Here is a 57,671-nt window from a genome sequence, read left to right as displayed (position 1 = left end):
ACGCTTCATGCACATATCCTTTGGACTAAAACAGACTTTATATATTAGCAAATTCTAATGCTTTTAGTTGCCATTTTTCTTGGAAAGTTCCCCTACAAGGATAGTAGGCATCATAGAAAAAAGAGCCACATCTGTCGCCTCGATACACCACTGATGCCAGCATCGCCGAGACAAGCACAAGTTCACGCCAATTCGTGGGTGAAAATCCCCGCTGGCATGTACAACGTCGCCGCCAAATCCAGCACCCGCCGATGGTGCGTAAACAGCAATACTTGAGTCTGTTGCGCCACGTCCGCCAACACCTCAAGCCCCACGCGGGTACGTTTGTCGTCAAATCCGATGAGAATATCATCCACAACCAACGGCATTGGCTCGCTATGCGGCGAATGCTGCTGCTCCAAGGTCGCCAAACGCAGTGACAAGTAAAGCTGGGCGCGAGTGCCTTCACTCATGCGTTCCACCCACACCTCGGCATTATTGGGGCGCACACCCAGCAGAATAGGCTTACCATCCACCACTTCATCCCGCAAACTCGCATAAGCTCCCAAGGTCAGCTTGGCGAATAGTTCACCTGCCCGCAATAACACCGGGGTTTGATGTTTCTTGCGGTAATCCTCTATACGCTGTTTGAGGATCAACGCCGCACACGCAAACCGCAAATACTGCTCTGCCCCCGTCGCCACGCTGGTTAAGTGTTGTTCTGCTTCCTCCGCCGCATTCGCAGCAGCAGCATTACCGTCTTTCGCCTGAATCGCATCATGCACGGTTTGGCGTTGCGCCAGCAGCGTATCGCGTTGCTTGCCCAACTCGCTCAGTTGCATGGTAACAGCGTGTAACGCTGCATCAATCGCATCAATATCCGACGCTGCTGCTTCCTGTTCCAGCGTCGTAATGCTTAAACCATCGCCGTTACGCCCTAACTCGTCCTCCAGCTTTTCCACCTGTTGTTGCAAAGCGCGTTTATGGCGAGACGCTTCACCCGCTGCTGCTAAATCCGCATGGCTGGCAACGCTTGCGATAGTCCGTAAATCCTCCAAAGCCTGATTCGCCGCATTAATTGTCAAGGTAGCGTCTTGCAAGGCTTCGGCAAGGTCTTTTTCGGTATCCTTAAGTTTTGCGAGACTGGCGCGGGCTTCACGGGCGTTGTTTAAGTCTTGATGGAATTTCTCTGCCAAGGTCGCCGCTTCGTGTCCATCCCGCTGCACCCCAATCCTATCCGCAAACGCAAATACTTTTTCTGCAAAATCCTTCAGCACTTTATCCATGCCGTAAATGCGCCGACTCGTTTCTTCCGACTTGTCGAATTTGCTGAAAAAAGCTTCCCATTGCTCAAAAATAGCGGTAACACGTTCTGGGTGTGCATCAACCGTCAAATGCAGATCGGCCAATGCTTGTCCCCATTCCTCCCGCCAAACTGCCTGCTCTGCCTCAAGAGTTTTCAAGGCTTCAGCAGCTTGGTGCATCAGATTTTCCGCTTCCCCAGCGTCACGCTGCCATTGCCGTTGCGATTCCAATACCGCTTCTTGCTGCTGCAAGTGCTGTGTGCATACTTCCAACAGTGCTTCAAGCGTCAACCCTTGAACATTTAAAGTGGGCGCAAATGCGGCGATTTGTGTCGCCAACACGACCTGCAAACGGCTACATTCTTGCGCAAGACTTACCGCGTCCGCCTGTTGTGCAAGGGCAGATTGTAATTTGGACAGCAGCACATCCGCTTTTTGCCCCCATTCCTTCATTTCCGCAGGCGTACCCACTTGAATGCCTAACGGTATCCAAAGTGCTGTCCATTCCTGTTGCAAGGCTTGCCGTGTGTCTTGCAGGGTGGTGCTGGCAGCGATTAACGCTTCACGCCGGGTGTGCAGGCTGTGCCGCCGTGCCTCAAGGTCAGCGCGTTTCACCACTTGATCTGCGGCTAAACGCAATTTGTCCGCCAGATGATCAGCCGCCTCCACCTGTTGCTCGTAATGAGCAGGCAGTGCCACATCCGCAGCCGTGGACAATGGGTCAAGGTAATGCTGTTTAATCAGCAACCAGTCTTGTTGCCGTGCCACCCTTGCCGTATCGAGTTCGGTTAAGGTCGGCACTTCACTCAACGCTAACGCCAGCAGTTCCTGCTCGGCGAAGCGTTGCTCTGCTTCAAGGTCTTTTTGTTGACGGGCATAGTCACGCAAGTCATCGGCAATGGCATGAAACTGTTTTTCAAACGCATCTAACGTAGCCGAAGCGGGCAATGCCAAAGTCAGCAACGCCTCCAAACCGCCTGAAAACTTACCCAAGCGAGCCAAAGCTTGCTCACAAGCGAGATACTCCTGCTTGGCGCGTTGCTGCGCGGTGGCGTAACGCTGCTCAAGGTTGCCCGCTTTACTGACAATGGCAATGCTGGCTTTCAACTCACTCAAATCCAGCGTTAACGCAGGCTGTTGCGCCAGTGCTTGCTGAGCTTGCTGATACTTATCGCTGGCAGCGCGGCGTTTGGCTTCTGCCACTTCACGCTTTTGCCCTAGCATACTATGGCGTTTGACCAATTCCGCCAGCCACTTTTTGTTATTCAACAGAGGGCGCAGTGCCGCCGCTTGCTCCAATTTGAGGTCGGGGCGAATTTCTTTCAGCAAGTTATCGGCTTCGTTACGCAACAGACGGCGTTGTCCATCTTGACGCGGTTTGTCGATAATGGTTTTATCCACCGCCCCTAACTCTTTGTAGAGTGCAATAATCTCGGCTTCATTCTCCAGCAATTCATCACGCACTCTGAGCAAAGCCACTTCCTGTTGCAAACGGGTCAACTTAGCAGCAGCTTTAGCCTGTGCTTCACTCGCCTGTTGCAATTTGTCACGCGCGGCATGGTATTGCCCCTCAAAATCTTCGGGAAGCAGCAGCACTTCCTGCAAGTCTTGCAACCGTTGCAAGACATCTCGGCGTTGCCCCAGCGCACCTTTTACTCGATTGAGTCGGTCTAAGCGGCTTTTTTCCTTACTGGCTTGCTGAATAGCGGCATCGACGGCTTGAATGCTGGCTTCGATGCTATCGCGCTGCTTATTGAGGTCTTTCCATGCGTCTACCGACAAGCTCAATTCTTTAACGCGCGTTTTGGCTTTTTTGAAATCAGCAATGGCTTGGTTGACTTTGGGCTTCGTCCCTATGGGTTTGAACAATTCTGCTGCATTGTTTTCCAAATTCTCCAAAATCAGGCGCGAACTGGCAATGCCCGTAGCAGCACTGAATAACACTTGCCCCAAATCACCCGCTTGACTGAGCAAGGCTTTACCACCTGCTTCGAGGCGTTCGTGGTCGAGACCGTGGAACTTCTTGAATAGCTCCTCATTCATACTGGCGGGCAAAAACGGCAATAACAGTGCATCATCCAATGCGGTGAGGGTATCAGGGTGTAACAGGGTATCTTTGTTACCTTTGCGGCGCACAAAGTCGAGGCTGCGCCCATCGGCAAGCCGCAGTTTACCACCTACCCGCATCTGCGCATGAGGGTGTAAATAGTCATCAGGGCTACGGGCGGGAATCCCAAACAGCCACGCAATAATGGCACGTAACGAAGTGCTTTTACCCGCCTCATTGTCGCCGTAAATTAGGTGTAAGCCTGCTGCACCAGCGGATAAATCCAAGGTTTTATCGGTGAATGCACCGTAAGCACGCAAGTCGAGACGGTCGATTCTCATGGCTCAACTCCTACACTCAACAGTTTGCCGACCAGCATTTGCTTGGCTTCTTGCACAATACGTTGCAACGTTTCAGGCGCGTCAAGATCAAGCGTCGTGCCACTGCCCACCGCTTCATGCGGTATTTTTTGGCGCAATTCGGCAATGATGTCAGGAAAATCAGCAATGTCAGCCGGATGATGCGAGGTGGCAACAATCGCATTGAGGAGGTTCGCCAAAGGGTTGTCGTCAGCCAACACCGCATCCAAATCGCGCTTGCCAGTCACGGCATTTTCGACGCGCTCAATCCATAAGTCGTCACCCGCCAGTTCCGCGCCGATGGCTTTGCATTGTTGCGCAAGGTGTTCGGGGTCGGCAGCAAGTGCCGTGGCAACGTGGCTTGCACCTTCGATGCGAATACGCATAGCAATAATACGCCCATCAGCAGCTGCGAGTTCGCGAGCGATTGCTTGGCGAATGCATTCCCACACCTCGCGCAAGGTGGCAGTATCGGTAACATCTACGCGGCACAGTACCCAGCGCAACACATCCAACGCCACGGGTTCGACACTACGAACCTCACCCTCACTGACGCTCACTAATACGCAACCTTTTGCCCCGGTTTCGCGGACGTGGCGGCCTTGGATACAGCCGGGAAACACAATCCACGGTGCTTGTGCCACCAGTTCGTATTGGTGAACATGACCCAACGCCCAATAGTGATAACCTTTTGAGCGCATCTCATCCACGCTGCACGGGGCGTAAGGCGCGTGACCATCGCGCCCCTCAAGACTGGTGTGCAATAAGCCAATGTTGAAGAGATCTTTGCTGGCGGGTGAAAAATCCGTCACGAGGTTATCGTAGACGTGTTGAGTACCGAAACTACGCCCATGAATCACCACGCCAAGGTCGGCAAGGTGGATTTTTTCGACCTTACGATGCGCAAAGATCGTCATATTGCTGGGACTATCCAACGCCTTGGTCATTTTATTGGCGGCATCATGATTACCCAATACCGCATAGACGTGAATATTGTGGGCTTTGAGTTTGCCGATTTGCTGACTAAGGAAAATGCCGGTGCTGTAGTCTTTCCAATCGCTATCGTAGATGTCACCCGCCAGTAGGATGAACGCAACGTTTTCATCAATGGCGCGCTGGATCAGATTCTCGAAAGCGCGGCGGGATGCACCACGGATAGCGTCCATTGGAGCAGCGTCATAGCGGGAAAGGCCGCGCAACGGGCTATCCAGATGAATATCGGCGGCATGAATAAATTTAAACATGATTATCCCAGCACTCGGATGACAAGCATAAAAAAAGGGAGACTACGCTCCCTTTTTCGATTGCGCATTAATTAAATGTCGCGCAACAGCTCATTAATGCCCACTTTGCTGCGGGTTTTCGCGTCAACTTTCTTCACGATCACTGCGCAATACAGGCTGTATTTACCATCGCTGGAAGGCAAGTTACCGGAAACCACGACTGAACCCGCCGGAACACGCCCGTACATGACTTCGCCGGTTTCACGATCATAAATGCGTGTACTTTGACCGATGTAAACGCCCATTGAAATCACCGCGCCCTCTTCCACAATTACGCCTTCGACGACTTCAGAACGTGCGCCGATGAAGCAGTTGTCTTCAATGATTGTAGGGCCTGCTTGCACTGGCTCTAACACGCCGCCGATGCCCACACCGCCGGACAAATGCACGTTCTTACCGATTTGTGCGCAAGAACCAACCGTTGCCCAGGTATCAACCATCGTGCCGCTATCCACATACGCGCCGATATTGACGTAAGATGGCATCAGCACGCAGCCCGGAGCGATGTAAGAGCCACGACGCGCAATCGCATTCGGCACGACACGCACACCACCTGCGGCAAACTCATCCGCGCTCATGCCCGCAAATTTGGACGGCACTTTGTCGTAATACTGCGTGCAACCGCCATCCATCACTTCGTTATCGTTCAAACGGAAAGACAACAACACGGCTTTTTTCAGCCACTGGTTTACTTCCCAGTTGCCCACGCCGTGTTGGGTGGCAATGCGCAATTTACCGGCATTCAGCAATTCCAGCGCGGCATTCACCGCTTCACGGGTTTTCGCTTCTGCATTGCGTGGGTTGATGTCGGCACGACGCTCGAACGCTTCTTCGATAATACTTTGTAATTCAGTAACTTCTGACATTTTAATCTCCATAGTTAAAGGGTTTCGACCACGTACCGGATACGTCCAGCCGCTTCGATACAAGCTTCCAGCGAAGCCACCAGCGCAAGGCGCACTCGCCCTGCCCCCGGATTCAGCCCATCGGCTTCGCGTGATAAATAACTACCCGGAACCACATTCACATGTGCTCGTGCGAATAATTCACGGGTAAAGGTTGCGTCATCCACCGGCGTTTTCGGCCATAAATAGAAACCCGCTGCGGGCATTTCTACCGCCATGACCGGTGCGAGTATTTCCATGACTGCCGTGAATTTTTGCCGGTACAATTCCCGATTGAGCAATACGTGCGCTTCATCATTCCAGGCGGCGGTACTTGCCGCTTGAAATGGCGGCGGCATCGCACAACCGTGATAGGTGCGAAACAGCAAGAACTGTTGCAACACATCCGCATCACCCGCCACAAACCCGGAGCGCATTCCCGGTGCATTAGAACGTTTCGACAAGCTATGAAATACCACACAACGCTTCCAAGCGGTATTCCCCATTTGTGCAGCGGCCTGCAACAAACCGGCTGGCGGTTGAGTTTCATCGACATACAACTCGGAATAGCACTCATCCGAAGCCACAATGAAATCGTACTGTTCCGCCAAACGTAACACCTGTTGCAAGGTTTCCAACGGCATGACCGCGCCGGTCGGATTACCTGGGCTGCAAATGTACAAAAGCTGGCAACGTTGCCACACTTCAGGTGCTACCGCCGCAAAATCTGGGATAAAACCATTCTCTTGGGTGCAATTCAGGAACACCGGTTGCGCCCCTGCTAACAATGCCGCACCTTCGTAAATCTGATAAAACGGGTTCGGCATTACCACACTGGCATCCGCAGAACGTTTCACAACCGTTTGGGCAAATGCAAACAAAGCTTCGCGCGTCCCGTTCACTGGCAAGATATGCCGTTCGGCATCCACACTACCCACTGGCAACTGAAAACGGCGCGTCAACCACCCCGCAATTGCCTCACGCAAACCCAGATTACCTTTGGTCAACGGGTAATTCGCGAGTCCTTCCAGATTGGCTTTAATCGCTTCATGGATAAAATCCGGGGTTGGGTGTTTCGGTTCACCCATTGCCAGCGACACCATAGGCAATGCTGGCGGCGTAATGCCGTCAAGTAACGCACGAATACGCTCAAACGGGTAAGGTTGCAAACGGGCAAGATCAGGATTCATACGTGATGGCGTTCCTAAGTGGTTCACAGCAAAATCGTGAGTATACGTGAAAACGAAAAAGCCCCAAACAGGGGCTTTTTCTAAAGCGAGCGATAGCTCACCGATTACTTGGCTTTAGATACCATGAAATCAACGGCAGCCATTACTTCTGCATCAGACAGCGCAGGGTTGCCGCCTTTTGCTGGCATTGCGTTTTTACCCTTCAGGGAACTGGTATGCAATGCATCATTACCTGTCGCAATGCGTGGAGCCCAAGCTGCTTTGTCGCCGAGTTTCGGCGCACCCGCTACACCAGAATCATGGCAGCTAAAGCACAGTCCTTTGTAAACTTTCTCGCCATCAACTGCGCCAGCGGCTTTAGTTGCGTCAGTAGCAGTCTGGGTAGCTGCATCAGCCGTTTTTGCAGCAGCATCGCTGGTTGCAGTTGCTGCTGAATCAGCAGCTTTAGTGGTTGCATCACCTGCTGCTTTTGCTGCATCAGCCGCTGCTTGAGTCGCAGAATCAGCCGCTTGTGTTGCCGCAGTGCCTGCTGCTTTCGCTGCATCGCCCATTGCGGTTGCCGCGCTGTTAGCCGCGTCAGTCATCGCAGTCATTGGGTTGCTGCTAGGTGCAGGTGCTGCAACAGGAGCCATTGCTGGTGCAACTTGCTCAACAGCTACCGGTGCTGCCGCTGGCTTAGCAGCTTCTGCTTTTGGAGCTTCAGCTTTAGGGGCTTCTTTCTCGCCGCAACCAGTCAATACGCCTAAGGCTAAAAAGAGTGCTGAAGCACTAACAACGATTTTTTTCATAATGTGACTCTCCTGATTTTGAGATAGATAGAAATTTTGGTTACTTTATGGGTGAATCATCGTAAAGGAGCAATATAGGCATGTCAATTCAAACTTTTACGTGAAACTTGAGTCTCGCACATTGAGCAATTATGCTCTCACTTTAACCAAAATACGCTCAAACACCATGACAGAATCACACCCCTATCTACAGACTTTTCGCGGCTCTTTTATGGGCGTATTACGTTGGCATCAATTAGATCAATTGTGGGAACAGGTGCTGGCAGATTCACACAGTTGGCATGTCTACGCCGTTGGCGAAGAACCACCTACGCAAGCATTAAGCGGTGATGCTTTACGCAACGTTGTGCAGGAACTGGATACGTTATTACGCCACGAACACGCGGAAGATTACTGCGGAATCGTCTACACTGATAGCATGAATCATCCAACCTACATCAAGGTCTTTGACCCCAACAACCTTGGCTCGACTTGTGGCTCCAGCGGCAACCCACCGCTGCCCGGTTGGATACTTTCACACATGCAACCGATTAACCTGCCCGCAGCCCTACCGCAACCCGGTAATCGGCGGCGTTGGTGGCAAAAACTATTCAACCATGCTCACTAAAATAAATCATTACCTCATCCGCATCTGCGGCATTTGCCTGCTATGCGGCACAGCGCAACTCAGTTACGCGCAAGAAATAAGCAACGACCGTCTTCAAGCCGATTTGCAGCAGATTCTGCAAGAATTGCAACGGATTGAGCAGGAAAATGCGCGGCTAGAACAAGCCATTCAGGAAGCTCTCGAAGCTAATCAGGCGTTGGATGCGGAAATCGAAAAAATCCGCCCCGAAGTCGCAAGCTTACCGCTACCACCGCAGTAAAGTGTCACTGCCCGCGCTTAAGCTGACGAATCAGGAAACGTGCCGGATGCAATTGCTGATAAAGCGTTGCCTGCACCGGTAACGGTTCCCCCGTCAGCACTGCCGCGAGTAACGCCGCGCTCAAGCCACTGGTAGTTAAACCCCGCGAACCAAACCCCGCCGCGATGAACACATTCGGCTGGTACTGTGCCTGCGGGTAATGCTGACGCGGATTGCCGTAACGTAACGGCGCATACGCTTGCTGAAAAAACTCCAGATCCGGCAATGCCCCGACCACAGGATAACGGTCGGGTGTCGTCATGCGCACCGCCGCGTGACTGCTGGTTATCGCGCCTAAACTATCGGCAAAATCCGGCAAGTAATCCCGTAACTGCTGCGTATTGACGGCATCTGCCGCTGCATTTAACACCGGCTCACGCTGATTACGCACAAACGTTGCCCCGAAAATATGCTGCCCCGCCACTGACGGGGTTAAATAACCTTCATGCCCCAAGGTGGTCTTTAAGCGTGCACTTGTTGGCGACGCAGCCGCTGCACTGGTTTGCCCCATTACTGGCTGAAAAGGCAAAAATGCGGTTTGCGCCCAACGATCGGCTTCACGACCGCTGGCAATGATCGTAATGCCCTCACCCGCCAGCGTGGTGCTATCCGATAAGGTGCGTACTTCAATGCGGTCATGCGCCACCAATGCCGCACACAGACTCGCGGGATTTACCCAACCGGCTTGCGGAAAATAACTCGCCCCCGTCGTCAGTGGAATCCCTGCTAACGCCGAAGCAGTCGACGCATCCACAATCTGCACAAAATCAGCCGGAAACGCACGCTTTGCAATGGCTTGTTGACGAGCGGCTTCACGCGGCTCATGTGCTAATTGCAACGCCCCGCACTGCGCCCATTCCACTACGTGCCCTGCCTGTTCGAGTTGCCGCAATTGTTTTAGCGCGTACACGAATGCCTGACAGTAAAAGGCTTCGCCCCAACTAGATTCGGCGGTCATTTTAGGGAGTAATACCCCCGCACGATTGCCTGATGCTTCCGTCGCAAGGCGCGAATGACGTTCCAATAACGTGACATACCAACCGCGATCCGCCAAGGCGCGGGCGATTTGACAACCAGCGACACCCCCTCCGACAACTGTCGCCAGTTTCGAGTTAGTCACCGTTGGTAACGCAAACCAAGGCGCAATCGCATCTGATGTTTGTTGCGCAATACTCAACCAACGTTGCATCAGAGACTGTAAACTGAACTGTGTAACTGCTATATAACGTGAATCCCAAGAAGGAGCAGTAACATGGAACGCCTCGACCCGAAACTCATGGATGACTTACTCAGCGATTGCAAAACGCCTGCTGATGTCAAAAACCTTTACAGCCAGCTCTTGCAGCGGATGATCAACCGCAGCTTGGAAGCCGAATTGGATGTGCACCTAAACTACGACAAGGGTGAGCGTAGCGAAGCCGGGCAACGGCGCAGCAATACCCGTAACGGCAAAGGCAACAAGACCATCAAAGGCGAATTTGGTGAGTTGCAGGTAGAGACACCGCGTGACCGTGATGGCAGCTTTGAGCCGAAGTTGATACAAAAACGCCAAATACGGTTAGCAGGGATGGAAGAACACATCCTGACGCTGTACGCCAAAGGCATGACCACCCGCGACATCGAAGACACGATCAAACGCCTGTACGGGGTGGACATCTCGCATACGCTGATCGCGGAAGTAACCGAAGCCGTTCAGGGCGAAGCTAAAGCGTGGCAGACGCGAGCACTGGATAATATCTACCCGATTGTCTGGCTCGATGGGATTGTCGTTAAAGTTCAACAAGATAAGCAGGTCATCAATAAATCAGCCCATGTGGTATTGGCGGTCAACTTACGCGGTGAAAAGGACGTGTTGGGCATCTGGTTGGCAGAAAATGAAGGTGCCAAGTTCTGGTTATCGGTCTTGACGGAACTACGCCACCGGGGCGTACAAGACATCTACGTGGCGTGCATGGATGGCTTAAACGGCTTGCCTGAAGCCGTCAACGCGGTCTTCCCCAAAACGCTGACCCAGTTGTGCATGGTACACATGGTTCGCGCCAGCTTGCGCTACGTCACCGCCAAGGATACCAAAGGTGTGGTCGCTGCCCTCAAGCGCATTTACCAGTCCAGCACTGCTGAAGAAGCCGAACACGAACTGGAAGCCCTCGACACCGAATGGGGTAACAAATACAAAGCAGTCGTGCGTCTATGGCGCGGTAACTGGGCGAATGTCATCCCGTTTTTCCAGTTCCAGCCGGAGATCCGCAAAGTGATTTACACCACCAATGCGATTGAATCCCTGAACATGAGTTTGCGCAAGTTTACCCGCAACCGGCGCATCTTTCCCAATGACAGTTCAGCCCTCAAAAGCCTGTATTTGGCGGTACGCGAAGCCTCGCAAAAGTGGTCGGTCATTCACCACTGGAAACCCGCTTTGCAGACTTTTTTACTTATGTTCGGTGAAGAGCGGGTTCCGCTCTCCGCCCTATGAAAAACGTGTTACACAGTTTATTTGACAGACTCTTGCATCAACTTATTATCCTGTCATCACAATATTGCACGTTTGTTTATTTTTCATTCAATTCCTAAAAATCGAAAAAATGGTTTGGAGTTTTTTCTACAGCCTCAACGTCCAGCATGACAGGCGCGGCGAGGAGTTTATGATCGGAGTCGTGGGCTGTCATCGCGTTCGTCGTCGACATACTTGTTAACTTATTTAGTTTCGTTTTTATATCTTAAATTTTCTTAGGGATTCAAGAATAAACATTGATAATACTGACATTTCAACTTGACCACTCAAAAAATAGACAATAATTGATACAAATATTTCTATAGCCATCCACAAAGAATTTATAAAAATTCTATATGGAGAAAGTAAATGTAAATTATCTTTTTTTGCTCTAAACATTCCTTCCCCAGACTCTTGAAGGAAACCATATGTTTTGAAATGTTTATCTATAATTGTATTTTGAATAGTTTTTTTAAAAAAATTTGTTATGATGGTTTCAGGAATAAAGTTAGATACATTGCCTATCATTCCAGTGCTAGATAAAAGATTTTCGTCTGTGGTTCTATTGCCCTGAGTTAGCCTATAAGATTGTTTATTTTCTATTGAGCTAGTATCTGATATTAAGTCGACAATTTGAACCCCGAAAAACAACTCAACAATAATATGCTTTAACCCTTTGAAGAAATTATAATTATTTTTGCTGCAAAAAATAAATTTAATAAAATTCATAATCGTTATCCAATGTTAATTGTTGAATTATTTACCTGTCTTTTTTTCAACTCCATTGTCGCTTCTCCATACCCTTCGAGTCTGTCAAATAAACTGTGTAACACGTTTTTCATAGGGCGGAGAGCGGAACCCGCTCTTCACCGAACATAAGTAAAAAAGTCTGCAAAGCGGGTTTCCAGTGGTGAATGACCGACCACTTTTGCGAGGCTTCGCGTACCGCCAAATACAGGCTTTTGAGGGCTGAACTGTCATTGGGAAAGATGCGCCGGTTGCGGGTAAACTTGCGCAAACTCATGTTCAGGGATTCAATCGCATTGGTGGTGTAAATCACTTTGCGGATCTCCGGCTGGAACTGGAAAAACGGGATGACATTCGCCCAGTTACCGCGCCATAGACGCACGACTGCTTTGTATTTGTTACCCCATTCGGTGTCGAGGGCTTCCAGTTCGTGTTCGGCTTCTTCAGCAGTGCTGGACTGGTAAATGCGCTTGAGGGCAGCGACCACACCTTTGGTATCCTTGGCGGTGACGTAGCGCAAGCTGGCGCGAACCATGTGTACCATGCACAACTGGGTCAGCGTTTTGGGGAAGACCGCGTTGACGGCTTCAGGCAAGCCGTTTAAGCCATCCATGCACGCCACGTAGATGTCTTGTACGCCCCGGTGGCGTAGTTCCGTCAAGACCGATAACCAGAACTTGGCACCTTCATTTTCTGCCAACCAGATGCCCAACACGTCCTTTTCACCGCGTAAGTTGACCGCCAATACCACATGGGCTGATTTATTGATGACCTGCTTATCTTGTTGAACTTTAACGACAATCCCATCGAGCCAGACAATCGGGTAGATATTATCCAGTGCTCGCGTCTGCCACGCTTTAGCTTCGCCCTGAACGGCTTCGGTTACTTCCGCGATCAGCGTATGCGAGATGTCCACCCCGTACAGGCGTTTGATCGTGTCTTCGATGTCGCGGGTGGTCATGCCTTTGGCGTACAGCGTCAGGATGTGTTCTTCCATCCCTGCTAACCGTATTTGGCGTTTTTGTATCAACTTCGGCTCAAAGCTGCCATCACGGTCACGCGGTGTCTCTACCTGCAACTCACCAAATTCGCCTTTGATGGTCTTGTTGCCTTTGCCGTTACGGGTATTGCTGCGCCGTTGCCCGGCTTCGCTACGCTCACCCTTGTCGTAGTTTAGGTGCACATCCAATTCGGCTTCCAAGCTGCGGTTGATCATCCGCTGCAAGAGCTGGCTGTAAAGGTTTTTGACATCAGCAGGCGTTTTGCAATCGCTGAGTAAGTCATCCATGAGTTTCGGGTCGAGGCGTTCCATGTTACTGCTCCTTCTTGGGATTCACGTTATATAGCAGTTACACAGTTCAGTTTACAGTCTCTACCCTTCTGCTTTTGCTGTAAATTTTCTATCATAGCCATTTGTGATATTCAAAATAAGAGCTAATCCAAGAAAAGCAACGGCTGTTATTGCTACAATACTCATTCCAGTTGTCGCGGCAATACCGGCTATACCGACAATCCCACTAACTCCGCCAGTAAAAGGAGTAGCAGCTAGTGTTGCTCCAAGAATTATTAAGGCAGGTTTAGAGATATTTTTAATTGCATCAGCTTTATGTATTTTTTCTGCAAGCTCACCTTTAACAATTATTTTTTTGAACTCACTTTTCATTGCTGCTTCAAGCTCAGTCTTTGTTCTAACTTCTTGGCATTCTCTATTCATTGATAAATCCATTGATATTGTGCATATATACGCCAACATCCGAATTGACGGACGCAGCGAGAAGTAAGTCGGTCGGAGTCGCGGGCTGTCACCACGTCCGTCGTCGAATAACTTGTTGGCTCTTGAATCATTTTAACTATTGAATATCATTCTCACGACAACTTAAATAAACAAAATCACCTTGAGGTAAATTATAATTAATGTCTAGGCTTTTTAATTTCTCACTTAAAGTTAAAGCTTCTTCAAAAGAGCAACCATTATTTTCAGCAAAGCTCACTAAATTACTAATATTTCCATTTATTTTTACTGAGAAACCAAAGCCCGGATTAACGCAGCAACCAATATTCTCATCCATATACTCTTCTTCTATAAGAAGAATATCATGCCCCATGAGTTTTGCTGGAGACCCTATTATATAGTAGTCTGTATAATCTACTCTGCCATTTGGAGATTGAGAAATAACATTAGAGTCTTTAAATATTTTAATTATATCACTTGATGTTTTTTCTCTTTCTTTTGTATTGGATTTAAAGCTTATGCTATCAGCAAGCTGGTTTTCAATGCTTATGTTGTCTGTGATCTTTTTTTCGCTTGATATATTATTTTCTTTTTGACTTTTTTCAGTAGGTGATAGTTCTAATAGTTTTTCTTTGAGCTTGTTAATTGAATATGTCTTTGCAATATATCCTTCTTTGGGCATTGAAAATAAACCATGAGAACTCATATGTAATCGTATGCTTTCTTTTCCTATGGATTCCATTTCAGATATTATTTCTTTTAAGAGCTCTACATTCTTTTTATTTAGAAATGCCCTGGCATTTTCCGCTTCAGCTTTAACCTCTTCAACTGTGTATCCATTTAAATTATGATCACCACCAAGAGCATCTGCTGCAAGTTGAATATCATCAAGGAAAACTCTCTGTTCTTCTAACGACATCCCTGACATCATATTTTCTAAGGATTGATGGTTTCTAAAATCGAATGTTTTATCAAAGCATCCCGTTAAAACACAAATTAAAAAGACAAATAATGATAATTTCTTCATTTTCAACTCCGTTTAATAGTCGAGGCACTTGCAAAAATACGTCAATGACGTAGCTATAGCACTATATGTTGTGGTTTCCTAAAAAATGACCTACATCATGTGCAATTTTGCAAGTGGCTCTAGTCGTCATCATGGCGTATTTCCCCGTGCGCTAATCAATTGTTCAGGATTGTACAACCGATGAGCGGTAGATGCATTATTTTTGCTGAATTCGTGACGCTTATCCGCGTCGCTCCGCTCTTTTGCAAAGGAGGGGGGAATATTTCGTATCTTATTAATTTCGTGAAAAATTATCCAGCCTCCCCCTTTGAAAAAGGGGGATTGAGGAGGATTTTCTTCTTACTTAGCGACTAGGTGGAACTTGGGTTTGCGCCACGTAATTATCGCGTGCTTGTTTAGCCCGCTCCATCCGCGCTAATAAAGCGGGTGCATCTTGCTCAGCAATAAACGCCGCAAACTCACTCAAGTTGCGCTGATACGCATTAATCATGGTGAGAATTGCATCTTTATTGGTCAAACAAATATCGCGCCACATGATCGGATCACTGGAAGCAATCCGGGTAAAATCACGAAATCCACCGGCTGCGTAGCGCAAAATGTCCTCACGTTGCGGCATATTCAGCAACGTATCCACCAATGAAAACGCCAATACGTGCGGTAAATGACTGGTCGCCGCTAACACCTGATCGTGCAAAGCAACGGGCATTTGTTCCAGCAACGCCCCAGTAACGCGCCACATCGCTTCTACTTTAGCCACAGCATCCGCATCGGTGTGCGCCAACGGCGTTAAAATAACCCGCCGGTTCTGATAAAGATCAGGAATTGCCGCTTCAACGCCGCTTTTTTCACGCCCTGCAATCGGATGACCGGGCACAAAACGCGCGTAATCTGCGCCAAACACCTGCGACACTTCCGCAACAACACTGCCTTTGGTGCTGCCCGCATCAGTTAAAATCGCATCCGCCGGTAACACCGGTTTAATTTGCTGCAACAGCGCACCCATTGCTCCCATCGGTACTGCCAGCAATACCATATCCGCGTCGCGCACTGCCTCTTGCGGGTTAAGCGTAAAGCTGTCGATGACCCCAAGGTCTACAGCTTGTTGCAAGTGCGCGGCGTTACGGCTGCACCCCACAATCGTTTCGCAGTAACCCGCCTGCCGCAAAGCCAGTGCTAATGACCCGCCAATCAGACCCACGCCAAAAATAACCAGTTTTTTAATCACGCTGCCAAAACCTTTTTCAACGCCTCAATACAACGGGTATTTTGTGCGGTTGTACCAATGGTAATGCGCAAATGTTGCGGCAAACCGTAACCCCCAATCGGACGCACAATCACGCCTTCACGCAACAACGCATCGTAAAGCGGCGCGGCGGGACGTTGCATATCCACGGTAATAAAGTTACCCACCGTCGGGATGTATTCCCAGCCATTTTCCGCACACGCCGCCCGCCATTGCACCAAGCCAGCCGCATTAGTATCAACACTGCGCTCAAGAAACGCATCATCCGCTAACGCCGCCTGTGCTGCTGCCAACGCCAACGAATTAACATTAAACGGCTGACGCACCCGGTTTAGTAAATCGGCAATCACCGGATTCGACACCGCGTAACCCACCCGCAACCCCGCCAAGCCGTAGATTTTCGAGAAGGTGCGGGTCACGATTAAATTCGGGAACTCCTCCAGCCAAGTCAGGGCATTGGGAAATTCCACTTCTTGCACGTATTCGGTATAGGCTTCATCCAACACCACAATTACATCGCTCGGCGCGCGCTGTAAAAAGCTATGCAAAGCCGTGGTCGACAGCCAAGTTCCGGTGGGATTATTGGGGTTTGCGATAAACACAACGCGGGTTTTATCGGTAATCTTTGCTGCCAGATTGGCCAGATTATGCCCGTAAGGCATGGTCTGATGATCCGCAGGATTCGCTTTAGCGATTTGCAATTCTGCGCCCACCGCTTGAGTAACAATCTGATACACCGCGAAAGCATGTTCGGATATGACCGCTGCCCGCTGATTATCTAAAAAAGCGCGGGCAATCAATTCCAATACGTCATTAGAACCGTTGCCTAAGGTGATTTGATTGCTGTGCAAACCAAACTTTTCAGCAATCGCTTGCTTCAATTGGTAGCCGCTGCCGTCAGGGTAAAGCTCTAAGGTTTTCAACGCTGCTGTCAACGCCGCTTGCGCTTGGGGACTTGCACCGAGGGGATTTTCATTGGAGGCCAATTTGAGAATATTGCTAATCCCTAATTCGCGCTCCAATTCCTCAATGGGCTTGCCCGGTTGGTAAGGGTGCAATGCCTGTACGCCAGTAACGGCAAGCTGCTTGAAATCGGTCGTTGATTGCATGAGTGAGCCACACCTATCTAAAGCTAAACACATCAATATACATAAAAAAAAGGGACAACCAGTGCCCCTTTTTTCAAAACCGCCACTAAGGGGGTTTTAGTTACCTGCCGCTACCGCAGCCGCTTGTGCAGCTACTTCGTCAGCAAAGTTTTCTTGCTTCTTCTCGATACCTTCGCCGACTTCCAGACGGACGAACTGGCTAACGCTTGCACCTTTAGATGCCAGCAAATCGCCAACGGTTTGATCAGGGTTCATAACGAACGGCTGACCTACCAAGGTAACTTCGCCTAAGAATTTCTTCATGCGACCGACAACCATTTTTTCCGCGATTTCGCGTGGTTTGCCGCTTTGCATAGCGATGTCGATTTGGATTTCGCGCTCACGCTCAACCACTTCCGCAGGCACGCCGGATTCGTCTACACAAACCGGACGGCTGGCAGCAATGTGCATCGCGATGTGCTTGCCCATTTCGCCATCATCACTCGTAATGCAAACAACCACGCCGATTTTCGCGCCGTGTTGATAGACAGACAGTTGACCGTCACCTGCATCAACCCAAACCAAACGACGCACTTGCACGTTTTCACCAATTTTGGCGATCAGCGCAGTACGGCTAGCTTCAGTCAGTGCTGACAGTGTTTCAACATCAGCAACATTGTTTGCCAATGCGACTGCTCCAACTTCGTCAGCAAACGCTACGAAGAAGCTGTCTTTTGCTGCAAAGTCAGTTTCGCTGTTGACTTCAACGACTACCGCACGTTTTGCGTCAGCAGTCAGTGCGATCACTACGCGCCCTTCAGCGGCAACACGGCTTGCCTTTTTATCGGCTTTCGCTGCACCGGACTTACGCATTAAGTCGATTGCAGCTTCCATGTCCCCGTTAGTTTCGGTCAGGGCTTTTTTGCATTCCATCATGCCTGCGCCGGTACGCTCGCGCAGTTCTTTAACCATTCCAGCAGTAATTGCCATTAGGGTAAACTCCTTAGTCTTGCGCGAAGCAGGCTTATTCGCCAGCTTCGGTGGTTTGCTCTGCATCAGCAGCAGGGGCTTCGGTGGTTTCTGCCATCATTTCCTGTGGTGCAACCGCAGCACTGGAGTGACCGTCGTTAATCGCATCGGATGTCGCCGCAACGTACAACTGAATTGCACGAATCGCGTCATCGTTACCCGGAATAACGTAATCAACACCTTGCAGTGAGTTGTTAGTATCAACAACACCAATAACAGGAATGCCCAGCTTGTTTGCTTCTTGAACTGCGATTTTTTCGTAGCCTACGTCGATAACGAAAATGGCATCAGGCAAGCCGCGCATATCTTTGATACCGCCAAGGCTGCGCTCTAACTTTTCCGCTTCGCGAGTCAGTGTCAGGATTTCTTTTTTGCCTAACTTTTGGAAAGTGCCGTCTTCAGCCATTTTCTCAAGGTCTTTCAGACGCTTGATGGAGCCTTTTACGGTTTTGAAGTTAGTCAGCATCCCACCCAACCAGCGATGGTTGACGTAAGGCATTTTGCAGGAAATCGCTGCTTCACGTACCGCATCACGTGCAGAACGCTTAGTGCCAACGAACATAACCTTGCCGCCCTTGGAAGCCAGTTTGCCGACGAAGTTCATAGCTTCGTTGAACATTGGCAGGGATTGCTCAAGGTTGATAATGTGAATTTTGTTGCGTTCACCAAAAATGAATTGACCCATTTTTGGGTTCCAGTAACGGGTTTGGTGGCCGAAATGGACACCTGCTTCCAGCATCTGGCGCATAGTAACTTTAGGCATTGTCAGTCTCCTGTGGGTTATGCCTCCATACATCCCATCAACGCAACCGGATAAAACTACCCAGCACCCTGCGCGACGTGTCGATATATGTGTGAATTAAAAAACAGTCTTTCAAAACAATTTGCGCTTAGCGCGGCGGCTTTATACCATGAAACGCTTTTAAGTGCTACCGGGAAGAGAGAGCCAAATGGCTAAGAAGGAAAGAGATCAGGAAATCACGCTCAAAACGCCAGACGAAATTGCCAAAATGCGGGTGGCGGGCAAATTAGCGGCTGACGTATTGGACATGATTGGCGAGTACGTTAAACCCGGTGTCACCACCGACGAGCTGGATCGCATTTGCCACGATTACATTGTGAATGTGCAACAGGCCATCCCCGCGCCGCTGAATTACGGTGAACCGCCGTTCCCGAAGTCCATTTGCACCTCGGTTAACCACGTTATTTGTCACGGCATTCCCAGCGATAAAAAGCTCAAGGAAGGCGATGCGATTAATATCGACATTACCGTGATTAAAGATGGCTACCACGGTGATACCAGCAAAATGTTTCACGTGGGTAAACCCAGTATTGCGGCGAAACGCTTGAGCGATATAACCCAGCAGTGCATGTACCTTGGCATTCTGGAAGTGCGCCCCGGTGCGACTTTTGGCGCGATTGGTAAAGTCATCCAAAAGCACGCGCACAATAATCGCTTTAGTGTAGTGGAAGAATTTTGCGGTCATGGCATTGGCAGTCGTTTCCACGAAGCACCGCAAATCCTGCATTATTACAGCAAAGACAGCGATAAATTGATCATGCAGGTGGGGATGATTTTTACGATTGAACCGATGATCAATCAAGGCAAACGCGACTTAAAAATCATGCCGGATAAATGGACAGCCGTTACCAAAGATCACAAATTATCCGCACAATGGGAACACACTGTGTTGGTAACACAAGACGGTTTTGAGATTTTAACCTTACGTGCTGAAGAAGCTGAATGGCGTTCGACATTATGATACAAATCAATCCCCTGCTGAGTATTGTTAATCAATTACTGCAACGTGAAACACTGAAAATTGCGGATTATGCACAAGCGATTCGCGACGCACGCCAGATGCTCAATGAGGCGTTTCAAGCAGGGGAAAATGTTCTGCTGTTATTGCAACAACACGCGGATTTTATTGACGCGGTGTTGCAGCATTTGTGGAATGCCAGCCGTATTTCTTCGCAACGCGCCACGCTGGTTGCCGTCGGCGGATACGGGCGACGTGAATTACACCCGGCTTCCGACGTTGATTTAATGGTGCTATTGACCGAAAACCCACAGGCAGAATGCAATGAACGCCTGTCTGCATTCATTACTTTATTGTGGGATATTGGGCTGGATGTCGGGCATAGCGTGCGCACTTTAGACGAGTGTTTGGAAGCCGCCAGCAATGATTTAACCATTATTACCAATCTGATTGAATCGCGTTATTTAACTGGCAATGAAAACCTGTATCGTGCGTTACAAGATGCGATTTCCCCCGAACAAATGTGGGACAGCCGCGCGTTTTTCATGGCAAAACTCGAAGAACAACAAAAACGCCATCTGCGTTTTGGCGATAGCTCGCACCGGGTAGAGCCAAACCTCAAGGAAGGGCGCGGTGGTTTGCGTGATATTCAGACGATTAGCTGGGTAACATTGCGCGAATACGGCACGTTTTCTTTGCAGGAACTTTACGCAAAACGTTTGCTGGAATACGACGAATTCGAGACTTTGCGTGCCGGTCGTGAATTCTTGTGGAGCATTCGTTTCGTGTTGCACGGGTTAGCCAAACGTAAAGAAGACCGTTTGTTATTTGATTATCAGCGCACGTTGGCACACCGCTTTGGTTACACCGACGACACTAATAATGCGGCGGTTGAAGCATTTATGCAGCGGTATTACCGCACTATTACCGATCTGGAACGTTTAAGTGAAATGCTCATGGGGATTTTCCGCGAGAAAATTCTGACACTAACACCGCCCGCGCCGGAGATGTTAGGTGAGTGGTATCAAAAACGTGGCACGCTGATTTCGGTCAATTCACCGGATGTGTTCGTCATTTACCCGACAGCTTTGCTGGAAATTTTCCTGTTATTACAAATGACTCCGGGGGTCACAGGCTTAATACCGGATACGATTCGGTTAATCCGGCATAATTTACACCGTATTGATGCGGGGTTTCGCCAGCAAATCCGCCATCGGCAATTGTTCATTCAGATGTTACGCCAACCTAAAGGCATTACCTTTGTAATGCGCTTAATGAATCGCTACGGGTTACTCGCCGCTTATATTCCGGCGTTTTCCAATATTGTGGGGCGGATGCAATACGATTTGTTCCATATGTATACCGTGGATGAGCACACCTTATTTGTGTTGCGCAATTTACGGCGTTATAGCACCCCGCAGGGAGCGCAGGAATTACCGCTGTGCTCTGAAGTTTTCCGCACCTTACGTAACCCTGAGTTATTGTATTTAGCCGGTTTATTCCATGACATTGCCAAAGGGCGCAACGGCGATCACTCGGAACTCGGCGCGGTGGATGCATTTAACTTCTGTCGTGAACACGGGCTGGATTTACACGACGCTTCCTTGGTTAGTTGGCTGGTTCGTAACCATTTACTGATGAGTATGACCGCGCAACGCAAAGATATTAGCGACCCGGCGGTAGTGCATGAATTCGCGGAACACGTGACTTCACAAAGCCGTTTGGATGGTTTGTTTTTATTAACCGTAGCGGATATTCGTGGGACTAATCATCAGTTATGGAATGGCTGGAAACAATCGCTGTTACACGAGTTGTACCATTCCACCCGCAATTTATTGCGCAACCGCAGCTCGATTTCGCGCGAAAGTGCCTTACTGATTGAAGAAAAACGTCAGGCCGCACTGGAACAATTGGTAGCCGAAGGTTTTCAAGATAAATCCTGTTATCAATTATGGGCGCAATTCGGCGGCGATTACCATTTACAGCATTCCGTGGAATCAGTGATTTGGCACACCCGCCATATCCTGCGGCAGAGTAAGGAAAACCCCACACTGATTCAAATACGCCGCACGATTTCCGGCAGCAGTAACGTTATTTTTATTTACACTCACGATCAGGATGATCTGTTTACGCGCGTGGTGTCGTCAATGGAACAACTTAATCTGACGATTGTGCAGGCGCGCTTGGTTTCCACCACGGATGGACACGATTTATACACCTTGCACATTTTGGGTTCTGATAATCAACTGATTGATGCGAGTGAACAGCAATACATTCTTGATACGTTGCACAATAACTTAGAACACACCAAAGCGTTACGCCATACCCACCGTAAACCACGCATTTTGCGTAACTTTACCGTACCGACGCGGATTGTGTTTAGCCAGCAAAAAGATAAATGCTTAACCTTGTTGGAAATTAATGCGCGGGATATGCCGGGGTTGTTATCGCGCCTAGGCGAAGCAATGGATGGCTTGGGCATTCGGGTGCATAACGCACGGATCAATACCTTGGGCGAACAAGCGCAGGATATTTTTTATGTCACGACCCGTAATAACGAGATGATTACGGATGAATCGCAGCAAGCGAAGATTCGCGAGGTGCTGGAGAAAGCGTTGCAGGTAGATTGAAGGGATTTCCCCCATCCCCACCCCTTCCACCCGCAAGGGGTGAAGGGAGCAGGAAGGGGAAAATATCGCGAGCTGATTACTCGCCGCTTGCGTCTTTCATGCTTAAACGCATCCGACCTTGGCGGTCGATTTCAATGACTTTAACTTGCACGGTATCGCCAACGTTTACGAAGTCAGTGACATTTTCCACGCGCTCATTGCTGATCTGGGAAATGTGTAACAAACCGTCTTTACCCGGCAAAATAGTAACGAACGCGCCGAAGTCCATAATGCGTGCAACTTTACCGTTGTAAACCTTATTGAGTTCCACTTCAGCAGTAATCGCTTCGATCATGCTACGTGCTTCATACGCCGCTTTCGCGTCAACTGCCGCAATTTTGATGAAACCTTCATCGTCGATATTGACTTGTGCGCCGGTTTTTTCAGTAATACCACGGATCGTTTCGCCGCCTTTACCAATCACTTCACGGATTTTGTCCGGGTTGATTTTCATGGTGACGTAACGCGGTGCGTATTCGGAAATGTCGTCGCGTGGTGCTTCCAGACCTTTCGCCATTTCACCCAAAATGTACAAACGCCCGGCTTGTGCCTGAGTCAACGCTTGCTGCATGATTTCTTTGGTGATGCCGGTGATCTTGATGTCCATTTGCAGCGCGGTAATGCCTTCAGCAGAACCAGCCACTTTGAAATCCATATCGCCGAGGTGGTCTTCATCACCCAAAATGTCGGTCAATACCGCGAAACGCTCGCCTTCTTTAATCAAGCCCATTGCGATACCCGCAACTGGTGCTTTAATCGGCACGCCCGCATCCATCAAAGACAGGGAACTACCACATACGCTCGCCATTGAGCTGGAACCGTTAGATTCAGTGATTTCTGAAACGCAACGAATGGTGTAAGGGAAGTCATCCGTGTGTGGAATCATCGCTTTCACGCCGCGTTTAGCCAAACGCCCATGACCGATTTCACGACGCTTTGGTGAACCGAAACGCCCTACTTCGCCCACGCAATACGGCGGGAAGTTATAGTTAAACAGGAAGTTATCTTTGTATTCGCCGGTAATTGCGTCAATCACCTGTGCGTCACGCTCAGTACCCAAAGTGGTAACGACTAACGCCTGTGTTTCACCACGGGTAAACAAAGCAGAACCGTGAGCGCGTGGCAATACGCCTAAACGCACGCTGATCGGACGCACGGTTTGCAGGTCACGTCCGTCAATACGCGGTTTGCCATCTAAAATGCTGCCACGTACTACGGTTTTTTCCGCATTCTTGAATTCAGATTTGATGTCATCAGCACTGAAACCTTCCGCACCGTCTTTTGCAGCCAGCTTCTCAACCATACCAGTCAAGATTTCATCAATACGCGCGTAACGCATTTGCTTGTCAGCCACTTGGAACGCTTCAACCAAATCAGCTTGGCAAGCACCTGCAACTGCATCAGCCAAAGCTGTGTTTGCGGTTGGTGGAGTCCAATCCCATGCTGGATTGCCGACTTCAGCCGCTAATTCTTTAATCGCCTGAATCGCTACTTGCATCTGTTCGTGACCGAACATTACCGCGCCCAGCATCACTTCTTCGCTAAGTTCATCCGCTTCGGATTCAACCATCAATACCGCGCTGTCAGTACCCGCGATAACCAGATCCAATGCCGATGTTTTCAGATCTTCTTTGGAAGGGTTCAGCAAATATTCGCCATTGCGATAGCCCACACGTGCCGCGCCGATAGGCCCTTGGAAAGGCATACCAGACAATGCCATGACCGCAGAAGCACCCAGCATTGCTGGAATATCTGCCGTCACTAACGGGTTCATGGAAACCACGGTAGCAATCAATTGCACTTCATTGGTAAAACCTGCCGGGAACAGCGGGCGCAACGGGCGGTCAATCAGACGTGCAACCAAGGTTTCTTCTTCGGTAGCACGCGCTTCACGTTTAAAGAAACCACCGGGAATACGACCCGCTGCATAGAATTTTTCTTGGTAATCAACTGTCATTGGGAAAAAATCACGCCCAGCAACCGCTGCTTTTTGACCAACTACAGTCACCAACACGCTGGTGTCGTCCATAGTGATCATTACCGCTGCGGTAGCTTGTTTAGCGATTTCGCCAGTTTCGATAGTGACGGTGTTATTACCGTATTGGAATGTCTTGGTAAATTTAGCCATGACCTTATTATTCCTTTGATTAGTTTTTACAGTGAGCGTATCACGGGCAGGCTGTTGAAAAAGATTTTGGCGGGACTTCCTCAAACGCCTTTTCAACAACCTTCCTGCGTGATGTGTGATAGTAGAGAGAAAAATTGCACATAACAAAACACCGCACTAAGGCGGTGTTTTGTGTTGCTTGCGTCAGATTAACGACGCAGGCCAAGGCTGCTGATCAAAGCTTGATAACGCCCCAGATCTTTGCGCTTGAGGTAATCCAACAGCTTGCGGCGTTGGTTTACCATAGCCAACATACCGCGACGGGAATGGTGGTCATGCTTGTGGGTTGCAAAATGGTCCGTCAGATGCTTGATTCGCGCTGTCAGCAGCGCAACTTGCACTTCCGGGGACCCGGTATCTGTGTCTGATTGGCGGTATTGTTCAACAACACTCGCCTTTACTTCTGCACTCAGAGACATATTCGCCTAGGCTCCAGATTAAAGGTTGCTAAAAAGGCGCAGATTATAGCGTGTTGCGGCAACCTCGTACAGCATTAAAAATTACAGATCACGCCTCACGATTCCTCAGTGTCTATTTTCTGCAAAGCCAGTGCATTAATGCAGTAACGCAAACCACTCGGCTGTGGCCCATCGGGAAATACATGCCCCAAATGCGCATCACAACCGTTACATAAGGTTTCAACCCGCACCATGCCGTGTGAATGATCAGCATGGTATGCCACTGCATTTTCCTGCACCGGTTGGGTGAAAGAAGGCCAGCCAGTGCCCGAATCAAACTTTTCACGCGCATCAAACAATAATGTGCCGCAACACACGCAAGCGTATAAACCCGGCTCAATGCGGCTGCACATTGCCGAGCTGAACGGGCGTTCTGTGCCTTTTAAACGGGTCACTTGGTATTGTTCCGGGGTCAACTGCGCCTGCCATTCTATGGCAGTTTTGCTGACACGCTGCGACGCTGCCGGGTTATTGCCATTGGCAAAATGCAACACATCTTTCCAATTCAACATGTTACATTGCACCTTCGTTCAATAAATCCAGTAAATCCTGCAATGCCAGTGTACGCTGTTTCACCACATCAGCACGTTTGTTCACCATCACCGGAATCCACATTGAGCCATCCATTTGTGCGTGAATCGCATTGATCAACTCGAATTCCTTATCACGCTGCGCAATCCACGCACGTTGTGCTTGTTTGAGGGCTTCTTTACCAGCGGGCTTGAGTTCACCTTGCAAGGCTTTATAAACGCGATTCAGCTCCGCATCCCATTCGGTTTCAGCGCGGGTAAAGCACTCCACCATGCCAGCAGTGCTGAGATTGGTTTCCAAACAACGCTCCATACTCAAATCAATGACATGAGGCTTGACCGCATTTTCCGCTTCTCTGGCATTAGCATTGATCGCCAGCAATGACAATACGGCAACAAATAACCATCGGCGCATAAACTTTCTCCTGAAAGGGTTCGTGAAACTCATTTAATTCTAGTCTATGCTACTCGCTGTTTCAGTGATGTAAACTGAAAGAAATTCCCTAACAGAAATACAAGGAGCTAATCCATGAACTTATTCCAAAAAACTCTAGCTATCATCTTCGCTGCCGCCAGTATCGCAACCGTTTCCAGCGTTATGGCAGACGAACAAAAAACCCCAGAAGAAGCAGCGATTGACTACCGCAAAGCCTCTTTCGGCATGATCAAACACCACTTTGGCCCAATGGGCGCGATGGTCAAGGGCGACAAAGAATTCAACGCTGAAGAATTTGCGAAAAATGCTGAAGCAGTTGCTACGTTGAGCAAATTCCCAATGAACGGTTTCATTGCCGGTAGCGACATGGGCGAAACCGAAGCCAAAGATAACATCTGGTCAAACATGGACGATTTCAAAAAGAAAATGGAAACCTTCCAGATTGAAGCAGCGTCGTTAGCTGAAATCGCAAAAGGCGGTGATATGGCAGCGATCAAGCCACAATTTGGCAAAGTGGGCGAGTCTTGCAAGGCTTGTCATAAGGAATATAAGGAAGATTAAACCATCGTTTCAAACCTCCCCGAATCCGGGGAGGTTCACACCACCATTAACCAATCCGTACTGAATCCGGTGCTTTGGGGAAATGCGGCAAACTGGTTTCAGCAACAAGCCCTGCTTGCGCTGCGGCTTTCAGCTCATCTGCTTTTCTGTCGACTACCCAGTCAGTAATACCCGCCCCAATCCACATGCTAAACAAGGCAACCCACGCGGTAATGACTAAAATCGCGCCACCGGTAACACCAGCACCTACCGCACAACCACCCGCAAGCATCCCGCCAAACCCCATCAAAGCCGCGCCGATAAAAAAGCGGGCAAAGCCACTGTCGGAGGTGAATTGTTGCCATTTGAATTCATGCGTCACCAAAGCCGCCAGCAATGAGCCTAAAAATACGCCGGGTACTAAACCCACATCAAAGCTCAGTGGCAATGTCGGTTGATTGATCAAACCCATCAAGGTATCGGCTGAAGAACCCGTGAAGCTCACGCTTTTAACCGCCACAATGTCAAAGGAATTAGCGGCTTGTAGACTAGTTAACAACCATCCCAAAGCCACGGACAAGCCGGTAATAACCGCCGCGACACCCCACCATTTACTCAGTTGGTGACGCTTGGCAAACCACAAACCTAGTAAAAATAAAGCGACACCGATGATCAAACCACCGTAAGGAGGCAACCAACTGGCGAAACTGCGGGATTGACCATCAACCAGCCACCATGAGGAAAGCTCTTCGCGCAACGGTGACAACCCGCCACGCAATGACGCTTGCGCCACAATTGTTACCACCAGCCCCGCTACCATCGTGCGCATATTGCCGGTTGCCGACAACACCAACAAACGACTGGCGCAACCACCGGCTAACACCATGCCCGCACCGAATAACAACCCGCCAATAATTGCCCCCGACATCGAGCCGGTATTGTTCAATTGGCGAATTTGCCCGGTATCAATCGCGCCGGTTCCAATGAAATATTGGGTGGCAATCATGGCAGCACTGAACGCCAGTAACCAGATGGCAAACTTTTTGCCGGTTTGACCGCGCCAGAATTCCACACAGGCCGCCCGTAAGCAAAAACGACTTTGCTGGGCAAAGATACCGAAGGTAAGACCCACCACTAAGCCGATGATGGCGGATATTTCTTCAGTCGCGAAGTGCTCTAATAAGGTTTCGTAATTCATGCTCTGCTCCCCTTTCCGATGAGGAGGAGGCATCGGAAAGTCATTCAATAAACGATGGGGAGCATTCTATATGCGTATATTAACGAATGCTAATGATCTGTATCAAAATAATTGCAGTTTATCAAAAACCGAACTCAAGCGGCCAGCCATGTAATCCCGCTAAACACTGCTGCATACACCGCCACAAACACCAATACGCCCAACCATACAGGCTTAAACCTTAGCCCAACTGGCGGCGGCGATTGTTCCACAGGCCAATCTGCCTTACCACTCACCATTGCTTTGATCAAATTGGTGCGCTTATGGAAACGGTAAAACAGCACGGCGGCAATGTGCGCCGCAGCCAGTAGCAAAATACCATTGAAGGTTAAGTGATGAATAGAGGTCAAAACTTCAGCCGTATCCGCCGTTACCAACCCGATTAACGGCCCTTCGGTCATAATATCATCGGTAGCAAACAACCCGGTACTCGCCTGCATCAGCACTGCCAGCACCAAAGCCACCACCATCCACGCTCCCAACGGGTTATGCCCCGCATGAAACGCTGTTGCCTTAGTGCGCAACTCACTGAAATGTGTCAAGGCGTGACGCGGCGATTTCAAAAACTGCGCAAACCGCGCCGTATCGCTACCGATAACACCCCAAACCACCCGAAACACCACCAAAGCCAGCAGGAAAATCCCGCTACGTTCGTGCCACACCATCCAGTTACCGCCGATTTCCGCGCAAAACCACGAGAAACCAATGCCGAGAACCAATGCCCAGTGAAACAACCGTGTGGGTAAATCCCACAGCCTGACGGGAATCGTTTGCATTATTTCAAACCTAAAACATCCTGCATGTCGAACAAACCGGTGTTTTTGTCCTGCAACCATGCAGCAGCACGCACCGCACCTTTGGCAAACGTCATGCGGCTGGATGCTTTATGGGTAATTTCCACGCGCTCACCAATATCCGCAAACATCACGGTATGATCACCGACCACATCGCCCGCCCGCACCGTGGCAAAACCAATGGTTTGACGCTCACGTTCGCCAGTAACACCTTCACGCCCGTAGACCGCGCACTCTTTCAAATCACGTCCTAACGCATTCGCCACCACTTCGCCCATGCGTAATGCAGTGCCGGAAGGTGCATCAACTTTGTGGCGATGGTGCGCTTCCACGATCTCAATATCGACGCTATCGCCTAGCACCCGCGCTGCCATATCCAACAGTTTCAGGCACAAATTCACCCCGACACTCATGTTAGGCGCGAATACCACACCGATTTGCTGGGCGGCTTTAGCAATCGCTGCCTTACCCGCGTCGTCAAAACCGGTCGTGCCAATGACCATTTTCTTGCCTTTTGCCACACACCAGTTGAGGTGCAGCAAGCACGGTTCCGGGCGGGTGAAATCAATCAGCACGTCGAAATCGTTAGCGGCTTCGTCTAGGGTCGGGGCGATAATGACACCATTTTTACCGATGCCTGCAACTTCGCCCGCATCCGCTCCAATCAAGGAACTGGCAGGATGCTCAGTGGCAACGCTCAGTGTTAACCCTTCGACTTGCGCACACGCCTCAATCAAGGCTTTACCCATGCGCCCCGCCGCGCCTACCACCGCTACTCTGGTCATTTTTTGTCACCTTCAAACAGGTCTTTAAAGAAACTTTTGGCTTTATCTGTCCAGCCGTGTTCTTTCGGGCTGTGTTTCTTGCCGCCTTCGTGCATGGAGGTATCCAGCTCTTCCAGCAACTCGCGCTGACGCTTGGTCAAATTCACCGGGGTTTCGACGATAACCCGGCAAATCAAATCACCAGCGGTTGCGCTACGCACCGATTTTACACCCTTGCCACGCAAACGGAACTGCTTACCGGTCTGGGTTTCTGCCGGGATTTTGAGATTGATTTTGCCTTCCAACGTCGGCACTTCCAATTCGCCACCCAATGCTGCGGTGGTAAAGCGAATCGGCATTTCGCAATGCAAAGTGTCGCCGTCACGCTGGAATAAAGGGTGCGCTTTGACAAAAACTTGCACGTACAAATCACCGGCTGGCCCGCCATTCACGCCGCCTTCGCCTTCACCGGCTAAACGCACGCGGTCGCCATTGTCCACTCCGGCTGGAATGCGCACTGACAAGGTTTTCTGCTTTTCCTTACGGCCTTGACCATGACAGTCAGGGCAAGGATCAGCAATGATTTTCCCGGAACCGTGACAATGTGGGCAGGTTTGCTGAATCGCGAAAAAGCCTTGCTGCATCCGCACTTGTCCGTTGCCATGACAGGTGGGGCAGGTTTGTGGGTGCGTACCCGGTTTTGCACCGGAACCGTTACAGGTTTCACAGCTTTGTAAGGACGGTACACGGATGTCGGTGGTAGTACCGAATACCGCTTCTTCCAGCGTCAACTCAAGGTTGTATTGCAGGTCGCTGCCACGGTACGCACGATTACCACCGCCGCCGCCGCCACCGCGTCCACCACGACCGCCGCCGCCACCAAAGATGTCGCCGAAAATATCTTCAAAAATATCGCCAAAACCACCTTGTCCGTTACCCGGTCTGCCGCCGCCAGCCGATGCATCCACCCCGGCATGACCAAACTGGTCATAAGCTGCACGCTTTTGAGAGTCGCTGAGGATTTCATACGCTTCTTTGGCTTCTTTAAATTTAGCTTCAGCCTCGGCGTTATCGGGGTTGCGGTCAGGATGGTATTTCATCGCCAAGCGACGAAACGCCTTTTTCAGGTCGTCTTCGCTGACGTTTTTCTGAACCCCAAGGATTTCGTAATAATCCCGTTTGGACATAGATCGATTCCTGTAATGTAGGAAAACCCCTCACTTTAATATCCCCCCATCCTAACCTTCCCCCGCAAGGGGGGAAGGAACAAGAGGGAGTGAGGGGTCAATATTGTCTTACTTTTTCTCTTCAAACTCGGCATCAACGATGTCGTCGCCCGGTTTGCCGCCTTGCGTACCACAAGAACCATCGCCGCAACCGTCAGGGCCACAGCCACCTGCTTGACCTGCCATTGCTTGCATCAGCTTGCCGGATGCATCCAACAACGCTTCAGTTTTGCGTTCAATGACTTCTTTGTTGTCGCCTTTGACTGCTTCTTTGAGTTCGCCAATCAGGGATTCGATATTAGCACGATCCGCACTTTCGACTTTCTCGCCGTATTCTTTCAGCGATTTTTCAGTGCCGTGAATCATATTGTCCGCTTGATTACGTGCGTCAACCAATTCGCGCTGCTTTTTGTCTTCTTCAGCGTGCGCTTCGGCATCTTTGACCATTTGTTCAACTTCTGCATCAGATAAGCCGGAAGAAGCTTTGATCACGATGTTTTGTTGCTTACCGGTCGACTTGTCTTTCGCGGTAACGTTCAAAATACCGTTCGCGTCGATGTCAAAGGTGACTTCGATTTGCGGCATACCGCGTTGTGCTGGCGGAATGTCTTGCAAGTCAAAACGCCCCAGAGACTTGTTGTCACGCGCCATTTCGCGCTCACCTTGGATAACGTGTACGGTAACAGCCGTTTGGTTATCTTCTGCGGTCGAGAACACTTGCGATGCCTTGGTCGGAATCGTGGTGTTTTTGGTAATCAGTTTGGTAGAAACGCCGCCCATGGTTTCAATGCCCAATGACAACGGGGTAACGTCCAACAACAGGATGTCAGTCACGCCGCCGCTCATTACGCCACCTTGAATCGCCGCACCAACTGCAACCGCTTCATCAGGGTTCACGTCTTTACGTGGCTCTTTGCCGAAGAAGTTTTTCACCGCTTCCTGGACTTTTGGCATACGGGTTTGACCGCCAACCAAGATTACATCATTGATTTGCGAAGCAGACAAACCTGCGTCTTTCAATGCAACTTTGCACGGCTCAATGGTGCGGCTGATCAAATCATCAACCAATGATTCCAACTTGGCGCGGGTCACTTTGATATTCAAGTGTTTCGGGCCGGTCGCATCCGCAGTAATGTACGGTAAGTTAACGTCAGATTGTTGGCTGGTAGACAGCTCAATCTTAGCTTTTTCCGCACCATCTTTCAGACGTTGCATTGCCAATGGATCGCCTTTGAGGTCGATACCGCTGGTTTTACGGAATTCGTCTGCCAGATAATCAATCAAGCGCATATCGAAGTCTTCACCACCGAGGAAGGTGTCACCGTTGGTGGAAAGCACTTCAAACTGCATTTCGCCGTCAACGTCAGCGATTTCGATAATGGATACGTCGAATGTACCACCACCTAAGTCATACACCGCGATTTTGCTGTCGCCCTTGGCTTTGTCCATACCGTAAGCCAGTGCGGCTGCGGTTGGTTCATTGATGATACGCTTGACTTCCAGACCAGCGATTTTACCAGCGTCTTTGGTGGCTTGACGTTGTGAATCGTTGAAGTATGCCGGAACGGTAATGACTGCTTCAGTCACTGGTTCACCGAGGAAATCTTCAGCGGTTTTCTTCATCTTCATCAACACACGCGCAGAAATCTCTGGCGGAGCCATTTTACGACCACGCACGTCTACCCATGCGTCGCCATTGTCAGCTTTGACAATTTTGTACGGAACCAGTTTGATGTCTTTTTGAACCGCATCTTCTTGAAAGCGGCGACCGATCAAACGCTTAATCGCATACAGAGTGTTTTCAGGGTTAGTGACCGCTTGGCGTTTCGCGGTTTGACCAACCAGCACTTCATCTTCAGTGAAGGCAATAATGGATGGGGTGGTACGATCACCTTCAGCATTTTCAATAACACGCGGCTTGTCACCGTCCATGATGGCAACGCAAGAGTTAGTTGTACCGAGGTCGATACCGATAATTTTTCCCATGATGTCTATCTCCAGAATACTTTTGTTAACTTAAACAATTGGCTTGTTTATGTGGGGTTATCCAGCCCTTTTCAAGAGCGGTTGTCACAGAATATTTATTTTTTACAGACCATGACCATTGCCGGACGCACCACCCGACCGCTCATCACGTAGCCTTTTTGCATGACAAGGGAAACGGTGTTGTTGTCAAAATCCGGGTGCGGTTGCATCGACATGGCTTGGTGATGTTCGGGATTGAAAGCATCACCGGGTTCGCCCACGGCGGTAATATTGAATTTTTCCATCACAGTCTCGAACTGCTTGAGGGTTAATTGCATCCCCTCACGGATTTGTGCCAGATCACCCTGCGCCTGCAAACCCATTTCAATGCTGTCAATGACGGGAATTAACGCTTCAACAAAACGTTGCACCGCGTATTTGTGCGCGTCTTCCACTTGCTTATCAGCGCGACGGCGTTGGTTGGCAAGCTCTGCCTGAGCGCGTAAGAATTGTTCGTAATTGTCAGCCGCTTCAGCTTTGGCTGCTTCAAGTTCAGCTTGTAACTGCGCTAACTCACTGGGTACTTCGCTGGGCGCGGCATCGTTTGCAGGGGCAGATGCTTCGGGTAATTCTTGGGCATTATTGTCTTTTGGGTCAGTCATTGTGCTACTCCACGGCGATTAAGATCATATCGTCGTGAAGAGTGGGGGTTTAGATCAGGATTTCAAGGCAAACAGGTCAACGTCCACTGAATAAAATCACGCCCCATTGACGCGGTTGGTGTACAGCATCCGCATTCTGGGCAATCCAGCCAATTTTTTTATCACGTGCACCGCCGTCATCGTCATCATTAATATGGACATCAACCGCGACGCGCTGCTTCACTTGCGGGGTGACACCAAACACCTGCCAAGGAATCCACGCCTCCAGCACATAACCATCCGCCGTGGCACGCATATCGGTGTTAATACTGGCAAGCAAGGCATCGCTAATCGGCGCAGACCCTGCCCCCAATAACGGTTGCTCGAAGCCGCAGCCGAATATCAGCCGGAAATCATTGCGCCCGTCCAGCGTTTCACCGCGACTATTATCCGCATCGAACAGTAACTCGATGGAATCATCATCACTCAAATCCACGGAATCTTGCACCCACTGTTCGTCATACACCCGCACGCTGAAATACAGGTAATCCTCGTCCCACTTACCTTGCCATTTACCGAAGGAATCGCGTTTTGCCCAATCTTTGGTTTCCAGCAATACATCCAAGGTGCGCGGGTTTTCCAGAAAAAAGAAACGATCCGGGTCAGTTGCCGGTCGCCATACAATCACCGGATCATCCGGGTTACGCGGCTTTTGCGGCGATGCAGGCTCCACACTGGCGGGCGTAGATGCTGCAAGCTGAGTAGCGGCATTTTTCGCCATGACATCCATCACTGCGGCGTATTTGTAAGCCTGTTCACGCGGCTGGCGAATATGCTCTTTTAACCCCCAGCAACCGTACCATTGGCAAGTGCGTGGTGCTGAAAACAACATCAATAATTTACCACCAGCCGCCTGCCAACCGTTGAGAAAATCGCGATACAACGCCCCCATGCGCGGGTCACGATTCGCCGCAAAAAATAACGGATTAGGGTGTTGAGCCGCGTCGCGCGTTACCCAATCGACCAAACCTTGCCCGCCCTCGTAACCCAATAAATCAAGCCCGTATTGTTGCGCCAAAGTCGCTTGTTTACCCACCATTTTCAGCACTTCCGGCAACGAACGGTAAGATTCCGGGTCAGTGGTTAATTGGAAAATCTCATCCACCGTGGTCGACTCGCGGAAGCCTTTAACGTTACCGCCAAAATACGGCGCAATCGCCACCGCATCCACAAAACGGTAAGTTTCATCGTAATTCAACAGTTTCTGGGTAATATCCGGGCGGGTATCCCACGCACCTAACACCCGCACAAAACGTTCGCGCCCCCCGAATACATCCTCCCACAATGCAAACAGTTCGCGGGAACGCTGAGCGTAATAGCGATAACCCGCCTCCACCGCGTGATTGCCGTAACCCAGTTCAATGCCTTTTTTCTGGGTATATTCGCTGTGGGAAAAGGTGGTGTTCCACGCTTCATTGGTGTATTCCAGATACACTTTCAAGTTTGGCTGCAAATGATCGCGGACATACGCCGCAAACGAACGCATATACTCATCGTCTGCCGCGTGCGGTAAATTAAACCAGGCATCCTTATTTAAGCGATTCGCCAGATCAACCATCACCTCGATGGGTACGCCGCGTGCGCCATAAGTTCCGCCCCAGTTGGCTTCCTCAAAACGCGGACGATCCTGCCAGTGCACCACCGGATTACGGGTAATTCCTGACATTCCCATAAAGCGGATCGTGCTGAAATCCTTCATAAAACGCAGGTAATCGGGGTTAAACACAATGCTTTGGTAATAGCGTTCAAACGGCAAATAATCCCCCGCTGGCGCACACGCTTGCGCCGTCATAACCCAGGTTAACGGATCACGCTGACAAATGCCGCCCGGTGGCAAAATACGAATATTGCGCAACGGATTAGCACTATCGGTTTGAGTAATCACCACACTCGCATCCAGCAAACCGTCCGCTCCGGCAACAAAACGGATAACTTCGCGCCCCGCCGCTTGCGACACCACTTTTACGTCATGTCCGTAGCGTAATTTACCCACGCCGTCATACAACACGCTGTAATCGCCTTCGGGCAAAATTTCAGGCGGTAATTTGCCCAAAAACTTCGTGCCAGCCTCGCCACCACGCAAATCCGTTGGCCAACCGTTGCTATCGTATTGCACATTATCTGAGCGCAGCCCCAGCACATTTTCAGCAAACGGGCTGGCAACGCGGAATAAGTCGATGAAAGGAATACTCGCATCTTCGTAGTGAATTTCGTTGGCGTTAATCCCCAGCGAACCCGCTTGGGTAATGCCGGGTAAGGTAACATGTTCTGCGGGCACATTACTCACCGGCAAGGTCGGAGTGTCGCCAAAATAACGGTAGGCAAACAAACCAAGCTGCACTAAAAACAGCAGCAACACGCACAATAATAGGAAGGTAAGGGTTTTTCGTAGCATCCGCACAGTGTAGGTGAGTCGCTGGCATTTACCAGCACTTTTCCACCAACGGCGGGATTCTGCCTCTATTCTGCGCCCATTTGCACCGCCGCGCCGCAGCCTCTACCATTGGTGTTTTCCACACCACAGTGCCGCACAACTATGCCAAACATTGACCTCAAAGCCGTTGAAGACAAATTGGTTGCTGCCCGTACCCGACTGATTTTAGACAAACCGTTTCTGGGCGCGTTGGTGCTGCGTTTACCGTTGCAAATCGCGAATCCGGCTTGGTGTCCAACCACGGGTACGGATGCCCGCAAGTTTTATTACAACCCCGAATACGTGCAGGAATTACGCACCGACGAAGCCCAATTTGTATTAGCCCACGAAGCCTTGCACTGCGCTTTATCGCATTTTGCGCGTCGTCAACACCGGGTAAAACACCGCTGGGATTTAGCCTGCGATTACGCCATTAACCCGATCTTGCTGGCAGATGGCTTAAAACCGCCCCCCGGCATGATTATGATGAAAGAATACGTCGGCATGAATGCGGAAGAAATTTACCCGCTACTCGACGATAACGACATGACCGAAACGCTGGATCAACACCTTTACGACAAGGAAAACGACCCGGCGGAAGGTGGGCGCGACACCAGCGACAACCCACTGGATAACCGCGATAAACAGGAAGAACCACCGCCGCCCAAAGACAGTAAATCTGAAAATACCCCACAACAAGGCGAAGGCTCAAAAGGCTCAGGGCAACAACCGGAATTCGACGAACAGTCACAAGGCGGCGCACCACCACCCCCGCCCTTAAGCCAACAAGAAGCCGAAGAATTAAGCGTACAATGGCAGCAACGCCTTGCCGGAGCCGCCCAACAAGCACAGCAAGCGGGCAAACTCAGCGGCATCATGAAACGACTGGTGGAAGAATTACTGCAACCGCGTTTGCCTTGGCGCACCTTACTCGCGCATTACATGACGGCGGTAGCGCGTGACGATTACAGCTACACCCGTCCTTCCTCGCGACGTGGTGATCCGGCGATTTTCCCCACTTTAAAAAGCCATCAAATTAATGCGGTCGTGGCTTTGGATGTGAGCGGTTCCGTCAATGACAAGGAATTGCAGGATTGCCTGTCGGAAATCAACGCCATCAAGGGGCAAGTTCGCGCTGCGGTCACGTTATTGGCGTGCGATTCCGAGATTGTGGAAGGATTTCCGCGCCGCTTTGAACCGTGGGAAGAAGCCACTTTGCCACAAGCGATGCCAGGCGGTGGTTCAACCGATTTTCGCCCGGTATTCACTTGGACACAGCAACAAGATCAATCGCCAGACTTGTTGGTGTATTTCACCGACGCACAAGGCTTTTTTCCTGCTACGCCACCCAACTTTCCGGTGATATGGTTGGTCAAAGGTAAATCATCAGTGCCGTGGGGAACGCGGGTGCAGTTGAATTGAACGAACCGGAACAACTTATGTCCCATCCACAATTGCCGCTATAATCCGCAAACGCGCTAACACCGCTGATTCGCCGTTCAACTGAGAAATAAGAATGCATCACAATAAAACCGATCTACTGGCACTCGCAAAAGCCGTTATTGAAACCGAAATCGAAACTCTGAAAGCTCTGCCAGCGCGTTTGGATGATTCCTTTGTGCAAGCCTGCGAAGCCATTTTAGCCTGCCAAGGGCGCGTTATTGTCACGGGCATGGGCAAATCCGGGCATATCGGCAATAAAATGGCGGCAACCTTCGCCAGCACCGGCACACCTGCGTTTTTCCTGCACCCCGGCGAAGCCAGCCACGGTGATTTGGGGATGATTGTGAATGGCGACGTGATTATCGCGTTATCAAACTCCGGCACCAGCGATGAAATTCTTTCGATCCTGCCGGTAATTCGGCGTTTGAATGTCAAAATCATTGCGATGACGGGCAACCCACAATCACCGTTAGCAGAAATGGCGGATTTTCACCTGTACACGGGTGCGGAAAAAGAAGCCTGCCCATTGGGGCTTGCGCCAACCTCCAGCACCACGGCGACATTGGTGATGGGCGATGCGTTAGCGATTGCGTTACTCGAAGCTCGCGGCTTTACGGCAGAAGATTTTGCGCGCTCCCATCCCGGCGGACGCTTGGGTAAACGCTTGCTGGTACACGTGCGTGACATTATGCACAGCGGCGATGAAATCCCCCAAGTCTCGCCTGAAATCAGTTTGCAGCAAGCCATTTTGGAAATGACCCGCAAAAAGCTCGGCATCACCAGCATAGTCGCCACCGACGGGCAGTTGCTGGGTATTTTTACTGACGGGGATTTGCGCCGCTCGTTTGAAAAAGGCATTAGTTCGTTGGAACAACCGATCAGTGCGCTGATGACTACCCGTTTTCAGACCATTACCGGCAACCGTTTGGCGGTAGACGCGCTCAATCAGATGGAAGCGCACGCAATTACCGTGCTGCCAGTCGTGCAGGATGGGCGCATTACCGGTATTATCCACATGCATGATCTTTTACGCGCAGGAATCGCCTGATGTACGCCATGACACAACACACCTTCCCCGAAACATTGCTGGCACGCGCCCGCGACATCCGCTTGGTGATTTTTGACATTGACGGGGTATTGACCGATGGCAGTCTGTTTTTTGACAACAACGGGCAAGAATACAAAGCGTTTAATTCCAAAGACGGGCATGGCATCCGCATGTTGCTGGAGGGCGGGATTGAAATCGCGCTGATTACCGGACGGCAATCGGAACTGGTATTACACCGCGCTGATAACCTGAAGATTCCGCGTGACCGTATTTGGCAGGGCTACCGTGATAAACGCCCCGCTTTTGACGATTTGCTAGCAAAAACCGGGTTAAGTGCAGCTAATATTGCTTACGTGGGCGATGATGTGGTGGATTTACCTGTCATGGCGCAAGTGGGCTTGGCCATTGCGGTGGGTGATGCGCATTATTACGTGAAACAACACGCGCATTGGGTGGCGCAAACCGCTGGCGGGCGCGGTGCGGCACGCGAAATCTGCGAAATGCTGTTACACGTCCAAGGTAAACTGCAAGCCAAACTGGAAAGCTACCTCACATGAAAGCGTGGGTTATTTTGATTGCTGCCTTGTGCTTAATCTTGGTAATTACCCAGATGGAAGATTACTTTGGGCAACAATACAGCGGCGGCTTGGCCTCAGAAAAAGATCACGTAGACTATTACTTTGTAAACTTTGCCCTGATGGAAACCCAAGCCGATGGCACGATCAGCCAACAAGTATCCGGGCAGCACCTGACGCATTGGAAATTACAACAACAAAGCACCATTATTGCCCCAGTGATTAGTGATGGCGTTGACCCGCAGCAGCGCGTGCATATGCTCGCGGATACCGCGCACATGAACCAACAAACGCAACAAGCCAAATTGCTGGGCAATGTCCATAGCTATCAGGCAACACACGCGGGCAAAGGTGGCTTTGACCTTTACACCGACCACTTGGATTACGATTTGAAAAACCGGGTGGCTTCGACTGACGCTAAAGTTGACATCACCACCCCCTCCGGCACAATCCAAGCCGTGGGAATGAACGCCAAACTCGACGAAGATTTATTGAGATTTAATGCCAATGTCCATTCAACCTACCCTGTTAAATAAAGGGCTGTTATGCCTGTTGCTGGCTTATGCGGCTCCCGTGTTCGCCGTACAAGGTGACGTGGAACAACCCCTCTCGATTGAAGCAGATACTGCCGTTTTCGACCGCAATAAAGGTACGGCAACTTACGATGGCAATGTCATCGTCAAGCAAGGCACGCTGGAAATTCTCGCCGCCCACGTGGACATCCTCGCGCCCGAAAACGAAATTCAGCAAGTGATTGCTACCGGCTCCCCGGTGAATTTCAAGCAAGAAATGGACAATAAAAAACTCGCCAAAGGCAAATCCACCAAGATGGAATACTTTGTCAGTGACAAGCGTTTGGTGTTAACCGGCGAGTCGGAATTGGAACAAGATCAGGATAAATTAACCGGCAATAGCATTGTGTACCTGATTGATAGCGGGGAAATCGTAGCCGACGGCAAAGGCGGCAAATCCGGGCGTATTACTGCCACCTTCTTCCCTAGTAAAGCTGCCGAATGAACACCTTAAGCGCAAACAATCTGCAAAAGCGTTACAAACAACGCCAGATTCTCAAAGGGGTTGACCTTTACATCAACAATGCCGAAGTCGTAGGTTTACTCGGCCCTAACGGCGCGGGCAAAACCACCTGCTTCTATATGATCGTAGGCTTGGTAGGCGCGGATGAAGGGCAAGTCTTGCTCAATGGCAAAGACATTACCGACGCACCGATGCACCAACGCGCCCGCGAAGGTATTGGGTATTTAGCCCAAGAAGCCAGCATTTTCCGCAAATTGACCGTGCAGGAAAATCTGATGGCGGTGCTGGAAATGCGTAAGGATCTAAACCGTCAGCAACGTCTGGCAAAAGCTGACAGCTTGTTGGAAGAGTTCCAGTTAACTCATTTACGTAACAGTTTAGGCATTAGCTTGTCTGGTGGGGAACGTCGGCGGGCGGAAATTGCCCGTGCGCTTGCCACTGAACCGGCGTTTATTTTACTGGATGAACCTTTCGCGGGGGTTGACCCTATTTCTGTGCTGGAAATCCAGAAAATCATCCGGCATCTGGTGGCGCGTGATATTGGGGTACTGATTACCGACCATAATGTGCGCGAAACTTTAGGGATTTGTCACCGCGCTTACATCCTCAGCGAAGGCAAAATTCTGGTAGCGGGCACACCGGCTGAAATTCTGCGTGATGAACAAGCGCGGCGGGTGTATTTGGGCGAAAACTTCACCTTGTGAGTCAGCCCACATTCACCTGTATTAACGCATCTTTGCACACCACAACGATTAGGGTAGTATGAAGGCATGAAAACTGCATTCATGCTCGTGCTGGGCAAAAGGAACAACAAGAATAATGCTTAAACAAGGATTTGATCTCCGGCTGGGTCAGACATTATCCATGACCCCCCAGTTGCAACAGGCTATCCGCTTGCTGCAATTGTCTTCGCTTGAGTTGCAAGAAGAAATCCAGCAAGCACTGGAAGAAAATCCTTTGCTGCAATTATGTGAGGAAGCGGAAGACAAGGATGCCAGCAATGCCCTGCAAGCGGGTGAAGCTCCTAATACTACTTCAGAAGAAGCGTCCAGTACCGCTGATACGCCTCAACTCGACAGCGAAATTCCCGATGAACTAGGCCACGATGCCGAGTGGGAAGACACTTACGACACCCGCAGCAGTAACAGCGATAGCAACGGCGACAAAGACGGTTTCCTCGAAAACCAGCAAAGTGCTGACAGTGGCTTGCAAGAGCATTTGTTATGGCAAATTAATATGAGCAATTTATCCGACACGGATAAATACATTGCCAGCTTGCTGATTGGCTCTTTGGATGATGCCGGTTATTTATGCGATTCCCTCGATGAGATTTTCGCACTGTTGAGCGATGATTTACTGGTCGAGATGGAAGATGTTGAGGTTGTGCTCAAGTACATTCAGCATCTTGACCCGCCCGGTGTGGGTGCGCGTGATTTGCGCGAATGCTTACTCATTCAGCTAGAAAAATACCCCGAAACCCGTTTGTTGTTCAAAGCACGCCAGCTCGTCGAAAAACATCTGGACTTAATGGAACGACGCGATTATAAAGAAATACAGAAAAGACTAAAAATAGATCAGAATGATTTGGAAGGCATGATCGTTTTGTTGCGTAGCTTGCAACCCCGACCAGGCAGTGCTTTTTCTAATTCTACCCCTGACTATATCGTTCCTGATGTTTTTGTACGCAAGTTTAAAGGACAGTGGGTGGTTTCGTTAAATGCTCAAGTAACGCCTAGCTTACAAATCAATCAGTATTACGCTGACATGCTTGGTCATGTCAAAAATGACAGCGATTCCAGCTATTTCAAGACCAATCTGCAACAAGCCCGCTGGCTGATCCGTAGTGTGGAAAGCCGTAATAGCACCTTACTCGGTGTTGCAAAAGCAATTGTTGATCGTCAGAGTGCTTTCATGCAATATGGGGAACAGGCGATGAAGCCGTTAGTACTCAGGGATATTGCAGAAGAGTTAGAAATGCACGAGTCCACCATCTCCCGCGTCACCACCAGTAAATACATGCACACCCCGCGCGGTGTCTTCGAGTTCAAATACTTTTTTTCCAGCCAAGTCGACACCGACACTGGTTCCAGTTGTTCATCAACCGCAATCCGAGCCATGCTCAAAAAGCTGATTGCAGAGGAAAGTCCAGCAACCCCCCTAAGCGATAATCAATTGACAAATCTGCTGAATCAGCAGGGCATCAACGTGGCACGGCGAACCGTAGCCAAGTACCGTGAAGCAATGTCTATCGCTCCATCCCATGAGCGCAAGGCTTTGCTTCCGAGCTGAACCCTATCCCACTGCAAAGGGATAAGGTTTTCCATGACCTGAAAAAAGGAGCTTGCAATGCAATTAGAAATCACTGGTCATCATCTTGAAGTGACAGATTCCATGAGTGCTTACATCCGTGAGAAAGCGGATCGTCTGAAACGTCACTTTGATCAGGTAATGAACATTCACTTTATTTTGGAAGTCGAAAAACAGCAGCATAAGGCGGAAGCTACCCTGCATGTTAGCGGCAACCACATTTTTGCGAATGCTCATGCCAACGATATGTATGCAGCCATTGATGCCTTGACTGACAAACTGGATCGCCAGATTGTCAAGCACAAGGAAAAGGTGAAAGATCACCATCGCCAAGAAGCCGCACAACTGGTTGATGTGGCAGCGTCGGCGGATTAACTCACGATGGACATAACTACCCTACTGACCCCGGAACGTATTGCCCATGCGCAGGAAATGTCCAGCCGCAAACGGGTGTTTGAACGCTTGGCAGAACTACTTGCCAGCGCACAAGACGGTCTTAGTGCCGAGGTTATCTTTGATGCCCTAACTAACCGGGAAAAGTTGGGTAGTACCGCATTGGGGAATGGCGTTGCCCTTCCCCATACCAGCATTGTCATCCCTGAAGCACGCGGGGCTTTGTTACTGTTAGAAGAAGGACTCAAAATGGACGCGCCGGATAAAAAACCCGTGCAAGTGTTCATGGCGATTCTGGTTCCGGCAGACAAAGCCTCCGACTTCTCGCCCTGCATTACCGAATTAGCCAGCATTTTGCTGCAAAAACCGTTGTTAGAGCAGCTTTACCATTACCGTGAACCTGCTGACATTCTTACCTATTTCAATGGTTTGTTACTCCCCACACCGCAGTACTACGCGACTGCGCTGGCGGCATAGCCGATGCACCTTGTTATCATCAGTGGCATGTCAGGCGCGGGTAAGAGTTACGCCTTACACAATTTAGAAGACAGCGGCTATTACTGTATTGATAACCTGCCCTCGCAATTACTGGAAGCGTTGCTGGGCACGGCACAAATTGCCAACCAAACCCATTTAGCCATCGGCATTGATATTCGTGGTGGCAAAGCCAGCGTTGCTGAAATCCCAACAATCATTAAACGGGTACGTCAGCGCGTCCCCAATACACAACTGATTTACTTGTATTCCGATCAGGACACCCTGCGCAAACGTTACAATGAAAGCCGCCGTCGGCATCCGCTTTCTTCCGAAATGCTGGAGCTGGATAAGGCTATTAGTCTGGAAGCTTCGCTACTTAACCCGCTGTCGATTAATGCCGATTTACGCATTGATACCTCCCACACTAGTATTTACGATTTGGGGCATTTACTGAATGCCCGGATTAATCAGGCTGAGCCAAAAAAATTGTCGCTCATGGTGCAATCGTTTGGTTTTAAACACGAAGCACCCTCAGACACGGACTTTTTGTTTGATGTGCGCTGTTTACCCAATCCGTATTGGGTTCCTGAATTACGCCACTTGACCGGCAAAGATCCGGGCATTGTAAGCTGGCTCGAAACTCATAATGCCGTACATCAGATGTACCACGATATTCGTGATTTCTTGGATCGGTGGCTGCCTAATCAAGAGGGGCATTGTCAACGAGCCTACCTGACGGTTTCTATTGGTTGCACGGGTGGACATCACCGTTCTGTGTATCTCGCCGAACGCCTTTACCAGCACTTTCGCAGCACCTTAGGTGATAGCACGGTGTTGCGCCACCGCGAACTCAATGACGTGCGTTAACGCCCGTCCCGCTGTACAATCGGCACGGCATTAAGGCCGCTAAATAACCTTTTACTAAAGCTGGCCTCATTCTTGGGGAGTTATAACCATGCTGCGATTCTTTGACTTCACCAATGGTAAATTGGTCGAGCGCAAATTAACCGACGGACGTTTTGATCAGGCCATGTTGCATACCGGTTGGGTCGATGCGCAAGATACCTCGGATGAGGAGCGTGATCGTTTAGAGGCGTTATTGCATACCGAATTACCAGAATCGGATGATGTTGAAGAAATCGAATCATCGGCACGTTATTTTACCGATAGCAGCGGGATTCATGTGCATTCCCTATTCCTGACACAAAGCGAAGGCCGCATGGATACCACGACGGTGGCATTCATTTTGCAGGCTGAACGCTTGATTACCGTGCGTGAATGCGAATTGGCAGACTTCCGGCTGTTACGGATGCGGGCGCGACGCGGACAAGTTGAAGTGCGTACCCCACGTCACTTACTGTTGACCATGTTTGAGCAAAAAGTGGAAAACTTGGCAGATGCGATTGAAGACATTCATCACGAGTTAGAAATCATTAGCCACCGCGTCTTGGAAGAAACTGAAACCGATTTAGAAAGTGCTATCGACGATTTAGCTGCTTTAGAAGACAGCAACGGTAAAATTCGCCTGTGCTTAATGGATACCCAGCGTTCTATTTCGTTTTTGCAACGTCAATTGCGTGAAAGCAAGGGCGCACAGGAAATCATTCCCGATGTTATCCGCGACATTGATACCCTAATGTCTCACACCACGTTTTTGTTCGATAAAATCAACTTTTTAATGAGTACCACGCAGGGTTTTATCAATATTGAACAGAATAAAATCATTAAGATATTCTCGATTGCGTCGGTGATGTTTTTGCCGCCGACCTTGGTAGCCAGCCTGTACGGGATGAACTTTGAATTTATGCCAGAATTGAAATTCGCTTTCGGTTATCCGATGGCGATTGGCTTGATGATTTTAGCGGGGCTGATTCCCCTCGTTTACTTTAAACGTAAGGGTTGGTTGTAGAGGCGGGCAGAAAGACCCTACCTCTACAAAACACTTGGGTTACTTACCGACGCGCTCACGCACGCCTTGACCCAGCAAATGCACGGTCATAGCGTAGTAGTTGCTGTGGTTGTAACGGGTAATCACGTAGAAGTTGTTATAACCAATCCACGGTTCTTTATAGCCACCCGGTACGGTACTCAGCGCGAGCAAATACGCTGTGCCGCTGCCATTACCGTATTGCGGCGTAATGCCTTGTGCCGCCAATGAGGAAGCGGTGTATTTCACTTTGAAACCGTCTGGCATATTGGCATAAGCATTTGAGCTAACTTGCGCAGGCACAGCCACCGCTCCACCACGCTGCCAGCCATGTTGCGCGAAATAGTTGGCAACGCTACCGATTGCATCAACCGGATTCCACAAATCACGGATACCATCACCGTCAAAATCGACCGCGTAACCGTGGAAGCTGCTCGGCATGAATTGCCCATAACCCATTGCCCCGGCGAATGAACCTTTAGGAGCCAGCGGATCCATGCGCTCACTACGGGTCATCAACATGTAGTTTTTCAACTCTTTAAAGAAGAAATCACTGCGACGTTGGTTAGTAATCGCAGAGGTAACTAACGCATCAATCACGCGATGTTTACCCAAAATGCGTCCCCAACGGGTTTCCACTCCCATAATCCCGATGATGTATTCCGCCGGAACGCCGTAAGTTTGTTCAGCACGCTGCAAATGTGAGCTGTATTGCTGCCAGAATTCAACACCACGCTGAACGTTTGCGGCATTAACGAAACGATCACGGTAAGCAAACCAACCCTTTGGACTACCGGGGTCATTGCTGGTTTGCGCCCACAACCGCGCTACGTCGTCACGGTTACGCACCTGCGAGAATACGCCGTACAGGTAGTTGCGATTAAAACCGCTGCTGGCTGCAAGATTTTCAATGAATCCAATCAATTGAGCATTACCCGCGAAATCACCGCCTAATCCGGCAGCGGAGTAATTACCCACACCCTGCCCGCCGTAACTAACGGACTGCGGATCTTCATTTCTTCCCTGTTTACCATGCCTGCCGTGTTTACCACCCGGCTGCTTTGGAGTCACCGTGCCAACACCGTCATCAGATTCTATTTTTTGCGGTGTCTGACTACAAGCACTTAAGCCTAATGCGAGTACTGCTACTGCGGAATACGTACAAAAATCCCTAAAAAGACGCATCCAATTCTCCTTTGGTTACTGAGTAAACTTCACGAAATTACCCGCCTCTTCAGCAATCGGCGGAAACTGATTAGTAATAGCATCGCTCACCGTCACAGGGTCTGGCGAACTTAACGACGGAAAACGCCAACCGCCGGGCATATAGCCCATTTCATACGGGGCATTAATCATTTTATCCCATACATCACCGGTAAAATCGGTGTAAAAGTCCGGCCAAATGTAGCGGGTGTCGCCCCACGGCTTCATTTCCTTCTTTTTAGGTGCTTGCGGCACAGGGCGCACTGGATAAGGTGATGGTTGACGCTGTTGCATGGCATACGGATTATAAGCCTGCCCGTAGGGGTAAGCCTGATAGCCGGGATACGCACCGTAATAGGGCTGCTGCGGATACATCATGACCGGGGCACGCGGCGCACCAGCATTCGGCTGCGGCGGGAAAGTTAACGGCGGCATCGCTTGCACCTGAGCAGGCATTGCTGCGGGCTGAGGTGCGGCAACGGCGGGTTGTTGCTGCACGGGCGCGGGCGCAGGTTGTGCCGTATGCACACCTGGCATCAAACCCAAAGCCTCAATCGGTGCAGTAACGGGTGGCGTAGTAGCTTCCCCTTCTGCATACGCGGTGTTGCCAAGCAACAGAGCAACCAGCGTTACAACGCCTTGTAGTGTATTCATAGTGTCCGCTACTCAATGTGGTGAATGAGGGTTAGGATAGCAGAAAAGGCTTAGCGGCTGTAAAACACTTTCACCCAGACAGTCCATCCAAAATGCCCAAAATGCTTCCCGGACGCTCCCGTGATTTAGCACGAAAATAGCTACTTTGCTGATAAAACGCCGCATCGCTATTAGCCCACCAACCCGGAATCCCCAGTACTGGCACGGGGTTCAAATGCAACGGCGACAATAATTTCCCCGCCGCTAGGAAATCGGTGATGACATGATCAAGCCATACACGTTGTGCTTGATTATCCTGCGAAAAAAACGCGGGCGGAACTTCGACCAGTAACGCATGAGCCGTTACCCCAACATACGGGGTTAACAGTTTTTCCAGCAGCGCATGACCAATAACAAAACACGCCATGTCATTACCCCACGCATCACGCTGTTCCACAAATAACGTTTGCCAGTCAAAATCCAAAATAGGCTGCAATCCCGCCCGCCGCGTCGACACAATGACCACACCGCTTTCGTCAAATAACGTCAAGGCATCACGTTGCGGAGTACGTTGTTTGCCGTATTGCTGCAAATCTGCTGCGTGTTGCGCATTGATCTGGACTTTGGTACGCGGGTATTGAGACCACATCAGCGCGTTAAAAAAATCATGCCAATTGGCAGGGCGTGTCGCCACCATGCCGTGCTGAAAAATACGCTCTTCGTAATACAATGCGGGAAAAGGTAAGGTCGCATCTTGCGCTACAAACTGGATCGGCATTCCCGATTGTGCTTGTAAATCAACAGGTAACAACCGCTGCAACGCCTCACACTCAGGCCATTGCTGATAACTTAACCACGCATCAGCCGCCGGTAATTGCTGAAAAACCGGGTGTAATGTCGCAAACTGCGGATTCCACACATCCAAATCTGTCACCTATCCGCCACCAAATGATAACTCCTCACCGTGCGTCCATCCGGTTCAACCGAGTGCAAATGCACATCGTAACCCCATAAACGGTGGATATGCCGCAACATTTCATTCACATCCGCACTCAACGGGCGACGCTCGTTGAGCATGTGTTGCAGGGTTAACGCCCGATCACCACGTACATTCACATGATGTACCTGAATGTCCGGCTCCTGATGACTCAGATTGTACTGCCGCGACAATACTTCACGCACCTGCCGATAGCCGTCATCGTTGTGAATGGCGGTAATGTTGATGGTATTTTTACGATCATCATCTTCCAATGCAAATAGGTGAAAATCGCGAATCACTTTAGGTGATAAAAACTGCAAAATGAAACTTTCATCCCGGTAATTACGCATCACCGTATCAAGGGTCGCAATCCAATCCGCTCCGGCAATATCGGGAAACCACCGCCGATCTTCTTCCGTCGGGTGTTCACAAATGCGCCGAATATCACTCATCATCGCAAACCCCAACGCATACGGATTAATACCGTTGTAATAAGGGCTATCAAACGCAGGCTGACTCACCACATTGGTATGCGAAGTGAGGAATTCCATCATAAACCCCTCATTCACCAAGCCCTCGTCATACATTTCATTGAGAATGGTGTAATGCCAAAACGTTGCCCAGCCCTCATTCATTACCTGCGTTTGGCGTTGCGGGTAAAAATACTGCGCCACCTTGCGCACAATACGAATGATTTCACGCTGCCAAGTCGCCAATGCCGGAGAATTCTTTTCAATAAAATATAAAATGTTTTCTTGCGGCTCCTCGGGGAAATGTGTAATCACGCTTCCCGCTTCTTCCTGTAAGCGTCCGCGATGCGGCAAAGTACGCCACAAATCGTTCAAATGCTGCTGAATATACAACTCACGTTCTTGCTGACGTTCGCGCTCTTCTGCGGCGGAAATCGGCGCGGGGCGTTTATAGCGATCCACCCCGTAATTCATTAACGCGTGGCAAGAATCCAGCAACAACTCCACGGATTCCACTCCGTAACGATCTTCGCAGTCACTAATGTATTTTTTAGCGAACATTAAGTAGTCGATAATCGCTTCCGCATCCGTCCATGCGCGGAACAAATAATTGCCCTTGAAAAACGAATTATGCCCGTAACAAGCGTGCGCAATCACCAACGCCTGCATGGTTAAGGTGTTTTCCTCCATCAAATACGCAATGCACGGGTTGGAATTAATCACAATTTCATAGGCCAACCCCATGCGTCCACGGGTGTAGTTTTGCTCCACATTGACGAAATGTTTACCATACGACCAGTGATTGTAAAATAACGGCATCCCCACTGAGGCATACGCATCCATCATCTGATCAGAACGGATAATCTCAATCTGATTCGGATAAGTATCCAACTTAAATTTTTGCTGGGCAATCCGTGCAATTTCTCGGTTGTAAATTTCAATGGTTTCAAATGTCCATTCGGAACTGGTGGAAATATAGGCTTTAGCAACCATTACGCACCCTCCTCGCCCGCGTGCTTACGGAATAACTCGCGAAACACCGGGTAAATTTCGGCATTATGACGCACCCGCTGAATCGCAAACCGCTCCTGAAAATCGCGCTGCAACTGTTCGTACAACTGCCACAAACCTTGCGGATCACGATCACCGATTTCAATATAGGTGTAATATTGCACAAACGGTAAAATCGTCGACAGCAACGCTTCGCCACACCGCGCATTGTCTTCGTGCCAATTATCACCATCGGAGGCTTGCGCCACGTAAATATTCCAAGCATTCGGGGAATAGCGTTCTTCGATAATATTTCCCATTAAATTCAACGCACTGGAAACCACCGTACCGCCGGTTTCGCGGGCGTAAAAAAAGGTTTCCTCATCGACTTCCTGCGCTTGGGTGTGGTGACGGATAAAGACCACTTCGATTTTCTCGTAGTTCTTTTTCAAGAATAAATACAGCAAGAAAAAGAAACGTTTCGCGGTATCTTTAATATCCTGCGTCATTGAGCCGGACACATCCATCACACAAAACATCACCGCTTTCGGCGAAGGCTTCGGCACTTTAACTTTGAGATTGTATTTCAGATCGAAATCATCCAGCCAAGGAATCGTGTGCATCCGCACATTCAGGTGTTCCAATTCCGCCAGCAATAACAAGCGTTGCGCTTCATTATCTTCACTGTTTTCAAGCTGTTCCAACGCGCTCAATTCTGCCAACACTTCGCGGCGACGGCGACGCTCCTTACCCCGCAAGGCAATACGCCGCGCATGGGCACTGCGCATTGAGCGCACAATATTGACCTGCGCCGGATTGCCCACTTCGCTGACTCCGGCACGCTGGTAATCAAAAGAATCCATGCTGGTCAACTGGCGTTTCACCATATTCGGCAACGCTAAATCTTCAAACAAATAATCCAAGAACTCTTCTTGGGTAATTTGGAAGATGAAATCATCATCGCCTTCGCCATCTGCTGAAGCCTGCCCCGAACCACTGCCACCACCCGCGCCACCCGGCGGACGCTGAATACGATCACCCGGCATAAACTCCTTATTACCCGGATGCACCATATCGCGCTTGCCGCCCTGCCCGTGCCGAAACACGGGTTCAGAAATGTCACGCCGAGGGATCGGAATGCTTTCCCCTTGTTCCATATCCGTAATGGTGCGACGGCTCACCGCGTCTGACACCGCTTTACGGATTTGTTGTTGATAACGCTTGAGGAATCGCTCACGATTTACCAAGCTCTTGTTTTTGCTGTTTAAGCGGCGGTCAACAATGTAGGCCATGCAGCCCTCCTTTATTGTGACTTGCGTACCCGTAAATACCACTCCGCCAACAAGCGCACTTGTTTTTCGGTGTAACCGCGCTTCATCATGCGCTCAACAAAATTATCGTGCTTGCGCTGTTCATCCGCCGTCGATTTCGCGCCGTAAGAAATAACCGGCAATAAATCTTCGGTGCTGGAGAACATTTTCATCTCAATCACACGCCGCAATTTCTCGTAACTCGTCCAAGACGGATTGCGCCCACCGTTATTCGCCCGTGCCCGCAACACGAAATTGACGATTTCATTACGGAAATCTTTCGGATTACTAATACCAGCGGGTTTCTCGATTTTTTCCAGATCCGCATTCAGTGACGCACGGTGCAATAACTCACCGGTTTCAGGGTCACGGAATTCCTGATCTTGTATCCAGAAATCTGCGTAAGTCACGTAGCGGTCGAACAAATTCTGACCGTATTCAGAATACGATTCGAGGTACGCCGTTTGAATTTCCTTACCGATAAAATCCACATAACGCGGAGCTAAATACTCTTTAATAAAGCGGATATAACGGTCTTGCAACTCACGCGGGAACTGCTCTTTCTCGATTTGCCGCTCCAACACATACATCAAATGCACCGGATCAGCCGCTATTTCAGTCGCATCGTAGTTAAATACTTTCGAGAGAATCTTAAACGCAAAGCGCGTGGAAAGCCCGTTCATGCCTTCGTCAACACCCGCAGCATCTTGATATTCCTGCATCGTTTTCGCTTTGGGATCAATATCCTTGAGGTTTTCACCATCGTAAATACGCATTTTAGAGAACAAATTGGAGTTTTCCGGCTCTTTCAAACGCGATAGCACAATGAACTGCGCTAACAGTTTCAAAGTATCCGGGGCGCACGATGCCGCAGCCAATGAACTATTAAACAATAGCTTATCGTAAATTTTAATCTCTTCTGTGACCCGCAAACAGTACGGCACTTTCACAATCGAAACGCGGTCGATAAACGCCTCGTTGTTACGATTATTTTTAAAGGTTTGCCATTCAGACTCGTTGGAATGCGCCAAAATCACCCCGGAAAACGGAATCGCACCGATACTTTCCGTACCGTTGTAATTGCCCTCCTGGGTGGCGGTCAACAGTGGATGTAACACCTTAATCGGTGCTTTAAACATCTCCACGAATTCCATCAAACCTTGATTGGATAAGCACAAACCGCCGGAATAGCTGTACGCATCCGTATCATTTTGTGGGTAATCTTCTAACTTGCGAATATCCACCTTGCCGACCAGCGAGGAAATGTCTTGGTTATTTTCATCGCCCGGTTCGGTTTTGGAAACCGCTAATTGGTTAAGGCGCGAAGGGTAACGTTTCACCACCCGAAACCGGGTAATGTCACCCCCAAACTCATGCAAACGCTTCACTGCCCAAGGCGACATCACGGTTTTCAGATAACGGCGCGGAATGCCGTAATCTTCTTCCAGAATTGCCCCGTCTTCTTCCGCATTAAACAACCCCAGTGGCGATTCATTAACCGGAGAGCCCTTGATGGAGTAAATCGGAGCGCGTTCAATCAAGGCTTTCAAACGTTCAGCCAACGACGATTTACCACCGCCCACCGGCCCCAACAGGTACAACACCTGCTTGCTTTCTTCCAGCCCCTGCGCGGCATGGCGCAAAAACGACACGATTTGCTCAATGCAATCTTCCATGCCGTAAAATTCGGAAAATGCCGGGTAACGGCGAATGACTTTGTTAGAAAAAATGCGGCTCATGCGCGGGTCACGTGACGTATCCACCACTTCGGCTTCACCGATGGCATACAACATGCGCTCGGCAGCACTGGCATAAGCCATGCGATCTGCCTTACAAAGGTCGAGGTATTCCTGAAGTGAGTATTCTTCTTCTTGCAGAGCTTCGTAGCGGGACTGATAGTGATTAAATAATTTGCTCATCTTATTCCCCTTGGCTAGTGTGAATGCGGAGTAACAATTCCGCACCCTATCTTTTAGACTAAAGTTGTACCAAAAAGTGTAATTTTTATTTCAAGATCATTGATGCATACAATTTAGTCTAAGCTTGCCACTACTCACATAAATAACCGATGAATGGATATTTAGCATTCCCCACAGGCACAGGCATAAAAAAGCCCCGCAACACCCACTGGTGTGCGAGGCTCTTCAACCAACATTACCAACCTTACGGAGGGCAATCCCAAACGCTGCATTCTTCTTCAGTAATGTGCACATCCGCTGGCGGACTAGTCATTACAAAAGAATCTGTTAAGAACGCTTCGTTGGGTGCTTTGTAAACCAGCACCACACTCGAACCGCTGCGTAACAAACGAATGGTAGATTCCAGACGACGATCAGGCCAGTACAACATAATGCGGGGCGAACTGACAGCCGGACGTAAATCCTCGTCGTCGTCCATAAAATAGATTGACCCTACCATCGCATTGTGGACATCGTAAAGGTGGATTTCTGCCCATACGCCGTGACGGACATGACGATGAATAGTGCGGTAAGACGCAATAGCATGTTGAATCATTGCTTGTTCCTCCATGAAACACTAGAACTTGATTGGGGACTTCAAGGGTTTTAACTAACCCCTCGCACCCTAAAGTTTAGTTCGATTTCAACATCCTATTGTGAATACGCCAAGGACTCCGACAAACGGTATCAATGCGTATCAATACGGTATATCCAGCCTAAAAATTACTTAACGATCAAAGACTAAAGCCATACCTTGTGCCGGAACATCCAACACCTGGCCATCCTGCCACACCAAGCATCCATTCACCCAAGTTGCAGCAATACTGGAGCGGAATTCATAGCCGTCAAACGGAGTCCAGCCACACTTTGATAGGCTATTAGCGTGGGTCGCCAAAAACGGTTTATCAAGATCCACCAACACCAAATCCGCCCAATAACCTTCACGGATATAACCGCGTTCTTTGATATTAAACATCTCAGCAACCGCGTGACTGGTCTTTTCCACAATAAACTCTAGGGAAAAAATACCATCCTGATAATGCTCTAACACCGTTTGCAAAGCGTGTTGCACCAATGGCAAACCCGACGGTGCTTTGAAATAACTTTCGCTTTGTTTTTCACCCCAAGTATGCGGCGCGTGATCTGTACCAATCACATCCAAACGCCCATCCAGCAAGGCTTGAATAATACCTGCACGGTCTTCGGCGGTTTTAATCGCCGGATTACACTTAATCAACGATCCTTTAGTCGCATAATCTTCATCCGCAAAATGCAAGAAATGCACGCACGCTTCCGCCGTAATCCGCTTATCCTTCAATGGCAGATCCGCAAACATTTCCGCTTCTTTCGCGGTAGAAATGTGCAAAATGTGTAAGCGCGTACCACAACGTTTTGCCAGTTCCATCGCCATTGACGACGATTTGTAACATGCGGCTTCGCTACGAATCACCGGATGCAGGTGAAACGGAATCGCGTCACCGTAAATACCCCGGTAACTTTCTTCATTTTCTAAAATACTGGGGGTATCTTCACAGTGTGCGGCAATCAAGGTCGGCGCGTGGGTAAAAATTTGCTCCAACACTTCCGGGTCATCTACCAACATATTGCCGGTTGATGCTCCCATAAATACCTTAATCCCGCAGGCATCGCGCGGATCTAAGGCTTTAATCGACTCCAAATTGTCATTGGACGCGCCGAGGTAAAAAGCGTAGTTCGCCAAACTGCGCCCTGCCGCCAATTGCTTTTTTTCATTCAGCACAGCAGTATTCAGCGTATTCGGCATGGTATTCGGCATATCCATAAAGCTGGTAATACCGCCCGCCACCGCAGCACGACTTTCGGTTGCCATATCGCCTTTGTGGGTCAAACCCGGCTCACGAAAATGTACCTGATCGTCAATCATTCCCGGTAATAAATAACGCCCTGCGGCATCCACAACGCGCACACCGGGTGCACTCAAACCATGCCCGATGGCCTCAATACGCCCATTGCGGATTAACACATCACGCTGGGTAATTACCCCTTCGTTGACGAGGTTCGCATTAACGATCAAACAGTTATTCATCCGGGGAAACTCCTTGAAATCAGGAAAGCCGCTCAAGAATCAAAAAATCGTGGGGATAGGGATTGTTAGCGTCAGCCGCGTGTTCGGTACGCGCTAACTCACGCCATTGATAGGAAGTATAATCAGGAAAAAATGTATCGCCAGATAAACTTTCTTTAATGAGGGTTAAATACAGACGTTGGGCTTGTGGCAGGAAATGCGTATAAATCTGCGCCCCACCGATCACCATCACTTCCGGCACATCCGCCACGCAAGCCAATGCAGCTTCAGGCGAATCCATTCGTTCCGCACCCACCGGAACAAATTGAGGGTCGCGCGAAATCACCAGATTACGCCGCCCCGGCAAAGCCCGACCAATCGAATCCCACGTCTTGCGCCCCATGATAATGGGCTTACCAAGGGTATTGCGTTTAAACCATGCTAAATCCGCAGGCAAATGCCAAGGCATCTGCCCATCACGTCCAATGACGCGCTGTTCACCCGCCACGGCCACAATCAAGGACAACATGACTATTTCACAACACGTAAAGCAGGACGTTGGCGTGTTGGCTTAGGTGGCTCTGGCTCGTCATCCTGCTCAGTCACCTCATCGCTGCTATCGACACTATCACCGCCGGAAACCGCCGCCAAAGAAGGCGTTGGACGCACATCCTGAAACGCTTCCATGTTATCCGTCAGCGCGTACTCATCTGGCGGAAAACTAATGCCGTCTTGGGTTTCACGCGAATAAATCGCCATGACCGACGACATGGGCAAATAAATAGCGAAGGCTTTACCGCCGAAACGTGCACTAAAGGTGACGCTATCGTTGTCCATCATTAAGTTATTTGCTGCCGTCATGCTCACATTTAACACAATGCTGCCGTCTTTCACGAACTGACGCGGCACTTTCACTTGTGGAGAACGCGCATCGACTAACACGTGCGGAGTCATGCCGTTATCAACAATCCACTCATAAAAAGCGCGGAGTAAATAAGGGCGTTTAGCGGTAGTAGTGGTCGCATCATTCATGGGCGAATCGACTTCTCAACCTTGCTTAAGGACTGCTGGAAAGCATCGCGTGAAAACACTCTTTCCATGTACTTCAAAATGGGTTTGCCCTGTTTTTCCGGTACATCAATACCGTACTTCGGCAAACGCCACAAAATCGGGGCGATGGTGCAATCCACTAAGGAAAAATCATCGCTTAAGAAATACGGTTTTACTGCGAACACTTCAGCGGCAGACAGGACACTTTCACGCAAAATTTTACGCGCTTGTGTCGCACTGGCTTCATCGCCACCTTCAATGTCGCTCACCAAAGAAAACCAATCTTTTTCAATACGGAACAACGCCAAGCGGGAATGCGCACGAGTCACCGGATCAACAGGCATCAAGGGTGGATGCGGAAACCGCTCATCCAAATATTCCATGATAATGCGGGCATCGTACAGCACCAAATCACGGTCAAGCAGTGTTGGCGTGGTGTTATAAGGGTTCAGCTCAGACAAATCATCCGGTTTGTTGTCTGGATTAATGTTCAGAATATCAACCGTAATATCCTTTTCTGCTAAAACAATACGCACACGGTGACTGTCTGCACAATCAGCGGCGGAAAATAATGTCATAACAGATCTTCGACTGGAAAGCGAAGCCATAGACGCGGAACTCCCTATACTGGAAACAAAAAAGCCACTCTATTTTATACTAGAGTGGCTTCGAGGTGTTATACCGGAAAAGGATTAATGAACATCCTTCCAGTATTCTTTCTTCAGGAAGTAAGCAAATACTGCAAACAAACCTAAGAACAGCAGCACAAACACGCCGTAGCCGATACGGTGCAGTTTCGCGGGCTCACCTACATAAGTCAGGAAATTGGTAAGATCGCGTACTACTTGATCATACTCAGGCGCACTCATTGAACCCGGCTTAACCAGTTTCAACTCGCAATGCTCAACCGCATGGTCGCCTTCGCCTTCCTTAGTGCAATGCTTTTCTTGCAGACCTTGCAACTCCCACAGTACGTGAGGCATACCAACGTTCGGGAACACGGTATTGTTCACGCCCATCGGACGGCTAGGATCAGCATAGAATGCCTTCATGTAGCTGTAAATCCAGTCGGAACCCCGTGAACGCCCAACCAATGACAAATCCGGCGGCGGCGCACCGAACCATTCCGCAGAATCCTTCTGTGAAATAGCATTCTTCATCAATGCGCCTGCATTTTCCGGCTCACCATCCGCATTGCGGGTAAAAATCAGGTTTTTAATCACCTGATCTTCAGTCAAGCCCAAATCAGTGGCGATACGGTTGTAACGGCTGTAGCTCAACGCATGGCAGCCCATACAATAGTTCACGAAATACTTCGCACCACGTTGCAGGCTAGGCGTATTGTGGATGTCCACATTGGCTGATTCCAGATGCACGCTATCACCACTAGCAACAGCAGCTCCAGAAACCAGCAGAGAAGCCGACAGTGCGAACATTACACTTGCAATAAACTTTTTCATGTTGTCACACCTCAACCAGTTACGCGATCAGGAACAGCTTTTTCTTCGTTGCAGCTTGATTTAAAAGCAGGCAACAGCAAAGTCAACGCCAAATACGCTACAGGCCAAATGAACTGAATCAGCATTTGAGTAGTGGCTTCAGCATCGCCCGGTGTATAACGGAATACCACGTCATAACCCACGATTGCTGCCAACAAAATACCGAACCACATTACATACTTCGCTTTTGACGGGTTGCTGTGAATCCAGAGAACCACGAAGAAGATGAAGTAAATCTGTGTCATACGAGTACCCAATTCCTTGAATACCGGTGTAACCGCTTCAACACCCATCCAACCCAGCACCAAGAACACTACGGCAAACAAAATCAGGTTGATTTTGTGTGCGCTGTTACGGTAACGCCAAGATTTAACCGGGTTACGGTCAATCCACGGCAGTACAAACAGCACCGCAATCGCGCCGAACATCGCCAAAGTACCAAAGAATGGGTCTGGAATCGCACGTAATACAGTGTAGAACGGTGTGAAGTACCAAACCGGGGCAATGTGCAAAGGTGTTTTCAGTGCATTTGCAGGTTCAAAGTTAGGTGCTTCCATAAAGTAGCCACCGCCCT

At 49.7% G+C, this 57,671-nt stretch carries 56 protein-coding genes (2 of these 56 only partly in view); 17 read left to right on the top strand and 39 right to left on the bottom strand.

The annotated features are described in order from the left end of the window. From J9260_RS05010 to J9260_RS04985, 6 genes are all read right to left on the bottom strand, one after another. Positions 1–9, bottom strand: the 5' portion of a protein-coding gene (locus J9260_RS05010) for a lytic transglycosylase domain-containing protein (RefSeq protein ID WP_246499638.1). 654 nt of this gene lie to the left of the window's left edge; 9 of the gene's 663 nt are visible here — the first part of the coding sequence; its start codon is at positions 7–9; its stop codon lies off the left edge, out of view. Between the two features lie 173 nt (positions 10–182). Beyond that, positions 183–3,671 (bottom strand): YhaN family protein, encoded by a 3,489-nt coding sequence (locus J9260_RS05005; RefSeq protein ID WP_210219944.1) that lies wholly within the window; start codon positions 3,669–3,671, stop codon positions 183–185. Further along, positions 3,668–4,933 carry a metallophosphoesterase family protein gene (locus J9260_RS05000; RefSeq protein WP_210219943.1) on the bottom strand — a complete coding sequence of 422 codons (1,266 nt, stop codon included), beginning with the start codon at positions 4,931–4,933 and terminating at the stop codon, positions 3,668–3,670. The genes J9260_RS05005 and J9260_RS05000 overlap by 4 nt, the downstream gene beginning before the upstream one ends. 71 nt (positions 4,934–5,004) lie before the next feature. After that, positions 5,005–5,838 carry a 2,3,4,5-tetrahydropyridine-2,6-dicarboxylate N-succinyltransferase gene (gene dapD / locus J9260_RS04995; protein ID WP_210219942.1) on the bottom strand — a complete coding sequence of 278 codons (834 nt, stop codon included), beginning with the start codon at positions 5,836–5,838 and terminating at the stop codon, positions 5,005–5,007. Positions 5,839–5,852: 14 nt separating this feature from the next. Then, positions 5,853–7,046 carry a succinyldiaminopimelate transaminase gene (dapC, locus tag J9260_RS04990; RefSeq protein WP_210219941.1) on the bottom strand — a complete coding sequence of 398 codons (1,194 nt, stop codon included), beginning with the start codon at positions 7,044–7,046 and terminating at the stop codon, positions 5,853–5,855. 104 nt (positions 7,047–7,150) lie between these two features. Further along, positions 7,151–7,834: a c-type cytochrome gene (locus J9260_RS04985; RefSeq protein ID WP_246499637.1), complete on the bottom strand. Its 684-nt coding sequence runs from the start codon at positions 7,832–7,834 to the stop codon at positions 7,151–7,153. Between the two features lie 166 nt (positions 7,835–8,000). On the opposite strand from J9260_RS04985, the gene J9260_RS04980 reads away from it, so the two are divergent. Continuing rightward, positions 8,001–8,441 carry a hypothetical protein gene (locus tag J9260_RS04980; protein ID WP_210219940.1) on the top strand — a complete coding sequence of 147 codons (441 nt, stop codon included), beginning with the start codon at positions 8,001–8,003 and terminating at the stop codon, positions 8,439–8,441. Next, positions 8,431–8,700, top strand: coding sequence for a hypothetical protein (locus J9260_RS04975; protein WP_210219939.1), 270 nt, complete (start codon positions 8,431–8,433; stop codon positions 8,698–8,700). The genes J9260_RS04980 and J9260_RS04975 overlap by 11 nt, the downstream gene beginning before the upstream one ends. Positions 8,701–8,704: 4 nt before the next feature. Here the strand turns inward: J9260_RS04975 and mnmC1 are convergent, their stop codons facing one another. Further along, positions 8,705–9,928, bottom strand: coding sequence for an FAD-dependent 5-carboxymethylaminomethyl-2-thiouridine(34) oxidoreductase MnmC1 (mnmC1, locus tag J9260_RS04970; RefSeq protein WP_210219938.1), 1,224 nt, complete (start codon positions 9,926–9,928; stop codon positions 8,705–8,707). Between the two features lie 63 nt (positions 9,929–9,991). On the opposite strand from mnmC1, the gene J9260_RS04965 reads away from it, so the two are divergent. Beyond that, positions 9,992–11,212: an IS256 family transposase gene (locus J9260_RS04965; RefSeq protein WP_210217517.1), complete on the top strand. Its 1,221-nt coding sequence runs from the start codon at positions 9,992–9,994 to the stop codon at positions 11,210–11,212. 237 nt (positions 11,213–11,449) lie between these two features. Here J9260_RS04965 and J9260_RS04960 read toward each other — a convergent pair whose 3' ends face one another. From J9260_RS04960 to rpsB, 8 genes are all read right to left on the bottom strand, one after another. Then, complete coding sequence (locus J9260_RS04960; protein WP_210219937.1) at positions 11,450–11,959, bottom strand: hypothetical protein; 510 nt, start codon at positions 11,957–11,959, stop codon at positions 11,450–11,452. Between the two features lie 109 nt (positions 11,960–12,068). After that, positions 12,069–13,289 (bottom strand): IS256 family transposase, encoded by a 1,221-nt coding sequence (locus tag J9260_RS04955; protein ID WP_210217517.1) that lies wholly within the window; start codon positions 13,287–13,289, stop codon positions 12,069–12,071. Between the two features lie 60 nt (positions 13,290–13,349). Further along, entirely contained in the window at positions 13,350–13,691 is a 342-nt protein-coding gene (locus tag J9260_RS04950) for a hypothetical protein (RefSeq protein ID WP_210219936.1), read from the bottom strand. A gap of 136 nt (positions 13,692–13,827) precedes the next feature. Continuing rightward, a complete protein-coding gene (locus J9260_RS04945; protein WP_210219935.1) occupies positions 13,828–14,736 on the bottom strand; it encodes a hypothetical protein in 909 nt (302 codons plus the stop codon). Positions 14,737–15,079: 343 nt separating this feature from the next. Then, the gene (locus J9260_RS04940; RefSeq protein ID WP_210219934.1) at positions 15,080–15,961 is read right to left on the bottom strand and encodes a prephenate dehydrogenase; all 882 of its coding nucleotides are present in this window, start codon (positions 15,959–15,961) and stop codon (positions 15,080–15,082) included. Further along, positions 15,958–17,088, bottom strand: coding sequence for a histidinol-phosphate transaminase (hisC, locus tag J9260_RS04935; RefSeq protein ID WP_210219933.1), 1,131 nt, complete (start codon positions 17,086–17,088; stop codon positions 15,958–15,960). Before hisC ends, J9260_RS04940 begins: the two co-directional genes overlap by 4 nt. A gap of 96 nt (positions 17,089–17,184) precedes the next feature. Further along, positions 17,185–18,057: a translation elongation factor Ts gene (gene tsf, locus J9260_RS04930; protein WP_210219932.1), complete on the bottom strand. Its 873-nt coding sequence runs from the start codon at positions 18,055–18,057 to the stop codon at positions 17,185–17,187. A 34-nt stretch (positions 18,058–18,091) separates the two neighbouring features. Next, positions 18,092–18,859: a 30S ribosomal protein S2 gene (gene rpsB / locus J9260_RS04925; protein WP_210219931.1), complete on the bottom strand. Its 768-nt coding sequence runs from the start codon at positions 18,857–18,859 to the stop codon at positions 18,092–18,094. A gap of 187 nt (positions 18,860–19,046) precedes the next feature. Between rpsB and map the strand changes: the two genes are divergently transcribed. Beyond that, positions 19,047–19,859 carry a type I methionyl aminopeptidase gene (gene map, locus J9260_RS04920; protein WP_210219930.1) on the top strand — a complete coding sequence of 271 codons (813 nt, stop codon included), beginning with the start codon at positions 19,047–19,049 and terminating at the stop codon, positions 19,857–19,859. After that, positions 19,856–22,486, top strand: a complete 2,631-nt coding sequence (gene glnD, locus J9260_RS04915; RefSeq protein WP_210219929.1) for a [protein-PII] uridylyltransferase — start codon at positions 19,856–19,858, stop codon at positions 22,484–22,486. Before map ends, glnD begins: the two co-directional genes overlap by 4 nt. Positions 22,487–22,562: 76 nt before the next feature. Here glnD and pnp read toward each other — a convergent pair whose 3' ends face one another. From pnp to J9260_RS04895, 4 genes are all read right to left on the bottom strand, one after another. Then, the gene (gene pnp, locus J9260_RS04910; protein WP_210219928.1) at positions 22,563–24,653 is read right to left on the bottom strand and encodes a polyribonucleotide nucleotidyltransferase; all 2,091 of its coding nucleotides are present in this window, start codon (positions 24,651–24,653) and stop codon (positions 22,563–22,565) included. A 188-nt stretch (positions 24,654–24,841) separates the two neighbouring features. Next, entirely contained in the window at positions 24,842–25,111 is a 270-nt protein-coding gene (gene rpsO / locus J9260_RS04905) for a 30S ribosomal protein S15 (RefSeq protein WP_210219927.1), read from the bottom strand. A gap of 95 nt (positions 25,112–25,206) precedes the next feature. Next, entirely contained in the window at positions 25,207–25,662 is a 456-nt protein-coding gene (msrB, locus tag J9260_RS04900; RefSeq protein ID WP_210219926.1) for a peptide-methionine (R)-S-oxide reductase MsrB, read from the bottom strand. A 1-nt stretch (position 25,663) separates the two neighbouring features. After that, a complete protein-coding gene (locus J9260_RS04895) occupies positions 25,664–26,095 on the bottom strand; it encodes a lysozyme inhibitor LprI family protein (RefSeq protein WP_210219925.1) in 432 nt (143 codons plus the stop codon). A gap of 114 nt (positions 26,096–26,209) precedes the next feature. Here J9260_RS04895 and J9260_RS04890 point away from each other — a divergent pair, with 114 nt between their 5' ends. Beyond that, positions 26,210–26,677, top strand: a complete 468-nt coding sequence (locus J9260_RS04890) for a c-type cytochrome (protein WP_210219924.1) — start codon at positions 26,210–26,212, stop codon at positions 26,675–26,677. Between the two features lie 46 nt (positions 26,678–26,723). On the opposite strand, the gene J9260_RS04885 is transcribed toward J9260_RS04890, so the two are convergent. The 7 genes from J9260_RS04885 to J9260_RS04855 all read right to left on the bottom strand — a co-directional run bounded on the left by J9260_RS04885 (position 26,724) and on the right by J9260_RS04855 (position 35,738). Further along, positions 26,724–27,854, bottom strand: coding sequence for a YeeE/YedE family protein (locus J9260_RS04885; RefSeq protein ID WP_210219923.1), 1,131 nt, complete (start codon positions 27,852–27,854; stop codon positions 26,724–26,726). A 134-nt stretch (positions 27,855–27,988) separates the two neighbouring features. After that, positions 27,989–28,669 (bottom strand): cytochrome b/b6 domain-containing protein, encoded by a 681-nt coding sequence (locus J9260_RS04880; RefSeq protein ID WP_210219922.1) that lies wholly within the window; start codon positions 28,667–28,669, stop codon positions 27,989–27,991. Continuing rightward, positions 28,669–29,472: a 4-hydroxy-tetrahydrodipicolinate reductase gene (gene dapB, locus J9260_RS04875; protein WP_210219921.1), complete on the bottom strand. Its 804-nt coding sequence runs from the start codon at positions 29,470–29,472 to the stop codon at positions 28,669–28,671. Before dapB ends, J9260_RS04880 begins: the two co-directional genes overlap by 1 nt. Beyond that, a complete protein-coding gene (gene dnaJ / locus J9260_RS04870; protein ID WP_210219920.1) occupies positions 29,469–30,638 on the bottom strand; it encodes a molecular chaperone DnaJ in 1,170 nt (389 codons plus the stop codon). Before dnaJ ends, dapB begins: the two co-directional genes overlap by 4 nt. A gap of 108 nt (positions 30,639–30,746) precedes the next feature. Continuing rightward, the gene (dnaK, locus tag J9260_RS04865; RefSeq protein WP_210219919.1) at positions 30,747–32,663 is read right to left on the bottom strand and encodes a molecular chaperone DnaK; all 1,917 of its coding nucleotides are present in this window, start codon (positions 32,661–32,663) and stop codon (positions 30,747–30,749) included. Between the two features lie 95 nt (positions 32,664–32,758). After that, positions 32,759–33,304 (bottom strand): nucleotide exchange factor GrpE, encoded by a 546-nt coding sequence (gene grpE, locus J9260_RS04860; RefSeq protein ID WP_210219918.1) that lies wholly within the window; start codon positions 33,302–33,304, stop codon positions 32,759–32,761. 76 nt (positions 33,305–33,380) lie between these two features. Continuing rightward, positions 33,381–35,738, bottom strand: a complete 2,358-nt coding sequence (locus tag J9260_RS04855) for a sugar-binding protein (RefSeq protein WP_210219917.1) — start codon at positions 35,736–35,738, stop codon at positions 33,381–33,383. Positions 35,739–35,879: 141 nt separating this feature from the next. On the opposite strand from J9260_RS04855, the gene J9260_RS04850 reads away from it, so the two are divergent. The 11 genes from J9260_RS04850 to corA all read left to right on the top strand — a co-directional run bounded on the left by J9260_RS04850 (position 35,880) and on the right by corA (position 44,943). Further along, on the top strand, positions 35,880–37,178 hold the full coding sequence (locus J9260_RS04850) for a vWA domain-containing protein (RefSeq protein WP_210219916.1): 1,299 nt from the start codon (positions 35,880–35,882) through the stop codon (positions 37,176–37,178). Between the two features lie 94 nt (positions 37,179–37,272). After that, entirely contained in the window at positions 37,273–38,247 is a 975-nt protein-coding gene (locus J9260_RS04845; protein ID WP_210219915.1) for a KpsF/GutQ family sugar-phosphate isomerase, read from the top strand. Further along, entirely contained in the window at positions 38,247–38,804 is a 558-nt protein-coding gene (gene kdsC / locus J9260_RS04840; RefSeq protein WP_246499636.1) for a 3-deoxy-manno-octulosonate-8-phosphatase KdsC, read from the top strand. Before J9260_RS04845 ends, kdsC begins: the two co-directional genes overlap by 1 nt. Further along, positions 38,801–39,358: an LPS export ABC transporter periplasmic protein LptC gene (gene lptC, locus J9260_RS04835; RefSeq protein WP_210219914.1), complete on the top strand. Its 558-nt coding sequence runs from the start codon at positions 38,801–38,803 to the stop codon at positions 39,356–39,358. Before kdsC ends, lptC begins: the two co-directional genes overlap by 4 nt. Beyond that, on the top strand, positions 39,324–39,839 hold the full coding sequence (gene lptA / locus J9260_RS04830) for a lipopolysaccharide transport periplasmic protein LptA (protein ID WP_246499634.1): 516 nt from the start codon (positions 39,324–39,326) through the stop codon (positions 39,837–39,839). Before lptC ends, lptA begins: the two co-directional genes overlap by 35 nt. Continuing rightward, positions 39,836–40,561 (top strand): LPS export ABC transporter ATP-binding protein, encoded by a 726-nt coding sequence (gene lptB, locus J9260_RS04825; RefSeq protein ID WP_210219913.1) that lies wholly within the window; start codon positions 39,836–39,838, stop codon positions 40,559–40,561. The genes lptA and lptB overlap by 4 nt, the downstream gene beginning before the upstream one ends. Positions 40,562–40,676: 115 nt before the next feature. After that, positions 40,677–42,146 carry an RNA polymerase factor sigma-54 gene (locus tag J9260_RS04820; RefSeq protein ID WP_210219912.1) on the top strand — a complete coding sequence of 490 codons (1,470 nt, stop codon included), beginning with the start codon at positions 40,677–40,679 and terminating at the stop codon, positions 42,144–42,146. 57 nt (positions 42,147–42,203) lie between these two features. Next, entirely contained in the window at positions 42,204–42,539 is a 336-nt protein-coding gene (hpf, locus tag J9260_RS04815; protein WP_210219911.1) for a ribosome hibernation-promoting factor, HPF/YfiA family, read from the top strand. Positions 42,540–42,545: 6 nt separating this feature from the next. Next, entirely contained in the window at positions 42,546–43,034 is a 489-nt protein-coding gene (locus J9260_RS04810) for a PTS sugar transporter subunit IIA (RefSeq protein WP_210219910.1), read from the top strand. A gap of 3 nt (positions 43,035–43,037) precedes the next feature. Next, positions 43,038–43,901, top strand: a complete 864-nt coding sequence (gene rapZ / locus J9260_RS04805; protein ID WP_210219909.1) for an RNase adapter RapZ — start codon at positions 43,038–43,040, stop codon at positions 43,899–43,901. Between the two features lie 88 nt (positions 43,902–43,989). Continuing rightward, the gene (gene corA, locus J9260_RS04800) at positions 43,990–44,943 is read left to right on the top strand and encodes a magnesium/cobalt transporter CorA (RefSeq protein ID WP_210219908.1); all 954 of its coding nucleotides are present in this window, start codon (positions 43,990–43,992) and stop codon (positions 44,941–44,943) included. 39 nt (positions 44,944–44,982) lie between these two features. Here the strand turns inward: corA and mltB are convergent, their stop codons facing one another. The 13 genes from mltB to J9260_RS04735 form a co-directional block, all read right to left on the bottom strand. Beyond that, a complete protein-coding gene (gene mltB / locus J9260_RS04795; RefSeq protein WP_210219907.1) occupies positions 44,983–46,146 on the bottom strand; it encodes a lytic murein transglycosylase B in 1,164 nt (387 codons plus the stop codon). A gap of 15 nt (positions 46,147–46,161) precedes the next feature. After that, a complete protein-coding gene (locus tag J9260_RS04790) occupies positions 46,162–46,818 on the bottom strand; it encodes a hypothetical protein (RefSeq protein WP_210219906.1) in 657 nt (218 codons plus the stop codon). Between the two features lie 70 nt (positions 46,819–46,888). Beyond that, a complete protein-coding gene (locus J9260_RS04785; RefSeq protein ID WP_246499632.1) occupies positions 46,889–47,731 on the bottom strand; it encodes a DUF3025 domain-containing protein in 843 nt (280 codons plus the stop codon). After that, on the bottom strand, positions 47,728–49,239 hold the full coding sequence (locus J9260_RS04780; RefSeq protein WP_210219905.1) for a SpoVR family protein: 1,512 nt from the start codon (positions 49,237–49,239) through the stop codon (positions 47,728–47,730). The genes J9260_RS04785 and J9260_RS04780 overlap by 4 nt, the downstream gene beginning before the upstream one ends. Beyond that, positions 49,239–50,528, bottom strand: a complete 1,290-nt coding sequence (locus J9260_RS04775) for a YeaH/YhbH family protein (RefSeq protein ID WP_210219904.1) — start codon at positions 50,526–50,528, stop codon at positions 49,239–49,241. The genes J9260_RS04780 and J9260_RS04775 overlap by 1 nt, the downstream gene beginning before the upstream one ends. An 11-nt stretch (positions 50,529–50,539) precedes the next feature. Beyond that, a complete protein-coding gene (locus J9260_RS04770; RefSeq protein WP_210219903.1) occupies positions 50,540–52,465 on the bottom strand; it encodes a PrkA family serine protein kinase in 1,926 nt (641 codons plus the stop codon). A gap of 244 nt (positions 52,466–52,709) precedes the next feature. After that, entirely contained in the window at positions 52,710–53,060 is a 351-nt protein-coding gene (locus tag J9260_RS04765) for a hypothetical protein (RefSeq protein WP_210219902.1), read from the bottom strand. A gap of 171 nt (positions 53,061–53,231) precedes the next feature. Next, positions 53,232–54,569, bottom strand: coding sequence for a dihydroorotase (locus tag J9260_RS04760; RefSeq protein WP_210219901.1), 1,338 nt, complete (start codon positions 54,567–54,569; stop codon positions 53,232–53,234). Between the two features lie 19 nt (positions 54,570–54,588). Beyond that, positions 54,589–55,077: a type 3 dihydrofolate reductase gene (gene folA, locus J9260_RS04755; RefSeq protein WP_210219900.1), complete on the bottom strand. Its 489-nt coding sequence runs from the start codon at positions 55,075–55,077 to the stop codon at positions 54,589–54,591. A gap of 2 nt (positions 55,078–55,079) precedes the next feature. Further along, the gene (locus J9260_RS04750) at positions 55,080–55,580 is read right to left on the bottom strand and encodes a ClpXP protease specificity-enhancing factor (RefSeq protein ID WP_210219899.1); all 501 of its coding nucleotides are present in this window, start codon (positions 55,578–55,580) and stop codon (positions 55,080–55,082) included. Beyond that, positions 55,577–56,206 (bottom strand): glutathione S-transferase N-terminal domain-containing protein, encoded by a 630-nt coding sequence (locus J9260_RS04745; protein WP_210219898.1) that lies wholly within the window; start codon positions 56,204–56,206, stop codon positions 55,577–55,579. Before J9260_RS04745 ends, J9260_RS04750 begins: the two co-directional genes overlap by 4 nt. An 84-nt stretch (positions 56,207–56,290) precedes the next feature. Next, positions 56,291–57,058 (bottom strand): cytochrome c1, encoded by a 768-nt coding sequence (locus tag J9260_RS04740; protein ID WP_210219897.1) that lies wholly within the window; start codon positions 57,056–57,058, stop codon positions 56,291–56,293. Positions 57,059–57,069: 11 nt separating this feature from the next. Further along, positions 57,070–57,671: the final stretch of a cytochrome b gene (locus tag J9260_RS04735; protein WP_210219896.1), read on the bottom strand. It continues 826 nt past the right edge of the window; the window shows 602 of its 1,428 coding nt (coding positions 827–1,428); its start codon lies off the right edge, out of view; it ends in the stop codon at positions 57,070–57,072.

The sequence above is a fragment of the Thiothrix unzii genome (genome assembly GCF_017901175.1).
Lineage (GTDB): Bacteria > Pseudomonadota > Gammaproteobacteria > Thiotrichales > Thiotrichaceae > Thiothrix > Thiothrix unzii.
Note: the sequence above shows the minus strand (reverse complement) of the source record. Positions and strands in the feature narration are given on the sequence as shown.

Bases quoted from the DNA above. Each gene is read 5' to 3' on its own strand.
- J9260_RS04890 (WP_210219924.1), top strand. From the start codon at position 26,210: ATGAACTTATTCCAAAAAACTCTAGCTATCATCTTCGCTGCCGCCAGT.
- J9260_RS04985 (WP_246499637.1), bottom strand. From the start codon at position 7,834: ATGAAAAAAATCGTTGTTAGTGCTTCAGCACTCTTTTTAGCCTTAGGC.
- kdsC (WP_246499636.1), top strand. From the start codon at position 38,247: ATGTACGCCATGACACAACACACCTTCCCCGAAACATTGCTGGCACGC.
- J9260_RS04780 (WP_210219905.1), bottom strand. From the start codon at position 49,239: ATGGTTGCTAAAGCCTATATTTCCACCAGTTCCGAATGGACATTTGAA.
- J9260_RS04895 (WP_210219925.1), bottom strand. From the start codon at position 26,095: ATGCGCCGATGGTTATTTGTTGCCGTATTGTCATTGCTGGCGATCAAT.
- dapC (WP_210219941.1), bottom strand. From the start codon at position 7,046: ATGAATCCTGATCTTGCCCGTTTGCAACCTTACCCGTTTGAGCGTATT.
- J9260_RS04950 (WP_210219936.1), bottom strand. From the start codon at position 13,691: ATGAATAGAGAATGCCAAGAAGTTAGAACAAAGACTGAGCTTGAAGCA.
- hisC (WP_210219933.1), bottom strand. From the start codon at position 17,088: ATGCAATCAACGACCGATTTCAAGCAGCTTGCCGTTACTGGCGTACAG.
- rapZ (WP_210219909.1), top strand. From the start codon at position 43,038: ATGCACCTTGTTATCATCAGTGGCATGTCAGGCGCGGGTAAGAGTTAC.
- J9260_RS04775 (WP_210219904.1), bottom strand. From the start codon at position 50,528: ATGGCCTACATTGTTGACCGCCGCTTAAACAGCAAAAACAAGAGCTTG.
- dnaJ (WP_210219920.1), bottom strand. From the start codon at position 30,638: ATGTCCAAACGGGATTATTACGAAATCCTTGGGGTTCAGAAAAACGTC.
- rpsO (WP_210219927.1), bottom strand. From the start codon at position 25,111: ATGTCTCTGAGTGCAGAAGTAAAGGCGAGTGTTGTTGAACAATACCGC.
- J9260_RS04965 (WP_210217517.1), top strand. From the start codon at position 9,992: ATGGAACGCCTCGACCCGAAACTCATGGATGACTTACTCAGCGATTGC.
- corA (WP_210219908.1), top strand. From the start codon at position 43,990: ATGCTGCGATTCTTTGACTTCACCAATGGTAAATTGGTCGAGCGCAAA.
- J9260_RS04750 (WP_210219899.1), bottom strand. From the start codon at position 55,580: ATGAATGATGCGACCACTACTACCGCTAAACGCCCTTATTTACTCCGC.
- J9260_RS04980 (WP_210219940.1), top strand. From the start codon at position 8,001: ATGACAGAATCACACCCCTATCTACAGACTTTTCGCGGCTCTTTTATG.
- map (WP_210219930.1), top strand. From the start codon at position 19,047: ATGGCTAAGAAGGAAAGAGATCAGGAAATCACGCTCAAAACGCCAGAC.
- dapB (WP_210219921.1), bottom strand. From the start codon at position 29,472: ATGACCAGAGTAGCGGTGGTAGGCGCGGCGGGGCGCATGGGTAAAGCC.
- J9260_RS04745 (WP_210219898.1), bottom strand. From the start codon at position 56,206: ATGGCTTCGCTTTCCAGTCGAAGATCTGTTATGACATTATTTTCCGCC.
- J9260_RS04885 (WP_210219923.1), bottom strand. From the start codon at position 27,854: ATGAATTACGAAACCTTATTAGAGCACTTCGCGACTGAAGAAATATCC.
- J9260_RS04945 (WP_210219935.1), bottom strand. From the start codon at position 14,736: ATGAAGAAATTATCATTATTTGTCTTTTTAATTTGTGTTTTAACGGGA.
- lptA (WP_246499634.1), top strand. From the start codon at position 39,324: ATGCCAATGTCCATTCAACCTACCCTGTTAAATAAAGGGCTGTTATGC.
- J9260_RS04790 (WP_210219906.1), bottom strand. From the start codon at position 46,818: ATGAATACACTACAAGGCGTTGTAACGCTGGTTGCTCTGTTGCTTGGC.
- grpE (WP_210219918.1), bottom strand. From the start codon at position 33,304: ATGACTGACCCAAAAGACAATAATGCCCAAGAATTACCCGAAGCATCT.
- J9260_RS04820 (WP_210219912.1), top strand. From the start codon at position 40,677: ATGCTTAAACAAGGATTTGATCTCCGGCTGGGTCAGACATTATCCATG.
- dapD (WP_210219942.1), bottom strand. From the start codon at position 5,838: ATGTCAGAAGTTACTGAATTACAAAGTATTATCGAAGAAGCGTTCGAG.
- J9260_RS04845 (WP_210219915.1), top strand. From the start codon at position 37,273: ATGCATCACAATAAAACCGATCTACTGGCACTCGCAAAAGCCGTTATT.
- pnp (WP_210219928.1), bottom strand. From the start codon at position 24,653: ATGGCTAAATTTACCAAGACATTCCAATACGGTAATAACACCGTCACT.
- J9260_RS04810 (WP_210219910.1), top strand. From the start codon at position 42,546: ATGGACATAACTACCCTACTGACCCCGGAACGTATTGCCCATGCGCAG.
- mnmC1 (WP_210219938.1), bottom strand. From the start codon at position 9,928: ATGCAACGTTGGTTGAGTATTGCGCAACAAACATCAGATGCGATTGCG.
- J9260_RS04975 (WP_210219939.1), top strand. From the start codon at position 8,431: ATGCTCACTAAAATAAATCATTACCTCATCCGCATCTGCGGCATTTGC.
- J9260_RS04880 (WP_210219922.1), bottom strand. From the start codon at position 28,669: ATGCAAACGATTCCCGTCAGGCTGTGGGATTTACCCACACGGTTGTTT.
- lptB (WP_210219913.1), top strand. From the start codon at position 39,836: ATGAACACCTTAAGCGCAAACAATCTGCAAAAGCGTTACAAACAACGC.
- dnaK (WP_210219919.1), bottom strand. From the start codon at position 32,663: ATGGGAAAAATTATCGGTATCGACCTCGGTACAACTAACTCTTGCGTT.
- mltB (WP_210219907.1), bottom strand. From the start codon at position 46,146: ATGCGTCTTTTTAGGGATTTTTGTACGTATTCCGCAGTAGCAGTACTC.
- folA (WP_210219900.1), bottom strand. From the start codon at position 55,077: ATGTTGTCCTTGATTGTGGCCGTGGCGGGTGAACAGCGCGTCATTGGA.
- J9260_RS04955 (WP_210217517.1), bottom strand. From the start codon at position 13,289: ATGGAACGCCTCGACCCGAAACTCATGGATGACTTACTCAGCGATTGC.
- J9260_RS05000 (WP_210219943.1), bottom strand. From the start codon at position 4,933: ATGTTTAAATTTATTCATGCCGCCGATATTCATCTGGATAGCCCGTTG.
- J9260_RS04855 (WP_210219917.1), bottom strand. From the start codon at position 35,738: ATGCTACGAAAAACCCTTACCTTCCTATTATTGTGCGTGTTGCTGCTG.
- J9260_RS04960 (WP_210219937.1), bottom strand. From the start codon at position 11,959: ATGAATTTTATTAAATTTATTTTTTGCAGCAAAAATAATTATAATTTC.
- J9260_RS05005 (WP_210219944.1), bottom strand. From the start codon at position 3,671: ATGAGAATCGACCGTCTCGACTTGCGTGCTTACGGTGCATTCACCGAT.
- J9260_RS04740 (WP_210219897.1), bottom strand. From the start codon at position 57,058: ATGAAAAAGTTTATTGCAAGTGTAATGTTCGCACTGTCGGCTTCTCTG.
- J9260_RS04770 (WP_210219903.1), bottom strand. From the start codon at position 52,465: ATGAGCAAATTATTTAATCACTATCAGTCCCGCTACGAAGCTCTGCAA.
- J9260_RS04765 (WP_210219902.1), bottom strand. From the start codon at position 53,060: ATGATTCAACATGCTATTGCGTCTTACCGCACTATTCATCGTCATGTC.
- J9260_RS04760 (WP_210219901.1), bottom strand. From the start codon at position 54,569: ATGAATAACTGTTTGATCGTTAATGCGAACCTCGTCAACGAAGGGGTA.
- tsf (WP_210219932.1), bottom strand. From the start codon at position 18,057: ATGGCAATTACTGCTGGAATGGTTAAAGAACTGCGCGAGCGTACCGGC.
- glnD (WP_210219929.1), top strand. From the start codon at position 19,856: ATGATACAAATCAATCCCCTGCTGAGTATTGTTAATCAATTACTGCAA.
- msrB (WP_210219926.1), bottom strand. From the start codon at position 25,662: ATGTTGAATTGGAAAGATGTGTTGCATTTTGCCAATGGCAATAACCCG.
- lptC (WP_210219914.1), top strand. From the start codon at position 38,801: ATGAAAGCGTGGGTTATTTTGATTGCTGCCTTGTGCTTAATCTTGGTA.
- hpf (WP_210219911.1), top strand. From the start codon at position 42,204: ATGCAATTAGAAATCACTGGTCATCATCTTGAAGTGACAGATTCCATG.
- rpsB (WP_210219931.1), bottom strand. From the start codon at position 18,859: ATGCCTAAAGTTACTATGCGCCAGATGCTGGAAGCAGGTGTCCATTTC.
- J9260_RS04850 (WP_210219916.1), top strand. From the start codon at position 35,880: ATGCCAAACATTGACCTCAAAGCCGTTGAAGACAAATTGGTTGCTGCC.